The organism is Luteirhabdus pelagi (genome assembly GCF_016827595.1).
Classification (GTDB): Bacteria; Bacteroidota; Bacteroidia; order Flavobacteriales; family Flavobacteriaceae; genus Luteirhabdus; species Luteirhabdus pelagi.
Map to the genome: position 1 here is coordinate 57,672 of NZ_JAECMS010000002.1, position 57,671 is coordinate 115,342.

Sequence of the window (57,671 nt, forward strand, 5' to 3'; positions counted from 1 at the left end):
TTATTCGGTCTTCGACTTGGACACTTCGTCGGATGAAGGATACACATGGCGGCTGTTAACAGAAAGCGTTCCAATGCTAAACCGCTAATCGTATTAGCTTTTAAAATAGTGATAATAATCGATGAGCACAGCCTTAAATGTCCGTTCGCCAAAGGTCCCGATATCCTTATTGGACAATCCTAAATCCTCCCGCATCTCCATAATCACTTTTGAAAGTTTCTGGTACTGCATTCGGGTATCTATTTTCTCCTTTCCATAGACCTCCTTAAAAATATATTGACGATAGTCGCCAAAAGCATTCACCACATCTGGAGATGCATACAGCATATATTCCTTTAGGAAATCGAACATTTTGTTATGACTTAGGTTCTGGGGAGGTTCTGGAGGCTCTTTTCCAACCTCAACTAGATCGTCTATTACCAAATTGACAAATTTTTGATACACTTCTCGACGCCTTTCATTCACCTTATTCTGAAGCTCGCGGCGACGCTCGATTAAATGCCTTGCATAATATCCCAAGCCACCGGCCGCCAGCGGAATCATTAATTGATACCAATGAAATTCCATAACAGATTGATTTAGTGAACACTAAGATAAAGTAAAATATAAAGAAATTTGGAATGAGTTGAAAAAAGAAGGGCTTTCAAAACAAAAATCCCTGCCGGTTAGACAGGGATTCAAATTTAATTGTTGGCCCACCCCTCCTTCGCTCCGCTCCGGCGGGCAGGTAGGGCTCCCTTCGACTTCGCTCAGGGTAAACCCTGCCTACGGCAGGCAGGTCCTCGCCTGCAATTCCCAAAAATAAAAAAACCGAACTCGTTAAAGTTCGGTCGTTTTGTTGGCCCACCCCGCCCGAACGCTCACCTGACAAATTTCGGGCAGGTACCGTTCGGTACGGGCGGGTAGGGCTTGCCGCTATTCAGCGGCACAGGCTTCTCGCCGCAATTCCCAGAAATAAAAAAACCGAACTTGTTGAAGTTCGGTCTTCTTGTTGGCCCACTAGGGCTCGAACCTAGACTCTTCTGGACCAAAACCAGACGTGTTGCCAGTTACACCATGGGCCAATTCCATAATGCGGATGCAAATTTAATACAAACTTTTGCACCTACAAATAAATCTGCCAAAAAACTTGGCTTCATCTTCACAAAATATGCTGCCCGCTTTCACGTTAGTAGTTTTTGTTAGGCCTTCCTAGTGTAATTATTAGTATTTTCGCCTTTTAAAATAGATTTGCCCATGGCTACTTTTTCATTTCAGAAATGGAATCAAATTCTTGGATGGACAGCCTTTGCCATCGCCCTTATTACATATTGGCTAACTGTAGAACCCACCGCTAGTTTTTGGGATGCTGGAGAATATATAACCACAGCAAGTAACCTGGAAGTAGGCCACCCTCCCGGAGCCCCGCTGTATCAATTGCTTGGTGCTTTCTTTTCCATCTTCGCCATGGAACCAACCAATATCGCACTCACTATTAACTTGATGTCCGTTTTTGCTAGCGCCTTTACCATCTTGTTCATGTTTTGGTCGCTAACGATGTTACTTACCAATGTCATTTCAAAAAATACTACCCTCTCCAAGTCCAACCAAATTGGAATCCTGGGCAGCGCTTTTATCGGTTCGTTAGCCTTTGCCTTCACCGATAGCTTCTGGTTTAATGCCGTAGAAGCCGAAGTGTACGCTTCTGCTGCCTGTATTATGGCCATCCTCTTTTATTGTGCGCTTCGCTGGGAACGCGAAATGAATACCCCCAGGGGGAACCGTTGGGTCATTCTTATTTCCTTTATCATCGGATTGTCTTTTGGGGTTCACTTTATGGGGTTATTAACCATCCCCGCAATGGGCTTTTTGTATTTCTTCAAAAATTATAAGAAAGTAACTACCAAGAATTTCATCATTGCTACATTCGTGAGTGTCGCAATCTTGCTGTTTATTTTTAAGCTATTGCTTCCGATGACGATGAAGTTTTTCAGTGCCTCGGAATTGTTTTTCGTAAACAGCATCGGCATGCCTTTCCATAGCGGAACTGTCATTGCAGGGCTGCTATTTATTGGGCTTTTCATCTATCTCTTACGATACACACGAAAAAAAAGCTTTTACCAACTGAACACCCTTCTCCTGTGTATCCTTTTTATTTTCATAGGATTTTCGAGTTGGTTGATGCTTCCCATCCGGGCAAATGCCGGAACGGTTATTAATGAGAATAACCCTGAGAATGCAAGAGAGCTTTTGGCCTATTATAATCGCGAACAGTATCCTGAAACCCATTTATTTTACGGTCCGCTTTTTACTGAAGCATACGTTGGCCTAGACCCTGACAATCCGTATAAGGATGACAAGCCAAAATATGAGCAGGATGAGGAAAATGGCAAATACGTAATCGTAAATAATTATAAAAACGCCAATCAAAACACCGATGATTCCCAAAAGGCCTTCCTACCACGAATGTGGAGTATTGAAAACAGCGCAAATTACTTGGAGTTTACCGAAGGCTTGGAATTTTCCATAAAACCAGAATATAGTGGTGAGCCTAGACTGGTTCAGGAAATTCAAAAGTTTCAGCAAGCGTATAACCAAGGACTGGTAGATGCTGAGGACTACCATAAGTTCATGCAGGAATTTGGCTTAGCGCTTGATATCGAGAAGCCCTCTATCGGACAAAACCTGAAGTTTATGTTCCAGTACCAATTTGGCTATATGTATTGGCGCTACTTTATGTGGAATTTTGCCGGCCGACAAGACGACGTTCAAGGGAAAATGGACGATCTTCATGGAAATTGGCTAAGTGGCATCGAATTTATTGACGAATTGCGATTAGGGTCGCAGGATAACCTTTATAGTGACGCAAAGGACAATGAGGCACGAAATACCTATTATTTCCTACCATTAATTTTGGGAATACTTGGAATCCTTTTTCACCTGAAAGAAGATCAAAAGAATTTCTGGGTATTGTTGGTCTTTTTCCTTTTCACCGGAATCGCACTAAAAATATACCTTAACGAAAGGCCTTTCGAACCTCGAGAACGCGATTATGCATTAGTGGGATCCTTCTATGTTTTTGCTATGTGGATTGGCTTTGGCGTATACGCCTTATACGACCTGTTGAAGGACTACCTTAAACCGAAAATGGCACTCCCAATAGTATTTGGAGCTACCGCATTGGCAGGTCCGATACTTTTGGCTACTCAAAACTGGGACGATCATGATCGATCAAATCGTTATACTGCTAATAGTATGGCGAAGATGTATCTGGATTCGGTGGATGAAAACGCCATATTATTTACAATTGGCGATAATGATACTTTCGCACTTTGGTATGCGCAAAATATTGAAGGATACCGTCAGGATGTTCGTATCGTAAATACCAGCCTCTTCCAAACGGCTTGGTATATCGATGATATGAAGAAGAAAGCATTCGATAGCGATCCGATTCCTTCACAACTTACGCATGACCAATACAAATATGGAACACGCGACTTCCTATACTATCAGCAAACGCGTCGGGATACCGTCGATATTAACACGTGGATGAATTGGGTAGCCGATGATAGCCCGAATACCGAAGTAGAGTTGGAAAGCAATCAAATGGCCCATACGTTCCCTTCCAAAACCATTCGGATTCCTGTAGACAAACAAGCAGTGTTGGAAAACGGCATCGTACCGCAAGAGGATGCAGATAAAATTGTGGATAATATCTATATCACCCTGAAAGGAAATATCATTTATAAGAATCGTATGCTCATGTTAGACATCATCGCTAACAACAACTGGGAACGTCCGATATATTTCAGCGGTGGTGCTTTCGGCGACGATGATTATTTATGGATGAAGGACTATCTTCAATTAGATGGGGTTGTGTACAAATTAGTGCCTATCCGAACGCCTATTAATCCGCGAAATCCATTCGATATGGGACGGGTAGATCCTGATAAGATGTATGATATTGTGATGAAATGGGATTGGGGCAATAGCGGCAGCCCAGATATTTATCACGATACCGAAACGCGACGGAACTCTATTACATATCGTAGCAATTTAGCACGATTGGCGGAAGCGCTCATTAATGATGGGCAACTTGAAAAAGCTGAAAATGTATTGGATCTCGCGATGGAAAAGATGCCGGTGAAGTATTTCGAATACTATTCACTACTAGAACCCTATGTACTAGGATACTATGAAGTGGGCGCGGAAGACAAAGCGCGTAGTTTATTTGAAGAAGTCTCTGCTAAATACCAGGAAAAATTATTGTATTACAGCGGCTTGAAAGTAAGCCGACAATATCCAATAGCCGATGAAATCATCAGCGACATGGAACGCTATCGCGGGTTGGTAGATATCGTTATTGTGTATGATGAAGAAGCCTTCGCCCGTCAGGAAGCTGAAACCTTCAACGATTATTTACGATTGTTCCGTCACTTTTACAGTGAAGAGGAAGGTGTAGATGTTGATGAAAATCTTCAACAGGAAGACTCGGTGGAAATGTTGAATGATACTATTCCAGATGAAGTGATCGAGGCGATTATGGAAAACCAATAATGCGACTGTTTCCCACAAAAACACCCTCAATAATAAAACGGCTGTATCCGAAAAGGATATGGTCGTTTTCTCGTTCTACTGAAACCGTATTCCTCACTTTCGATGATGGTCCTATTCCTGAAGTCACTCCTTGGGTACTCGACACATTAGCGGAGTATCATGCGAAAGCGACCTTTTTCTGTATTGGTGAAAACATCCAAAAGCATCCAGAAGTCTTCAACAGAATTCTAACCGAAGGTCATGCTGTAGGCAATCATACGCAGCATCATGTAAATGGTTGGAAAACCCAAACGCAAACATATCTTCGAGAGGTTGAAAAAGCGGAAACGACAATTTCTAATTTTTCAAATCGAAAATCGAAAATCGAAAATTCCAAAATGCTATTTCGTCCTCCCTACGGTAAGCTTACGTCAGCCCAGGCAAAGCAGCTTCAACAGAAAGCATATACTATTGTAATGTGGGACGTACTCACTTACGATTTCGATACGACGCTTTCACCCGAAAAATGCTTCACCCAAACCAAAAAAGCAATTCGACCGGGTAGTATTGTTATCTTTCACGATAGCCTAAAGGCAGAAAAAAACCTTCGATATGTGCTACCGAAGGTTTTAGATCTTATTACTTCCAAAGGTTGGAAAACGGAAGGATTATTTAATACTTAGGTTTTCTGAGAATACTACCAACGTATCATTGCCCGACCCGGTAAGTCGCTGAACAAATACTTCTATATAGTCTCCTGTTTGTAAATTTGTAACGGCATTCAGCGCAACATTTTGGATATCAGAATCATTGGTTATCCGAACGGTAGCATTCGATTCCGTGATCAAGGTTCCATTTTTTGCCAGCACGAATGTATAAAAGTCACTAGTCGCGCCAATAACTCGAATCGACAGGGAAGCATTAACCTGAAAGCTCCTTGCCTTCTCTCCCTGATAGATTAGCCGATTTCCGCCAGCGGAATTGAAACGGAACAGATTATCTGTCGAAAATGTTCCACCTTCAATTTCCCTTGCAGTCCCGTTTCCGATAGTTTGTGAAAATCCAGTCGTTAGACTCCCCGTGAAATAAAAATTTCCAGCCGCTACATCATCTGTTTCAAGAGGCACACCAGAAGATCTTACATCCCATCCTACAGGAAAATTATAGCCCGTATACGGTTCTGGATTAAACCCATTAATGCGAGTACCATCACCAATAAAACTAATCTCGGAAATAGACGCATCATTTGTTATACTCGGGTTGGAACTAACATCAATTCCCGTTTCACCCGTTTCAGATACGATTCTACCGTTAGCGATTTGAAAATTACTGAAAGTTCCCGATAAATTTAAAAACGTTCCCGTATTCGTAGTAGTCCAAAACGCATTCTGCATAAAAAAAGAGGTAATATCTGAAACATCAAAACCATCGGTATTATTCACATATTGCACCACATTGAAAAAGACGACATTTAGCCCAGTAAGTGTTCCCACACTGCTAGCTCCTGCAATGATACTACTGTTTATCACCAAGTTTCCACCACCTGAAAGATTAAAAACTTGATTGCCATTTCCATTGATGGTCACATTTCGAATGCTTCCAGAGCCTCCTTGAAACAATGTTCCACCAGAACCATTAATAAGAATATCCTGTCCCACGTCTACTCCTTCAATATAAGCGCCATTCATATCGATGGGAAAATCGAGGGTAATGGCACCGTTTATTTCATATAGGTAATTCGTTTGTAGTTGGTAGGTCGATCCACCACCAGCAGTTAATTCTTCATTTAAATCGGCTACCGACTTCACCAATTTATAATTGTCTCTTTTAACATCATCGGCAAGTAACCTAATCCACGAACTCGAAGCTGTATCATAATAGAAAAAAGCATCTTCATCGGTATCGTAAACAAAAAGACTCTCGGCAGGACTGCTAATATTGTTTCGTTGTACGGTCGTCATACGTGGTGCCAAAAAACCGTGTTCGGTCGACTCGATTTCCAACATTGCACTCGGATCGGGATTGGTAGTACCTATTCCAACTTGGGAATATGCCATTGGGATAACTGCCAACAGCAGCAATAATCTAGTAATTGTCTTCATGGGGATAACATTTTTCAAAAAATTTTCGGCAAATCTATAACTGTTTGACGTATAAATTAGCTATTAAATCGATATTTTTTTATAAAGTTGTGCTAATTTTCTGTCAACTTTCTTAAATATTTACGAAGCCATTGAAGAATTGGTTTTCTCCTTTCTGAAGATCAATATCTTGACCCATGGAAGCACACTAATATAACCCCATGGTAATCTTTCAATAAACTTAATTGAAGTCCATTACGCTATCTTTGAAGTGTCGAAACTTTTGGATTCCAAATAACAGACTTAGCCATTAAGCCGCTTTTGAGGAGGAGCGGCTTTTTTTATTCCATTTACAACGGTTTCTGAAAGCTTCTTTTTATTTTTGAAGGGAACCTCAACCATTTTCAATGTCAGATCAAAAACGACTTTTCCTTCTCGATGCTTATGCCCTCATCTTTCGTGGCTATTACGCATTAATAAAAAATCCACGAATTAACAGCAAAGGGCAGGATACCAGCGCCATCATGGGATTTGTAAATTCCCTCTTCGATGTTATTCGGCGGGAAAAGCCTGGCCATTTAGCGGTCTGCTTCGATAAGGATGGAAGTGCCGAACGTACCGAGATGTTTGAGGATTATAAAGCCAATCGCGACGAAACCCCACAGGTTATTCGCGAATCCATCCCGATTATTCAAGATATTCTAAAAGCCATGCACATTCCCTGTATCGAAATCTCCGGTATGGAAGCCGACGATATAATTGGTACGTTGGCAAAGCAGGCTGAAAAGGAAAATTATCAGGTGTTTATGGTAACGCCCGATAAGGATTTTGGTCAGTTAGTCTCAGAAAACATCTTTATGTACCGTCCCGCCCGAATGGGAAATGCCATCGAAATCTGGGGTATTCCCGAAGTGCAAAAACGCTTTGGGGTTGAGCGTCCAGAACAGGTTATTGATTACCTCGGAATGATGGGCGATAGCAGCGATAATATTCCTGGCTTACCCGGCGTAGGCGACAAAACCGCTAAAAAATTCATCAAGCAATTTGGCTCGATGGAAGGTCTGTTGGAGAATACCGACAAGTTGAAAGGAAAAATGAAGGAAAAAGTGATCGATAATGCGGAGCTTGGTCGACTGTCGAAAAAACTAGCGACCATTTTCACCGATTGCGATGTTACCTTCGATGAAAAAGACTACGAGCTTTCGCAACCCGATGCCCAAAAAGTACAGGAGATTTTTGAAGAATTGGAATTTAGAAGGTTACGCGACCAATTTTTGAAGTTGTTTTCAGGTGAAGACGAATCCGATTCCGCTACCCAGGTTTCCAACACCGAATCGGCCGAAAAACTTTCAAAACCCGCTGGATCTGGTCAGTTTTCACTTTTCGGAGGGGATGGCGAACCCGCCGAGGATATCAAGAAATACAATTCGCGGAAAACGATTGATGATACCGAGCATTTCTACCAACTCGTCCAACCGGGAATGGGTACAAAATTATTTCTTCAACAGTTACAACAGCAAAAAAGTGTGTGTTTCGACACCGAAACCACAAGTTTGGATGCATTGGAAGCCGAACTCGTCGGAATTGCCTTCTCATGGGAAACCGGAAAAGGTTTTTATGTTCCGATTCCTGAGGATAAAGAAGAAGCGCAAAAAATGATTGAAACGCTTCGTCCCTTTTTTGAAGATGAAACAATTGAGAAAATCGGTCAGAATCTGAAATACGACATCAAGGTTTTAGCCAATTACAATATTGAAGTGAAGGGAAAGTTATTCGATACCATGTTGGCGCACTACCTCATCAATCCCGATATGCGTCATAACATGGATGTGCTGTCGGAAACTTATTTGAACTATACTCCAGTTTCCATCGAATCGCTCATAGGGAAGAAAGGAAAGAATCAGAAATCGATGCGGGATGTTTCAGTAGAAGACCAAACCGAATATGCCGTAGAGGATGCCGACGTTACGCTTCAACTAAAAAAACACTTTGAAAAAGAGTTGGGCGAAGCCAATACACAAACCTTATTCGACGATATCGAAGTACCCTTATTGCGCGTGTTAGCCGATATGGAATTGGAAGGCATTCGATTGGATGTCGATTTTCTAAAAGAGCTTTCCGATGCGCTGGACACCGATATTCTTCAACTGGAAAAAGACATCTATGCCGAAGCCGATGAAGAGTTCAATATTGCTTCACCAAAACAGTTAGGTGAAATCTTGTTCGGAAAAATGAAGTTGGTCGACAAACCGAAGAAGACCAAAACTGGTCAGTACTCCACTGCCGAGGATGTACTTTCCTATCTCGCAAAGGATCATAAAATTATCAGAGATGTCCTTGAGTATCGCGGACTAACCAAACTGAAGAGCACCTATGTAGATGCCTTACCGGAACAGGTTTCACCAAAAACCCATCGCGTGCATACCGATTATATGCAAACGGTAGCGGCTACCGGACGATTAAGCAGTAACAATCCAAACCTTCAGAATATCCCGATTCGTACGGAACGCGGTCGACAAGTACGAAAAGCATTCGTCCCGAAAGATGAAAACCATGTTTTGTTAGCGGCGGATTATTCACAAATTGAGCTTCGTATCATCGCAGCCTTAAGTGATGAAGATACGATGATTGAAGCGTTTAAAAACGGTGAGGATATTCACGCCTCCACTGCTTCAAAAGTATTCAATGTCCCGATTGCTGACGTAACCCGCGAACAGCGTAGCAATGCGAAAACGGTAAACTTTGGAATTATTTATGGTGTTTCGGCCTTCGGATTGAGCAATCAGACGGATTTGTCTAGAAGTGAAGCCAAGGAACTTATCGATACCTATTACAAAACCTATCCGAAACTTCGAAATTATATCAGCGAGCAGGTTGATTTTGCTCGCGAGCATGGCTATGTACAAACGGTTTTAGGACGAAGACGATATCTAAATGGTATTAATGGGCGAAACGCTGTAGTACGTGGTGCCGCAGAGCGGAATGCGGTAAATGCTCCGATTCAGGGAAGCGCCGCTGATATTATTAAGATCGCAATGATCAATATTCACAAGAAACTGAAAGCGGAACGCTATAAGAGTAAGATGCTACTTCAGGTACATGATGAATTGGTCTTCGATGCACATAAAGACGAACTCGACAAACTTCAACAGATGGTACAATCTGAAATGGAGAATGCCTATAAAATGAAGGTTCCCTTAGATGTTGAATTGGGTGTAGGTGAAAATTGGTTGGAGGCGCATTAATAGCGATATGCTTGATAAATAATTACTAAATTATCGACATGGGAATCCACATTCAATCGGAAACCGCTGCTTGTGAAATTAGCCAAGGATGCAGAAGTTATTCCCAAATTGTTTCCGTTATTATTGGCATATCGTATTCCTACACAGTGGCTATCGGAAGAATATCGTGAAATATCATTTATCGAGTTTCCCGATCCTCCATTAAAAATAACCTGCTGTTGTATTGTACCGCCGTCATCGTAGGCAAACCCTTGCATAGAACCGTACGTATTTGGAATACCGTTGTTGTTATTTCCAACACCATTATCGGCATTGATATTATAGGACTCTATGTTAGCATAGGCGGTAAAAACAACGCGTTTTGGTTGAAACGGTAAGCCATTAACAATTAAATTCCCAGTGCCGGTGATTGTTGCCTTACCAACCCACATAGAGGGGGTATTATCGATTAACTTATCCCAAGAGGCACCATTCCAAAAATAAAAGCCAGCTTCAGTTAATCCACCTGTTCCAGTATTGTAGACCATGGTACTTTCCGCTAAAGGTGTTCCCTCCGGATTCGTAACAGTTGTAATATCAGTATCTGAGGCAAGTGCCACACGAGGAATGAGTAACCCACTATTGGAAGATTGGATATCTAATTGTGCTTCGGGAGCAGTTGTTCCAATACCCACTTGCGCCAACATAACACTAGAATAAAGAAATAAGCAAAGTTGAAATTTGAGGAGAAACTTCATGGTTATTTAGTTTTTATGCGAAACTATAATACCTACGGAAAAAACCTACAATCCGGATTTTGAAATCTCAGACTTTTCGATGAACGGATAATTATTTCGACAAAACCATTTATAATACAAACCGGTAGGTCGCTTTAATCAAAAACGTATTCCTAGGCCGCTGTTGCAATAACTGTGTATCGATAATCGTATTGAAGTCGTTATCTGCATCGCCGAGTCCATTAATGCCCTGCGACCAAACCAAAAATACTTCTGAACCGGGAATGTATTCCCACCGAATCACGAGGTTTGAACGAAACTGAACAAACGCAAAGTCTGGGTTTCCAAAGGAATAATCGGTCGTCCCATCACGATTTTCGTCAATCAAAAAGCCACCGTCTTGTTCCGAGATTTGGTTTGTATCATACAAACTGACCCTTTCGTTTAAATCCTCCGCAGTAGCATTTGTCACATAGTTGAAGTTGCTATAACGTCCGCGACTAATAAACGGTTGCCCATAAAATTGAATTGTAAGATCTGGATTGATGTTATAATTCACTCGTAGCGTCGTACTAATTGTTTGCTGGTCTATTTCTCCCGTAATGTATCTTGTGGTTCCATTAAAATCCTGCTGACTTACATATTGGGTTTTATTAGGGCTATTTTCAAATTCGGTGTTCAATGACATACTCAAGGCATCCAATGGCTGATAGTTCAAGCGAAGCTCGTAGCGTCGCAAGCCAAAATTGTCCTGTTTAGCTTGGGAATGCACATACCCTATCGTACCGCTTAATTTTTTCCGACCATCGGTTCCCATAAAGGCGAAAAAGTAATTCTCTTCACTATACCGCCAGCGCGGACCGCCACGCAAAAACGAATTGATATAAATGCGAGGCTTATGTGCTCCGCCTATTTCACCCCACCAATTATTCTTGAAATTGAACCATGAGCCTATTTCATATTGCATGCGATTATAGTTTCCTTCAAAATCGTAACTCGAAAATTGATTGAAACGAATATTTCCCTGTCGATACCATGAAGTCGGTTTGTTGAAGAATCGAAACACATTGGCATATTGCCGAATTTCATCAGCTTGCCGGAGAAAACCGATATCGTTCAACTCCAATTCCGGACTACGCCAATTCCCTCCTACATTATAACGCCAATCGCCACCACCACCTTTTCCGATTTCAAATCGGCCGCCCGTTCCCATTAAAGAAGTCCGGGTGGTATCCACCGAAACATGGCTGGCATCGCTCCGCTGAAAAAGGTGCACAATACTTTGTTGGGTTTGGGTGATGGCTTCCTCGCTACCATTTACCTGACTCATCACTGCGCTTCCTTCCACATAGTACTTTCGTTCTTTCCAATTATGCTTAAAGTCCAATCCGCCAGAATACGCATTTTGGTGAAGAAAATTCAATTTGCCTTCCAAATCGCGATGCGTACCTGTAATGATTCCTCCTATAAAACTATTTCGGTTGTTGAAGTCCTTTTGAACCCTTCCCACTACATAATTTGTTAGCGGTTCAACCAACACCTCCTCTTCAGAACCATCCTCATTAATAACATCTGCATATTCTTTATCGGTCACGCTTTCCAACACGCCAATCGACCAGCCATCCTGGGTTTTCCCGCTAAATTTCGCGGCACCCAAAATAGTCGTATTGTCTGGTTGATCCACATAGGCAATCGCACTTCCCACCGCCGAGCCTTGCGGCGTTCTTCCGATACGGCGAGAGAAAAACAAGTTGTCCTGATTTCCGGCAAAATTGTAATCGAAAATATTCTTATTCTCTACAAAAAACGGTCGTCGCTCCTGAAAGAAAATCTCAAAACCGTCCAAAGCGATAGCGCCTGGGTCAGCATCTACTTGACCAAAATCGGGGTTTATGGTTACATCTAAGGTTAAATCGTTGGTTACGCCAATCTTCGCATCCAGTCCTGCGGTAAATCGCGTATCGCTTCCGTCGAGAAAAGGATTACCCTCTTCTCCTTCATAGGTATCGAGTTGTGCCAATCCGTACGGCTGAATCTCGATCTGTTTTTGTGGCTGTAAGCCTTTCAACCCACGAAGCTCTCCAAATTCACTTACCCAACCGGGTGCATTGGGTAATACTGGCTGCCATAGCGAACGCTCTTCATTTCTAAAATAACGTCGCGTGCTTTGCAGCCCCCAAACCTGGTTATCGGCTTTCCCGAAGCGTAACTGACTTAATGGAATTCGAATTTCAGCCGTCCATCCTTCAGCATCTACCTGCGTTTTCAAATACCAAATCGGGTTCCAGCTACTGTCCCAGTTATTGCCGTTATTTGAAATAAATTCATCGCCCTTCACTCCAGAAACAGAAGCCGTAAAGGAGAATCCAGTTCGATCGTCGTTATAGCTATCGATATTAATTTCCACCCAATCGCCCGCAAAACCGTCACGACGTGAAAGGCGTTTTTCAATTTTATCAGGTTCCGCATCATAACATCGAAACGCCACGTAGAGATTTTTGTCGTCGTAAAGAATTTTGAATTTTGTCTGCTCGGTTGGAGGCGTCCCGTTATCGGGTTGGTTTTCTACATAGTCGGTCGCCCAATCGACCAGCGACCATGCCGCGTCATTTAAATTCCCATCGATTTTGGGCGCTTCATTTTGGTCAATGGAGGTGGTTGTATAGACCCGTTTTTCTGGTTTTTTGAGACTGTCGGAAGGGGTTTCTGTTTGGCTAACTCCAACAAATGAAAACAGTATGCTAATGGCTAAAGCAATTGATAAACGCTGCATGGTTGGTTGATTGATTCACCTTAATAGACCGATGCTCAGTCGTTTCGTGACACTTTTAATAGTAAAACTTTCATTTTTAACATTTTTAGCTTGACAGAATTCCTTTCTCAAATGCCTATCTTTAAGGGCTTGAATCCAATTTTATGCGAAAGCTCATTTCGAAGAAAAAACCTGCTTACCCTATTTCCGAAGACCTATTGGCCTATCTTCAAAAACATGGTCGGACGATTAAAATCCCTATTTATTATGACGATTTGCTTCGGTTTCAGGGTTCCATCGCTATCCATGATGACAAGGGCGAGGATACGCTGTGGGTAAGTGTTTATTATGCTGAAAGCGAGCGCGACGAGATTGAATATAGTTTGAAGCAGATGTATTCTATCCTTCATTCCGACGGAAGTGATTCGCTACTGCCCTACCTGAATATCGATAGCATCGATTTTTGCACTTTCGGAAATTCGAAACCTTTTAGAGTGAAGGTTCGAAACATTCTAAACGACAACTACATCTTTCTCTATATCAAAAAAGCGGATGCTTCGCGCATCTACGGTTTAGAATTGGAACACCTGCTTTCACCAAACCATATCAATTTTTTGGTGCATGATACAACCTTAATTGAAGAACACATCTCCGGAATTCCGGGCGACGATTTTTTAGAGGATAACTTGGATGATTGTTCCGATCGCGACAAGCGCGAGATAGCGAAGGAATTTGTGAAGTTCAACGAGCGCTGTTTTGTTCGATTACTGGGCGATATGCGTTCCTATAATTATGTTATGGTGCTAACCCACGATTTCGATAGAATCCAATATCGAATTCGCGCCATCGACTTCGACCAACAGAGTTATGAAGGGAATGCAAAGGTGTATAAACCTCAGTTTCTAAAAGAAAACAATAAGCTGGTCAACATGACCATGGATGTTCTTCAGGAAGCCTCGATAGAACAATATAAACGTGAAGAGCGATCCCTTTTGGCCAAACGTGCCGTTAGCGAAAGTAGAAGATTGAAGGAAGTGATGGATTGTATGAAGAATGATGCTATTTCACCTCCAGGGAAAATCGAACAATTAAAGATGGGATTGTTTGAACTTACCGGCGATGTACGCTTTAAAAAGTCGAGAAACATGGGGGAAGTACTACAAAGCGCCTTGGATTTCGTGATTCGAAACTACAAAAACGAAAATCCGTTTATCATCAAATAGCAGAACGTTAATTCTTTACGAAAAAGATAGGATTGTTTTATTATGCATGCATAATGAATTGTATCTTTAAGGGGTAAAGTCTGTTTCATCATATTGAATTCCTAACCCGTCATGAAAATTAAGAAAGTCCTAGTCGCCAACCGTAGTGAAATCGCCATCCGCGTTTTTCGTGCCTGCACCGAGATCAATCTTCAAACCGTTGCCATATACACCTACGAAGATCGCTACTCGCAGCACCGTTATAAAGCCGATGAAGCCTATCAAATCGGTGCCGACGATGAACCCTTGAAGCCGTATCTCGATATGGATGCCATTATTGCCTTGGCAAAATCGAAAAATGTGGATGCTATTCACCCTGGGTATGGGTTTCTTTCTGAAAACTCAACCTTCGCCCGAAAATGTGCCGAGAACGATATCATTTTTATCGGTCCCAATCCTGAAGTGATGGATGCCTTAGGCGATAAAATTCAAGCCAAGAAAATCGCCAAGAAATGTAACGTTCCTATCATTGAAAGTAGTAAAGAAGATTTAACCGACCTTTCAGCTGCCCTTTCGGAAGCCAAGGAAATTGGCTATCCTGTTATGTTGAAGGCTGCTTCCGGCGGTGGTGGACGCGGGATGCGAATTGTCCGCAATGAAGAGGAATTAAAGAACAACTTCGAATCGGCTAAAAGTGAAGCGGGAAATGCCTTTGGCGACGATACCATGTTTTTGGAAAAGTATGTGGAAGATCCCAAACACCTGGAAATTCAGATTGTAGCCGATACACACGGAAACGTTCGCCATTTATATGAACGCGACTGCTCGGTACAACGACGGCATCAAAAAGTGGTCGAGGTAGCGCCTTCCTATAATGTTTCCGATAGTGTGAAGCAGCAATTGTACAAATACGCACTTGCCATTGCCAACGAGGTAAACTATAATAATGTAGGAACGGTCGAGTTTTTGGTCGACCCAAAGGATAACGTCTACTTCATTGAAGTAAATCCAAGAATCCAGGTGGAACACACGGTTACCGAAATGGTAACAGGTATCGATCTTATAAAATGCCAGATTTTTATTGCTGGCGGGTACAAATTATCCGATAAGCAAATCAAGATATACGATCAGGAATCCCTGCGAACCTACGGTTTTGCCCTCCAATGTCGTCTTACCACCGAAGACCCCAACAACAATTTTACTCCAGATTATGGTACAATCACCACCTACCGAAGTGCCTCGGGTATGGGCATTCGACTGGACGCGGGAAGTATTTACCAATCCTATAGTGTCAGTCCGTTCTTCGATTCGATGCTGGTGAAGGTTTCAGCCCATGGACGCACCTTGGACGGTGCGGTGCGAAAAATGGTTCGGGCCTTAAAGGAGTTCAGAATTCGCGGGGTGGAAACCAATATTCATTTTCTTCAGAATGTAATTCAACATAAAACCTTTAAAGAAGGAAAAGCAACGGTAAACTTCATTCAAAATACGCCTTCCCTATTCGATATAAAACCATCGCAAGACCGAACAACCAAAATCACAACCTATTTAGGGGAAGTCATCGTAAACGGCAATCCAGATGTGAAGGAGTTCGACGAAAATAGAAAATTTCGGAATCCAACCGTACCTCAATTCAATCCTAATGGTGAGTATCCCAAAGGAACCAAAGATTTACTTACCGAATTGGGCCCCGATGAATTTTCAAAATGGTTGAAAAAGCAAAAAAAGATTCATTATACCGACACCACTATGCGCGATGCGCACCAATCGCTGTTGGCAACCCGTATGCGGACCTACGATATGGTGAAAGTAGCAGAGAGTTTTGCAAAGAACCATCCCAATACTTTTAGTATGGAAGTGTGGGGCGGTGCTACTTTCGATGTGTGTATGCGATTTCTAAATGAAAGTCCGTGGTCACGTCTGCGGGAACTTCGAAAGCGCATTCCGAATATCCTATTCCAGATGCTACTACGCGGAAGCAATGGTGTTGGCTATAAGGCGTATCCTGATAATTTAATTGAAAAGTTCGTGGAAACCTCCTGGGAAAACGGGGTTGATATCTTCCGTATTTTCGATTCGCTCAATTGGGTGAAGGCCATGGCGCCAAGTATGGAATACGTTCGTACTAAAACAGGTGGATTGGCGGAAGCCGCCATCAGTTATACGGGTGATATCCTCGATACGAATGAAACAAAATATACCCTTCAATATTATACCCAATTGGCAAAAGACCTTGAAAATGCGGGTGCCCACATCATCGCAATTAAGGATATGGCTGGTTTGTTGAAGCCCTATGCCGCTTCTGAGTTGGTTTCGGCCTTAAAAGACACGGTTTCGGTACCGCTTCACCTGCATACGCATGACACTTCTTCTATCCAATCGGCTACCTATATGAAGGCTATTGAAGCTGGCGTGGATGTGGTGGATGTCGCCTTGGGCGGATTATCGGGCTTAACCTCGCAGCCGAATTTTAATTCGGTGGTGGAAATGACGAAGTCGCACGACCGTTACCATGATTTCGATATTGAGAAGTTAAATCGCTTCTCAAATTACTGGGAAGATGTTCGCGATTATTACTATCCGTTTGAAAGCGGATTGAAAGCAGGAACCGCCGAAGTGTATCGCCATGAAATTCCCGGTGGCCAATATTCGAATTTACGTCCGCAGGCAGAAGCCCTCGGTTTGGGCAATCGCTTTTTAGAGGTGACGCGGATGTATGAGAAGGTGAACAAGCTCTTCGGAAACCTGATAAAGGTTACTCCGAGCTCAAAAGTCGTAGGCGATATGGCCATTTTTATGGTGACGAATGATCTTACGGTTGAAGATGTAATGGAACGCGGACAGGAGCTGTCTTTTCCTGAATCGGTCATCAGCTTTTTTAAAGGCGATTTAGGACAACCGTTGGGCGGATTCCCAGAAAAGCTTCAAAAAATCATCTTGAAAAATGTGGAACCGTATACAGATAGACCAAACGCTCATTTAGAACCCATCGATTTCGATACCGAGTTTAAGGCCTTTAAACGAAAGTTTCAGAAAGGCTTCAGCAGACCGATCGAATTTGAAGATTTCCTGTCGTTTAGCTTATATCCTCGAGTATTCGAGCAAGCCCATGAGCGGTACAAGCGATTCGGAAATACTTCAATCCTACCCACCAAACTATTTTTCTACGGCATGAAGCTTCGCGAAGAGGCCATGATCGAACTGGAACCTGGAAAAACCATTAGTGTACAATTACTATCGGTAAGTATTCCGAACGATGAAGGCATGCGAACGGTTTTCTTTTCGGTGAATGGTGAGAACAGATTTGTCCAAATAAAGGATAGCTCCATCGAATCGAAGACCGAGACCCACATCAAAGCCGATCCGGAAAGCCCCGGTCAGTATGGCGCACCGCTTCAGGGAATGTTATATAAGGTATTGGTGAAGAAAGGTCAGACGGTGGAAGAAAACGATCCACTGTTCGTCATTGAAGCCATGAAAATGGAAACGACCGTTACCGCTTCCAAAGCAGGGAAAGTAGCCTCCATCGATTTACCGACAGGCACAATGGTGATGAAGGGTGATTTGGTGATGACGGTGGGGGAATAAGCTGATTTTTCAATTGAAAAAATAAAATTCCCACTGCTTGTTATTCAAATAAATAATAGTACATTTGCACCCCGATTTATCCAAAAAGAAGGAATGTTTAACCTGTTGGTAGGTGAATGCCAACGGAAAATAATAATACAAGTGGATACACTAAGTTATAAAACTGTATCGGCCAATAAGGCAACTGTAAACAAAGAGTGGTTGCACGTTGATGCCGATGGGCAAACGTTAGGACGCCTTGCAAGTGAAGTAGCAAAATTGCTTCGCGGAAAGCACAAGCCTAACTTTACCCCTCACGTAGATTGTGGCGATAATGTAATCGTTACAAACGCTGAAAAAATTCAACTTTCCGGTAAAAAATGGGATTCGAAGGAATACATTCGTTACACTGGTTATCCAGGTGGTCAGCGAAGCCTTACCGCGAGAGAACTTTTCGAAAAAGACTCCACCCGTTTGGTTGAAAAAGCCATCAAAGGAATGTTGCCAAAGAATAAATTGGGTGCGGAAATGTTCAGAAACCTAAAAGTATATGCAGGAGCTGAGCACGACCAAGAAGCGCAAAAACCAAAAACCATTAACCTTAACCAGTAGTAAGTAAATGGATACAATTCACAAAATAGGAAGAAGAAAAACCGCTGTTGCGCGTGTATACCTTTCCGAAGGAAAAGGAAACATTACCGTAAACAAGCGTGAAATGGAAAAATACTTTACCACTGGTATGCTTCAGTACAAGGTAAAGCAACCGATGCTAATGACCGAAAACGATAAGAATTTCGACATTTCTGTAAATGTTATAGGAGGCGGAATTACAGGTCAGGCAGAGGCAATTCGTCTAGCACTTTCCCGTGCGATGTGCGAATTGAACGAAGAAAATCGTGGCATCTTAAAGCCAGAAGGACTGTTAACACGTGACCCACGAATGGTGGAGCGTAAGAAATACGGACAGAAGAAAGCCCGTAAGAAATTCCAGTTCTCTAAACGTTAATATTTTCAGATGGTCGTGCCGCACTTGTTGTGGTCTTATAACCTACAAGGTGCTTGCCTTAAAGCGGTGCCGTAACAAGTACGGCACGACTCTCATTTAAGTTCTTATATTTTTTTTATTAATCAAGCTGTTAGCGGCCTTCCGCCAGAAGGTTGCAATTAGTTTAGCATCTAAACCACCTATGCATTTCAGCACTTAGCGGTGACGAAATCAAAAAAGGAGGTTGCTATCTAAACAGGAACGTAAACTAGTACAAAATGGCAGATAACAAAATGGTCAAGGGACTCCTTGACGCTGGTGTGCACTTTGGCCACCTAACCCGTAAATGGAATCCAAACATGGCGCCCTATATCTACATGGAGCGTAACGGAATCCACATCATAAACCTTTACAAAACCGAAGCAAAGCTTCAGGAAGCTAGCGAAGCAATGAAGAAAATTGCGGCTAGTGGACGTAAGATTCTTTTCGTTGCTACCAAAAAGCAAGCAAAAGATATCGTTGCGGATAAAGCAGGCAATGCAAACATGCCGTATATCACTGAGCGTTGGCCAGGTGGTATGTTAACCAACTTCGTTACCATCCGTAAAGCTGTTAAGAAAATGGCTTCTATCGACCGTATGAAGAAAGACGGAACCTTCAACACGCTTTCGAAAAAGGAGCGTTTGCAAGTAGACCGTCTTCGAGCAAAGCTTGAGAAGAACTTAGGTTCTATCAGCGACATGAGCCGTCTTCCAGGAGCGCTTTTCATCGTAGATACGACACGTGAGCACATTGCTGTAAAGGAAGCACAAAAATTGAATATCCCAATCTTCGCTATGGTCGATACCAACAGCGATCCTCGTGATATCGATTTCCCAATTCCATCTAATGACGATGCGTCTAAGTCGATCGAAAAAATCGTTGGACACGTTTCCGAAGCGGTTATCGAAGGCTTAAAAGAGCGTAAGTCGAACAAGGACAGCAAGAACGAAGGTGATGATGACAATGCTCCAAAAAAGGAAAAGAAATCCAAAAAGGAGAAAGAGTCTAAAGGAAAGACACGTGCTGCTGAAAAGCTAGAGACCGAAGTTCCTTCTACCGACAAAGAAGACAAAAAAGACATGAAAGAGGCTAAGAAGCCTGTGAAGTTGGAGTCGAAAGAAGAAACGTTGGAGAAAGCAACAAAGGAAGAAGAATAAATAACGATTTTTTTAAATGAAAAGGTCGTTTGGCACACTTCTCTAGAAGTACATTGAACGACCTTTTACATAATTCTATAAAAACCAAAAGAGATGGCTAAAATAACCGCCGCAGAAGTAAATAAACTACGTAAAACCACCGGTGCCGGAATGATGGACTGTAAAAAGGCCTTGGTTGAAGCCGATGGTGATTTTGACACAGCGATTGAAATCCTTCGTAAGAAAGGTCAAAAAATCGCAGCGAAACGTGCAGACCGCGAGTCTAGCGAAGGTGCAGTTATCGCGAAGGTGAATGACGATAACAAAAAAGGTGTTATCATTTCCCTTAACTGCGAAACCGACTTCGTTGCTAAAAATGACGACTTCGTAAAATTAGCGCACGATTTTGCTGGAATGGCGTTGAATTATGATTCTAAGGATGCATTCTTAAATGCAGACTTCAACGGAATGACCGTTCAGGAAAAATTGACCGAGCAAACAGGTGTTATCGGTGAAAAACTAGAGATTGGAGCCTTTAAGACATTGGAAGCTCCTTTCGTAGGATCGTATATCCACGCTGGAAACAAGATTGCCGTTCTTACAGGTTTGTCTAAAGATGTAGACGGCGCTGAAGAAGTAGCGAAAGACGTTTCTATGCAAGCTGCTGCCATGAACCCAGTTGCTTTGAATGAAGAGGGCGTAGATCAGGAAACAATCGATAAGGAAATCGAGATTGCGAAAGATCAGCTTCGTGAAGAAGGAAAGCCTGAAGAAATGTTGGACAAGATTGCAAAAGGTAAATTGAACCGTTTCTTTAAGGACAACACCTTGGTAAACCAAGCATTTATTAAAGATAACAAGCAGAGCGTTTCCGACTATGTGCAAACACTAGGAAAAGATGTATCTGTAGTAGCTTTCGAGCGCGTAGCGCTAGAAGGATAATACTTCTTGTCGAAACAGAATTGAAAAGGTCGCTCATGTAGCGGCCTTTTTATTTTTGTATTAACGTAATTGCTTTTGAAGTAATGTATTTCCCTTCTTCTGAATAAACGCTAATTTTATAGTCCCCAATTACTGGAAACTTATACGGGAAATGAGTGATGTAACTATTCTCTGGAACATCGTTAACATAAAAGCTTGTGTAATAAGAATATTGTCCAGATTTTGTCTTTCGGTGTACGTTTACCTTGAAACGTTTAGTTCCTAATCTTTTTAATCCGTTACTTACATATATCCATATTTTATTCGCTCCCACTGCCGGATTAATTCTAAATCGAGTATGTTTTCGTTCCTCAGCTGAAGGAAATTTGCCGCCATTATCCGCCGTTGAAAATACAGCAAAATACATGCTAGCAAAACTATAACTCGTAGTAGGCCTATATGTTTCCTTGGGCTTCTTTGGCTTGCGTAACGCGATGTCTAAATTGATGGCAAAGGCAGATTTAATTTTTTGTTTCGTACCAGGAATCGTATTAATGGAAGAAGCTCTTTCTGGAAATGTTAAGCCAGCATCTACCAATTGTTTATGTGCTTTGTTGTCTAAAGCAGAAATAAAATACATGCCATTAATGCCTCCAATTAATCCAATACCAGTTTTGTTTCCCTTGGCGGTAGCAATGCCCACTACCTTATTGTTTTCATTAAAAACAGGCCCACCGCTGTTACCAGGATGAATTTCAGCATCTGTTTTGATGTAGCCGTAGTCGGGATTCATCACATAGTCGTAGCCACTCATAATTCCAATACTTAGTGTGCTTAAATCGCGCATCATCCAATCGGCAGCTCCATCGTAATTCATAGGGAAACCATAAACGCACAATTGTTCCCCTTGTCGAATTTTATCGGCATTGTCTAATGGCACAGGCTTAAATCTCGTGCGTATAGGATTTCCTTTATCGTCACTCACAATTTTTAACATTGCTCCATCGTACCCACCATCGCCTAGCGCTATTACTTCCGCCTTGTAAAGTTTATAATCGTTCTCTCCTCGACCGTGAAATACTTGAATATATGGCTCTGTGTAACCTGTCCGACGCACCGAAACTAAACTTTTATCCTTCGTCAATTCTTCTGAATACGTCTCGATTGCAGTGTATGCCTTTCCGTCAGTATGTTTAAAGGAATAATTGAGATATCCTTTGACACATTTTTCTACGACATGTTTATTCGTAAACAAATACCCATCCTCCGTTACAATAAAACCAGAACCCCTTTCTACTAAACCTTTACCTTCACCCTCTTTTTCTAATTCTGGATCAATCAATAGAATCTTAACGACGCCCTGGTAGTATTGAGAGGCAATCAGTTTAGTGTCGAGTCCCGCCTCCCCGCAGGAAGATATCACCAAAACAAAAATGCTGAACACAAGGGTAAGTTTCTTCATATCAAAATTGGAAAAGAGGGAATTACAAGCGATTGATTCCTTAAAAATAGGAATAGTTTTCAAAACCTGTTCGAAAAACAGCTACTAATCGGTTAAGCATCAGTTTTATAAGAGCAACGAAAGGCATTAAAATAGAATTTTGGTAAAGTCTTCATTAATTCTGCATTAAAATTCACTTTTGCTTACTTTTGCATCAGCATTCTCAATTCAATACCATTACAAACTCCATGATTTACAAACGAATTCTCCTAAAACTATCAGGCGAGGCCTTAATGGGCAATCGTCAGTATGGAATCGATCCACAACGCCTTCAGGAATATGCGCAAGAAATTAAGGGCATTACTGAAAAAGGCGTAGAAGTTGCCATCGTAATCGGTGGCGGAAATATTTTTAGGGGAGTCGCAGGTGCCAGTCGCGGTATGGACCGTGTACAAGGCGACCATATGGGAATGTTGGCTACGGTGATCAACGGTTTAGCACTGCAGAGCGCCTTAGAAAACGAAGAGGTACCAACCCGTTTGCAAAGTGCCGTAAAAATCAACGAAGTAGCAGAACCCTTCATCAGAAGAAAAGCGATTCGCCATTTGGAAAAAGGACGTGTGGTTATTTTTGGTGGTGGAACGGGTAATCCATACTTCACCACCGATAGTGCAGCGGTTCTTCGCGCAATTGAAATAAATGCCGATGTAATTTTGAAGGGAACGCGTGTTGATGGAATCTACACGAGCGATCCGGAAAAAGACAAGGCAGCTACGAAATTCGACTATATTACCTTTGAAGATGTTTTGAAAAAAGGCCTGAAGGTTATGGACACTACCGCCTTCACTTTAAGTCAGGAAAATCAGTTGCCCATCATCGTATTCGACATGAATACCAAAGGCAATTTGTTCAAAGTGGTTTCCGGTGAAAAAATTGGAACAAAAGTAAATTTGTAAATGTTGGCACGATTCGTGAAATTTGAGTGCATAAATTGAAATAACTATGGAAGACGATATTCAATTGGTTCTGGATGAAGCCAAAGAGGCAATGGACAGGGCCATAAAACACTTAGAAAGACAATTGGCAAATATTCGTGCCGGTAAAGCTTCTCCCTCAATGTTAAATGGTGTAAAAGTGAATTACTATGGATCTGAGACGCCTTTGACACAAGTTGCAAACATCAATACGCCCGACGGAATGACGATTAGTGTTCAGCCATGGGAGAAATCGATGATCCCTGAAATTGAAAAGGGAATTCAAGTAGCAAACCTAGGCTTTAATCCACAGAACAATGGTGAAAGCGTCATCATTAATGTACCGCCATTGACAGAAGAACGTCGTAAAGATCTTGTAAAACAGGCGAAAGCGGAAGCTGAAGAAGCGAAGGTTGGGGTTCGAAACGATCGAAAAGTTGCCAATAACGATATCAAAAAGTTGGAAATTTCCGAAGACCTTCAGAAAAACCTTGAAATCGATATTCAGGCAATGACCGATGCACATATCGAAAAAATCGAACAAATGTTAGAGAAAAAAGAGAAGGAAATCATGACGGTATAGGTCATTCTTTTTCGTTAAACATTATACAAACGGGCGGCCCTTAGGCCGCTTTCTTTTTATCTTTACCTTCAAAATCTGCAGCCCTTCTATGCGTCACTTGTTCGTTTTGTTCGTTTTCCTCATGGCGATCAATAGCTTCGCACAGGTTCCCACAATAGAAACCGAGCAAGACACTACCGCCACCCGCGAAGAGAAAAAAGACAACCCCTTTCAAACAGGCTTCTATCCCATTGGTTTTTTCGATGTGGATATGCGTTACCTCATCAAGTATAACAACTACGAGGGAATTCGTTTAGGTATTGGCGGCGTAACCAACGACAAGCTCTTCGAGCGCTATAAATTCGGCGGCTATTTTGCACGCGGTTTCAAAGATCGTGATATCAAGTTTAGTTTGGGCGGAAGTGTTCGCGTGAACAAAGATTATAAGACGTGGATTAATCTTTACTATATCGACGATATTCGAGAGGTAGGATCCTTTGCCTATCTTACCGACTCTAGGGTATATTCTGTTTTTGAACCGCGCTTGGTAAACGTTACCCAGTTCTTCAAACACCGAACCTGGCAAACGAATATACAGCACGAATTTGCCGAAAAAATATTGGCAGAAGTCCGCTTCTCCAGAAGTAGAATCGAGCAAACCTTATCGTATAAATACTTAAACGATGGCACGCTTTACGATTCCTATGAAATTGCCGAAGCAACTGCTTCGTTCAGAATAAGTCCGAAAACAGATTTCATCACTACCAAAGATGGCCGAATCGAATACTTCGATGGCTTTCCTAAAATCAGTGCGCAAGTAACACAAGGATTTTCTGGTATCACCCGAAGCGATTTTAACTATACCAAGTTCGGGCTGAAATTGGATTACTACATTAAACGAACCGACCTCTCCTCTACCAATTTCTTATTGGAGGGAAAATATGCGCTTGGCGACGTTCCGTTAACCCATCTTTTTCACGCATACCCCAACAGTCCGACAAAGGATCAAATTTTACAACGCTTTTCGGTAGCCGGACGGCAAAGTTTCGAAACCATGTACTTCGGCGAATTCTTTTCCGATAAGTTAGTCACTTTCCAAGTGAAACACAGCCTTCGCCGCTTTAAGTTTTCAGAACGCTTTAAACCCGAATTGGTGTTGATTACACGTCACGCCTTGGGTAACATGGACGATACTAATAAGCACTTGGGCGTTACCTTCAACACCCTCGATCAGTTGTATTCGGAATCCGGTTTCGAATTGAATAAGCTGTTCTTTGGATTCGGCTTAAGTTTCGCCTATCGCTATGGATTTTACAACTTACCCGACTTCGAGGATAACATCTCTTTCAAATTCACCTTCTACCTGAAAGTTTAGGAATAAAAAGATAGGGAAACCATGAAAGCCTTTAGGGGATTCCGTACCTTTGCGCCGCAAAATTAGGGGTTTGGATAAACTTTTCAGTATCGGTTTTTGGAGTGCAGTGGCGCGGTTTATTTTACGGAATAGACTTTTTATTCTTATTGCCATTGCTGCAGTGACCGTTTTTTTTGGCCTACAGTGGAAAAACATGCGGTTTACCTATACCGAAGCCAATCTTCTGCCCGACGATCATGAAATAAACCTTCAATACAATCAGTTCCTTCAAAAGTTTGGGGAAGAAGGAAACCTCATCGTTATTGGGGTGAAGGATAGCGCGCTCTTCACCCCAAAAAACTTCAATAAGTGGAATGCCCTAGCATCTCAGCTTCAACAATATGATGAAGTAGCGATGACGCTTTCCCTTGGGAATCTTCAACAGCTCGCAAAGCGTGAAGATACCGTAGGTTTTGAAATGAAGCCCTTGTTGGAAGATTCTATTACTTCCCAAAAAGGCATTGAAAACTTTAAGGAACAACTGTTTAAAAAACAACCCTTTTATGAAGGTTTGGTCTATAATCCTGATGAAACTTCGGTCCGAACTGCAGTATATCTCAAAAAAGATATCGTCAACACCGCTGCTCGGAAAGATTTCATTTTAGAAGACTTAATTCCGCAGATCGATCGCTTCGAAGCGGAAACAGGTATTACCGTTCACACCTCAGGAATGCCGTATATTCGAACGCTGAATTCAAAAAATATCATCGACGAGATTGGCTTGTTTATCGGTGCTGCGCTACTCGTCACTTCCCTTATCTTTTTCTTCTTCTTTAGAAGTGTTCGCGCGACCATCATTTCGATGGTTACCGTAATTATTGGCGTGATGTGGGCTTTCGGAATTCTGGGATTGCTTCACTATGAAATTACTGTATTAACGGCCTTGATTCCTCCGCTAATCATCGTCATCGGTATTCCGAATTGTATTTTTCTTATCAACAAATATCAACAGGAGATAAAACGCCACGGAAATCAGGCAAAATCACTGCAGCGCGTTATCACAAAGGTTGGAAACGCAACCCTAATGACGAATGTAACGACCGCTTCAGGATTTGCAACCTTCATCCTTACCAACAGTCAGTTGCTAAAGGAATTCGGTATCGTTGCCTCTATCAACATCATCGCGATCTTTCTGTTAAGTCTTTTCATCATTCCGATCGTCTACAGCTATATGGCGATTCCGAAGTACAAGCACTTAAAACACTTGAACAAACGATGGATTGGAAGTTTTGTCGATTGGATGGAACGTATGGTGAAGGAACACCGTATCGCAATTTTCATCGCTTCCATTTGCTTGCTTTGTGGTGGTATCATCGGTATTTACAACATTCGTATTTCCGGGAGCATTATTGAAGACATGCCGAAGAAAGCTGAATTCTTCAAAGATATCCGCTTCTTTGAAAAAGAATATGAAGGCATCATGCCGTTGGAAATCCTAGTCGATACCAAACGGAAAAAAGGTGTGATGAAGTTGGCAACTTTAAAGCGAATGGATCGCCTTCAGGAGTATTTAGAGGAGATTCCAGAGCTTGCCAAACCGATTTCAGTAGCCGAATTGGTGAAGTATTCGAAACAGGCCTATTACAATGGCAATCCAGATTATTACCAACTCCCAAATAGCCAAGAACGGACCTTTATCCTATCCTACGCGAAAAATAGCGGTGCCGATACCGATTTATTGAATAGCTATGTGGACAGCACCGGTCAGTTTGCCCGTATCACCACCTACATGAAGGATACGGAAACGGAACGCTATGAACGGATAGAGGAAAATATCAAGGAAGAGATTGAAAAGATCTTCCCTTCGGAACGCTATGAGGTGACGCTAACGGGTAAGGCACTCGTATTTCAAAAAGGAACAAAATATTTAGTCACCAACCTGGTCATCTCACTATCGCTTGCCATTTTACTTATCGCTCTGTTTATGGCATGGATGTTCCGAAGTTTTAAAATGATTTTAATATCGTTACTCCCAAACTTATTGCCGCTGATTATTACCGCCGGACTGATGGGCTTTATCGGGGTGCCAATTAAGCCTTCCACTATTTTGGTGTTTAGCATTGCCTTTGGTATTTCGGTCGACGATACCATTCACTTTTTAGCGAAATACCGACAAGAATTAATGGCAAATAATTGGCGGGTGAAAAAATCGGTCTATGCTGCCCTTCGTGAAACAGGCGTAAGTATGTTCTATACGTCTATCGTATTATTTTTCGGCTTTTCAGTCTTTACCATTTCAAGTTTTGGCGGCACCGTAGCGTTGGGCGCCTTGGTATCGGCAACCTTGTTATTTGCAATGCTTGCAAACTTGTTGCTATTACCTGCTTTGCTATTATCGCTAGAGAAAGAAATCGCCAATAAAGCGACTTTCAAGAAACCTGCGTTACGGATTATCCCTGAGGAAATTGATGCCGATGATGAATCGGAGCAGGAAGAAAAAAATCGCACTTCAAAATAAGACGGATTTCTCGGTAGGCTTTCCGTTGTCAATTCCCCATTAAAAAATTATATTTGACCCTCATAAACATTGGGGTGCGACTCTTTTACAATGAAGGCAAACCTCAGTTTTAAATGAAAAAACCATGATGCAACCGCATACCGAAATAGCTACTGCCCTAACGAAGGAACCTTCCTTGCACGAAATAACCGTTCGCGGTTGGGTACGCGCCTTTAGAAGCAATCGTTTTATCGCCTTAAACGACGGATCTACTATCAAGAACCTTCAATGTGTCATCGATTTTGAAAATTTTGATGAGCATACGATGAAACGTATCACTGTTGGAGCGGCTATTGAAGTAACAGGCGTGTTGGTGGAGAGCCAAGGGCACGGTCAAGCAGTTGAAGTAGAAGTTAAGGAAGTCACCGTTTTGGGCGATGCCGATACCGAGGACGTAAAGAAAACAATCCTTTCGCCAAAGCGACACACCTTCGAAAAACTTCGGGAACAAGCGCATCTACGTGTACGAACCAACACCTTCGGAGCGGTAATGCGAACACGAAGCAAATTGGCCTTTGCCATTCACGATTACTTTCAGAAGAACAACTTTTACTATATGCATTCGCCCATTATTACCGGCAGCGACGCGGAAGGTGCGGGTGAAATGTTTAAGGTGACTACCTTCAATGAAAATTCACCTAAAAAGGAAGATGGCACCTTTAATTATGAAGAAGATTTTTTCGGAAAGGAAACCAACCTTACGGTAAGCGGTCAGTTAGAAGCGGAGACCTATGCAATGGGGCTTGGAAAGGTCTATACGTTCGGACCTACCTTTCGAGCGGAGAACAGCAATACGTCGCGTCACCTAGCCGAATTCTGGATGATTGAACCGGAGGTCGCCTTCTGCGACTTGGACGGAAATATGGATTTGGCTGAAGACTTTATCAAGCATGTGTTGAAATATGCCTTGGAGCATTGTGCCGATGATCTTGAGTTTTTGGAGAACCGACTGTTGGATGAAGAAAAACGAAAGCCTCAAAACGAGCGTAGCGATATGGCTTTGCGCGAAAAGTTAAAGTTTGTATTAGAGAATAATTTCAAGCGAGTGACGTACACGGAAGCCATCGAAATTCTTCGCAATAGTAAGCCAAATAAAAAGAAAAAATTCAACTATCTAATCGATGAATGGGGCGCCGACCTTCAAAGCGAGCACGAACGCTATCTGGTTGAAAAACACTTCAAATGTCCTGTAATCCTATTCGATTATCCAGCTAAGATAAAGGCCTTCTATATGCGGTTGAACGAAGACGAAAAAACCGTACGCGCCATGGATGTTTTATTTCCGGGCATCGGGGAAATCGTGGGTGGTTCGCAGCGTGAGGAACGCTACGATGTGTTGAAAAAGAAAATGGAAGACATGGATATCCCAGAAGAGGAACTTTGGTGGTATTTGGAGCTTCGTAAATTCGGCACCTGTGTGCATAGTGGTTTCGGACTTGGTTTCGAGCGATTGGTTCAGTTCGTAACAGGAATGGGAAATATACGGGATGTGATACCGTATCCACGTACCCCTGGAAACGCAGAGTTTTAGACCACATATTTGAATATTATTGAATCTGCCAAGTTTAAACTTTGGCAGATTTTTTTTAATACTACTCCAAAATTACTGTTTATCAATAATTTTTGTATATTTATTATTTGATAAACAATAATTATATGAAGAAGAATATTCTGCTTAAGAATTTAATCGACTTGTTTTTTATAATTCACGCTATTGGAATTATAGGCTTTATTTTTATTCTTCCCTTTGGCGTTTTTAGCACAAACACCGTTGAAGTACCGGTCGCTGGGATTGAGAACATTCAGAACTTGCCTACTGTATATTGGATCGGCATTGCTACATCCTTACTCTCCTACCTAGTTTTTCTTTGGGGTTTGTTCGCATTGAAAAAAACGGGCAACGCCTTATTACATGAAAACTTTTTTAGGGATGAAATTATCCATCCACTGCGTAAGTGTGGGAATCGCTTCGTATTTGCAGGCGGTCTTTTGGCCGCAAGTTATGGTCTCTTTTGGGTGGCCAATATGTTGGAGGGCAACATAAAACTCACCTATGGCACTAATATTATGATTCCATTATTGCTATTGATTGTAGGCTTATTTTTATGTTACAGAGCAATGCACTGGAACAAGGAAAAAATATAAAGGAAGAAAACGAATTAACAGTGTAAACATGCCTATTCAAATTCATTTGGATGAAATCATAAAGTCCAGAAATACTACAAGCAAAGAATTAGCTCAAACCATTGGAATAACGGAAGCAAACCTGTCCATTCTTCGTTCTGGGCGCGCAAAAGCTGTTAGGTTTTCTACATTGGATGCTATTTGTGAGGCATTGGATTGTCAACCTGGGGAAATTCTGAAGTACTCCAACTATTGATTAATACCCCTTTAACAGAATTTCCTATAGGCTTTTGCTACCTTAGCATAAATTCATAATTCCATGGAAGTCTATGAGTTCGCGATACGATTGGGAGCTGCTACTCTAGCAGGGCTTCTCATCGGTTTAGAACGGGAATGGAAGGACAAGGAAGCCGGGTTAAAAACAAATATGCTTGTCGCCATTGGTGCTGCGGTATTTGTCATGATTTCACTACAATTCTATGGCGAAAAACACGTAGACATTACGCGGGTATTAGGACAAGTGGTAGTCGGAATCGGATTTATCGGTGCGGGTACCATTCTCAAGAAAGAGGAAAGCAATACCGTGAAAGGGATTACCACTGCGGCCACCATTTGGTGCAGTGCTGCCGCTGGTTGTGTGGCTAGTATGGGAATGTATTGGGAACTAGGCATTCTAACTATAGTGGTCGTTATTATAAATTACATTTTCGGCCATATCGATAAACGAATAAACAAAAACGAAAGCTAACTGTAGTTTAAAAAACACCTAGATTGAAAATAAGCAAAAATCCTGTAGAGTCCTTTATAAACAAATCTACCGCCGGTAGTTTTATATTATTGCTTTTTACCATAATTGCCCTGGTCTGGGCGAATTCCCCCTGGCAAGAAAGCTATCACTCCTTCTTCAACGAAACATTCTCCATCGGTTTTTCAGAAACCGATTTTATTATTTCAAAACCGCTATACCTATGGATTAATGATGGACTAATGACCATCTTTTTCTTTTATGTCGGATTGGAGATAAAACGAGAAATCCTTGATGGCGAACTTACATCCATGCGAAAAGCAACCATGCCTGTTTTTGCGGCGCTAGGCGGCATAATCGTTCCCATCGCTATATTCTTCATCTTACATGACCAAGAGCGCGGTACGGCCGGTTGGGGGATTCCTATGGCCACCGATATCGCCTTCTCATTGGGGATTCTTAACTTATTGGGAAAGCGAGTGCCCTTAAGCCTAAAAATCTTCTTAACCGCCTTCGCCATCATCGATGATATTGGTGCTATTTTGGTTATCGCCTTCTTTTATAGCCACGGCATGCACTTTTTATATCTAGGTATCGCTTTGGCCATTCTGCTTTTCTTAGGCTTTTTGGCCTATAAAAAATTTCACTCAAAATACTTACTGCTGATCAGCTCCATCGCCATATGGATACTCTTTCTGAAATCAGGCATTCACCCGACCATCGCCGGCGTACTTATAGCAATGGTGATTCCAGCCACCCGTAGTGTCGATTTGGACAATTTTTTCCAGGAAATACGGAAATCGGTCAATATCTTTCAAAAAACAGAGCCTCGAAGGGTTATTCTTTCCGATAAGCAACAAGAAGCAGTAGATCAAATTAATGTAATTACAGATCGCGTACAATCGCCCATGCAGCAATTGGAGCACGGACTGAGTGGCTGGGTTACCATTGTTATTATGCCCATCTTTGCCTTGGCAAACGCAGGTATCACAATCAATTTGGATTCGTTGAGTCAAACACACTTAATTTCACAGATTGCAATTGCCCTTGTGGCAGGAAAAGTAATCGGAATCGCCTCATTTAGCTATTTCGCGTATAAGCTTAAAATTGCTGATCTGCCTACCGGTATCGGCTTCCGTGAAATTATAGGCGTCGGATTCCTTGGAGGCGTTGGGTTTACCATGTCGCTCTTTATTGCAGAATTGGCCTTCCGATCCAACGACCTACTCACCTCTTCTAAAATTGGTATTCTAGTCGGAACCATAGTAGCCGGTGTGCTAGGTTATTTCATTCTTAAATATCAACTGAAACGAAAGGAACAGCAAAAAGCAGCACGACCAGACTAACAACAAAAAACCCATCGAAATCGATGGGTTTTTACTAACTCTAGAATGGCAATCTCAGCTTAGTCGGCCAATACAATTGCTTTATTGTTGTTCATTTCCAAGGTTCCACTGCTAATTTGCAGCACCCATTTATCGCCTTCTTTCGTGAATTTCTTCTCAAATCCTTCAGCAATAGTCGGGTTTCCTGAAAACTTCACCTTCCCTTCACCCAATAGCGAAACTATAGGTGCGTGGTTATTCAACATTTGGAATTCGCCTTCCACACCGGGAACGGTTACCGAATCTACTTCGCCGCTCACTAAAGATGCTTCTGGGGTTACGATTTCTAAATACATATATACAAGTTATGAGTTATGAGTATATGAGTTACGAGTCACTCTGAACTCCAAACTCCAGACTCTTAACTAGTTTTTTACGCTTCTGCAAGCATTTTCTCACCAGCTTCGATCGCTTCTTCGATCGTTCCTTTCAAGTTAAAGGCAGCTTCTGGAAGATGATCCAATTCACCATCCATAATCATGTTGAAACCTTTGATTGTTTCCTTGATATCTACCAATACTCCAGGAATACCTGTAAACTGCTCCGCTACATGGAACGGTTGCGATAAGAAACGCTGTACACGACGTGCACGACGTACGGCTAGCTTATCTTCTTCAGAAAGTTCTTCCATACCAAGGATGGCAATAATATCCTGAAGTTCTTTATATCGCTGTAACAGCTCTTTTACGCGCTGTGCACAAGCATAGTGTTCTTTTCCTAGAATGTCTTCTGTAAGGATACGAGAAGTGGAATCCAATGGATCCACCGCAGGATAAATACCAAGCTCGGCAATTTTACGAGACAATACCGTAGTGGCATCCAAGTGGGCAAAGGTTGTTGCCGGTGCCGGGTCGGTAAGGTCATCCGCAGGTACATATACTGCCTGTACCGAAGTAATAGATCCTTTTTTCGTAGAAGTAATACGCTCCTGCATCGCACCCATCTCTGTTGCCAGGGTTGGTTGGTATCCTACCGCAGAAGGCATACGTCCTAGTAGTGCCGATACCTCAGAACCTGCCTGGGTAAATCGGAAAATATTGTCGACAAAGAACAGTACATCTTTTCCTTGTCCGTCGCCTGCTCCGTCACGGAAATACTCAGCGATTGTTAATCCAGACAAGGCAACACGTGCACGTGCTCCAGGTGGTTCGTTCATCTGACCGAACACAAAGGTTGCTTTACTTTCTTTCATGGCCGACTTGTCTACTTTCGTCAAGTCCCATCCACCTTCTTCCATCGAGTGCAAGAAGCCTTCACCATATTTAATAATGCCAGATTCCAACATCTCACGAAGCAAGTCGTTCCCCTCACGAGTACGCTCTCCTACTCCAGCGAATACCGAAAGACCACCATGACCTTTCGCAATGTTGTTAATCAACTCCTGAATCAATACGGTTTTACCTACACCGGCACCACCGAAAAGACCAATCTTACCACCCTTTGCATACGGCTCGATAAGGTCGATTACCTTAATACCCGTAAACAATACTTCGGTAGAAGTAGAAAGATCCTCGAATTTTGGTGCTTCACGGTGAATCGGCAATCCATTCTCGCCTTCCTTGGGAAGGTTTCCGATACCGTCGATTGCATCTCCAATTACATTGAACAAACGACCGTAAACATCTTCACCAATCGGCATTTGAATAGGAGCTCCGGTTGCAACAGCATCTACACCTCGGCTCAGTCCGTCGGTAGAATCCATAGAAATGGTTCGAACGGTATTTTCACCAATGTGCGATTGTACTTCCAGTACCAACGTGGTACCGTTGAATTCAACTTCCAAACTATCATAGATCTTAGGAAGCTCGGCATCGTTAGCAAACGCTACGTCTACCACAGGGCCAATAATCTGTGCAACTTTTCCTGTAACTTGTGACATTATATAAGTGTTTATTTTTTAGTACTGTTAGGAGGCTCAACACCTACCCTAAAAATCGCTGCAAAGATAGTTTTTTCTATTCTAATAACACAATGGAAAATTGTTATTTTTCTTAGTGTGGGGGCTGCACTTTCGCCAAGGCTACAGCGCACCGCGCTATTCGCTGCAACGCTTCGCCATTCGGCTGCAGGGTTTCCGCTGCTACAAGCCTGCCTGAGGCAGGTCGCTGCCCCGATAGCATTTTGTTTTCTATTGCTTCACCACTCGAACGGCGGCCTGTCCATTTACTCGTGCCATATACAGCCCTTGTGAAAGGCTTGAAAGATCGATGGTCACCGTCCTTTCTCCGATGGCATCAAAAGCTAAGAGTTGCTTCCCTGTAATATCGAATACTTCAATCGTATCGATAGGCATTGTTTCTAACTGAAACGTAACCAAACTAGAAACGGGATTTGGAAAGACGCTAACGGAGGCACTATTATTGGCAGGTAATTGTAGCGGCAATGTTTCATCCCGAACGATAAACAATCCTCCATTATCCGAAAAATTGGTAATGGCAATATTGTTGCTTTCAAAAAATGGATAAACATTCCAGGCTCCCGGATCGCCAATACTGGCACTCGTATTATCATCTGCCGGCCACGTATCGAATACGCCTATTTCCTCCATATTCATGTTCTCGACATCGCTCAGGTCTATCACCCGCATTCCCGCAGTATACGCAGCTAAATACGCCTTATCATCTTTCACATATACATTATGGTCTACGGCAGGTGTTTCACCCAAATATTGCATATGCACAACTGGATTATCGAGGTCTGTAAAATCCATTATGATTAACCTCAAATCATTTCCTACGAAAATTTCGTCTAATTCATCGGTAACGATGAAATAGTGTTGGTCTTCGGTAAACCACCCTTGATGAGCATACGTTGCGTTATTATAACTCAAAGTTGCTATGGTTTGGGGACTTCCCTTATCCGTAACATCTACAATAACGACTTCATTCTCGTTGCTCCCCACAAAAATCTCACGTCCCTGATAATCGGGATCCGGACCAATATAGGTAACAATCTGTGCATCGTGCGAATAATCATCGGCACTATGTCCTCCAGCAGCAACCGGATTTGTTGGGTCCTGGATATTTACAAAATGGGCACCGCCATTAAAGGTATCGCCGCCTAGGGCATACGCAAATCCTGAGTCTTCATTAATAGCAATATTATGGGCGCTTCCGAAACCCGTATATAACGCATCAGCGGAAAAGGTTTGGGGTGGATTGGTGACCTCTCTTAATTTGGTTAAATCGAATACCTGCATTCCATGATTTTCAATCTCGCTTACGATAAAAGTATGGTTCTGATACACCTTCATATCCCTCCAATTACCCCATAATGCATCTTGACCATTAGAGGGAAGCTTTCCTAAATAAACAGGATTAACAGGATCGGTAATATCGATAAAAGCGGTTCCGTTGTTCAAACCCATCAGTACATATTCCTTTCCATCTTGAGGGTCGGTCCAACCCCAGGAATCGTTTCCGGATTCGGCATCAAAGTTGGATAATGGTATTTGGCTCATTAGCGCATAGCCTTCACACGGAAAATCGGCAGACAACCCATTCTCACATGGCGTTTGGGCGTTTACAATGGACAACGAAAGAAGAAATAAAAAAGTAAAATGTTTCATTTGAAGGATTTTGAGTTGCTAAATGTAGCCAATTATTTCAGTGGTTCGCAATACGATCGAATGTTATCTGAAAATAAGGTTAGGACTCGTTGCTGCGTTGCATCGTTTCTATCTATTATTCTCCCATCTATTTCCACAACTGGCGTTAACTCGCCCATAGTACCGGTGGCAAACACCCCATCCGCGTTATAGAATTGTGTCAGCGAAATATCGGCTTCAACAATAGGGATAGTATTCTTTCGGCACATTTCAATGACGGTTCCACGGGTAATACCAGGCAAGCAAGCGTGAGCAAAAGGGGTATAAACAACACCATCTTTCACCATAAAAAGATTGCTTCCATTCAATTCGGCAACAAAACCACGCTCGTCCAGCATCAATCCCGCATCTTTTCCCGCCACATTTGCCTGTATTTTCGCGATGATATTGTTCAGCAAATTGTTATGATGGATTTTGCTGTCCAAAAACTGTGGGGCATTTCGACGTTGACTGCTGCTAATAACCTTAATCCCGGAAGCATTGTCATAGACCAAAGCTTTCCATTCGGCAAGCACGATCAAACACGGCCCCGATTGGTTTACTCTTGGGTCCATTCCGCTGGTAATCTTTTCACCTCGTGTGAGTGTTAGTCGAATATGAACATCGTCGGTCATTTCATTGGCCTCCAATGTTTTTTCAATTGCCGCTTTTATTTCATTTTTGCTCGGAATATCACTAAAATGAAGTGCTTTCGCACTTTCATGCAGTCGCGTTAAGTGTTTCTCTAAGCATACAATTCCTTCGGGATATACCCGTAAGCCTTCCCAAACCGCATCGCCACCCTGTACCGAACTATCAAAAACCGAAACCTTGGCTTTTTCTCTGGGATACAATTGATCCTTTATAAATACCTGAATATTGTTATTGCGTTCGTCAAATTTTTGAAGCATGGTTTAGTCGTTTTTTAGGGCGTGTTTGTAAAGTGAATTATAAAGCGGTTCAGCCTCCTCAACAAGTTTCTGAAGTCTTTTTTCCAATGTCACATCGATGCTCTGTTGTTTTTCAAATCCGGTCGATTTATGGACATTCCCATACCAATAAGTGGCCCACATGCCATCTTCAATAATGCCACCAATAGACCAATGCAACATATCTTCTTGAAACGGTAGCCCCATTTCGTTAAAGAGCAGTTGCAGATAGCGTTTCGGATTCTTCATCAGTTCGTCACTATCGATAACGATAGGTTTTTTATCGTGCTCACGCAGGTATCGAAATAATTGCAACGCCTTCTGATACCCGATATCTTCGAGGGTGGGTTCTTTGATCTTTTTAGAAAATGAAGCGATTAAATTTTGTGGCTTTCGAATTAAGATAACATTGGTCCAATTCAATAGGAAGTCAGGCCTTTCTGGTAAAATATGATGCGCCATTCCCTTAACAAAAACGTTCTTTACGGTCGCCTGATTTTCGATTCCTTCGATAATTTCATTCAACTTCTTTGGCATACTCCCCATTATTTCATCTGCGATGGGATGCTGTTCTTTTCGATCGGAATGATTCAGATAATATGCGTAAAAAGGTTCATCCAACACTTCAAAATTGCTGTGTTGGGCGAAGGAGTACATCAGCGCTGTCGAGAGGTTCCGCGGTCCTGAGAGTAGATTCACAATGGTGTTCATGCCACTAAAATAATCAATTCTTTATTTTCAACTACTCTTCACCCCAAAACAAAAAAAGCGCTTCTTCATAAAAGGAAACGCCTTCTGTAATACTATTTTTTCGTTGCTACTATTCCACCGTCACCGACTTTGCCAGGTTCCGTGGTTGGTCGACATTCTTCTCCAACATTACCGCAATATGATAGGATAGTAATTGCAGCGGGATCGTATTGATTAAAGGTGAAAGGGCTTCAGGTGTTAAGGGCACTTCAATAATATAATCGGCCAAGTCGCGAACAGTTGTATCCCCTTCTGTAACTACAGCAATGATCTTTCCTTTCCGCGCCTTGATTTCTTCAATATTGCTTACCACCTTATCGTAATGGTTGCTATTGGTAGCAATAACCACTACTGGCATTTGTTCGTCGATAAGTGCAATTGGACCGTGCTTCATCTCTGCAGCAGGATACCCTTCTGCATGGATATACGAAATCTCCTTAAGTTTCAGGGCCCCTTCCAAGGCAACTGGAAAATTATACCCTCTTCCCAAATAAAGAAAATTTGCCGCCGACTTGAATACCTTTGCTATTTCAACGATTTTTTCGTCTCCTTGCAGTGCTTCTTCAACACTATCCGGAATCATGTCTAATTCACGAAGGTGCTTGATATAATCGCTTTGCGAAATAGTTCCTTTCGACTTTGCAATTCGCAACGCCATCATGGTTAATACTGTAATTTGAGTCGTAAACGCTTTGGTAGATGCCACCCCGATTTCGGGTCCGGCGTGCGTGTAAGTACCACTATGTGTTTCACGGGAAATGGTTGACCCTACCACATTACAAACACCGTAAACGAAAGCCCCCTTTTCCTTTGCCAATTTAATTGCCGCCAGAGTATCGGCCGTTTCACCACTTTGTGAAATGGCGATGACCACATCATTTTCAGTGATAATAGGATTTCGATATCTAAATTCCGAAGCATATTCTACTTCCACTGGAATTCTCGCCATATCCTCGAAAATGTATTCTGCTACCAAACCGGCGTGCCATGAAGTTCCACAGGCTACGATAATAATTCGATCTGCATTTACGAATTTCTTGATGTAGTCTTCAAGACCTCCTAATCGGATAATGCCTTGATCGGCCAACAATCTTCCACGATAGGTATCGTGAATCACCTTTGGCTGTTCGTAGATTTCCTTCAGCATAAAGTGCTCGTAGCCGCCTTTTTCAATCTGCTCTAAATTAAGCTGAAGCTCTTGAACGTATGGGTTTTCGACTAATTTATCATTTTTAATCTTACGTACGCGTACTTCACGTCCGAGGCGCACGATAGCCATTTCTTCATCCTCTAGATAAATGGCATTATTGGTAAATTCAATAAACGGCGTCGCATCGCTGGCCACAAAAAATTCATCGTCACCAATTCCAATAGCCAGAGGACTTCCTAGTTTCGCTACAACGATCTCATCGGGTTTATTGCGGTCGAATACAGCAATAGCATACGCACCTACTACTTGGTTCAAAGCAATTTGGACTGCCTTCCCAAGCTTTACATCTTCCTGCTTTTTAACTTCCTCAATTAAATTTACCAATACTTCGGTATCGGTATCGCTTGTGAATGTATACCCTCGATTTTGGAGCTCCTTCTTTATAGACGAATAATTTTCGATTATCCCATTATGGATAATAACTAAATCGCCACTATTTGAGTAATGTGGGTGACTGTTAACATCGTTAGGGACGCCATGGGTCGCCCATCGAGTATGGCCAATGCCTAAATTACCCCTGAGCGGTATATTCTTTTCTGCCTTGGCCTCAAGTTCAGAAACCTTTCCCTGTGTCTTACACAATTGGATTTCCTTTCCATCATACAATGCTATTCCAGCACTATCATAGCCACGGTACTCCAAACGCTTCAATCCATTTAAGACAATAGGATAGGCGTCTTTTTTTCCGATATAGCCTACAATTCCACACATAATATTTTCTAGTTAGGTTCAGTATAATATAACTGCAATTTCAATCGTTTTTCCTCATCGGGAGAATTATTCCCGTGGAGCACCGTACCGTATGGGGACAATAGAGCAGGTCCGGGTATTTCTTGAAGTTGCAAATTTTCTTGCATAGGTCCTTGTATACCAGTATTCCTTACAGATCTAAAGTTACTGATATTGACATTATTGGTAACGACTAAGCCTAAAGGCACATTTGTAGAATCATTGTTAATAAGATTGCTAACATGAGTACTTATTCGAACCTTATAGTAGTCTCCATTTTCATCTGAGTCGCGCTGTAGAGGCTCTAGGTGAAGTGTTCTAGCTAAGCTAGGATCACTTGCCACGGTTGGATCTAACACATAATCGATCAATACGGTTCCATTTGTGGCATCAAAAATCATGATACGCTCAGGCTCCGTTGAAAGTGGCGATACTTTTTCTTGATCAACATAGAATATCAGATTAGCTTCGTTAACTAATAATTCTCGATCGCGTAAATCCTCCAATTCATCTGCTACTCCATTACCGTCCAGATCCTCGCCGAAAAGATTGATTATAGCTGCAATATTTGGTCCACCTTTTAAATAGAGTGTTTCTGTGCCATTTTCAGAGTCTTGATTTTCAATGGCGCTAACCACATCTTGGTTCAATTCCGTATTAAAAGTGTTAATTCCTATACCGCCGTACAAATTCAATCGGAAGGAGTCCTGCTCGAAAACTGGTGGATCACCCACTTCCTCCGGTTCCAATTGATAAGTATAATATAGCGTTATATACGCCCCTGGGAATCCTGCATTGGGGTTCGCAATGGGGTTGAACAAAAACATATTCCCTTCATTGTTCGGATTATTTACCTTGAAGTAAAGTCCACGAAGATAATCTCTAAAATTACTATTGCTAATTAAATTGTTGGAACCTTCTTGGTCGATGATTTTTTCCTGAAAGTATTCGGTGGGTAATAGCACCCGCAATCCTGGATCCAAGGTTTCCGTAATAGAATCCTGCCCCTCGACCTCCTCCACCAAGTCTATGGCCTCATCATTTGGTACGAAATCGCTGATTTCATAAATTAATTCTCCCAATTGCGCCGATGATTCGAACAAACTTCCTTGATTTGAGTAGTACTTTTGAGGTTTTTCAAAATTACTATTCGGGTCTAAATCGCGAAGAAAATAGTTCGACTCATAAATTGAAATATTTATTGACTCTTCACCATACACCGAATCCAATTCGAAGGTTGTATCCTCGCCGTCAGTGGTACTCTGACTATAATATGGAATATATAACGATACACTATCGAGTGTAGCATTATTACCAAAAGTAGGTTCCGTTGAACTTAACAATACCTGTGTTAGATAATTGGAAGTAGTCTTCCCATATACAGGATCGTAGTACGTTCCTAATTGATAGGATGAAAGTCCATTACTCTGGACCGACCTTAAGATTTTATTGTACGCAACCACTGTTTTGGTCTCATCGGGCTCTTGGATCAAGGTGTTATCGCCCACTATTTCCGATCCTAATACGTCAAAATCCTCTTCACAGGAGGCGAAAAAGGTTATCGCCACTATCAATGCCATCATTCCAGGCAGGAAATGGGTTCTTTTCATAAGCAATTTTAAAATTCTGAAAATGTGTTTTTACAATACTTTGTTCTCGTAAAAATCGAGATACGCCTGAGCAAACTCTTCTCTTTTCTGGTAAGGCAGCACCGGTTTATCGATCTCTTCGATGTAGTCTTCCAACTCTTTAGGCAGTTCTTCCGACCCTTTCACAACAGCATCACTATTGGCTACAGCTACCTTCATCAAGTTTTCATAAGTAGACTCTTTAAGGTTGGCAACTGCGTCGTCTTCCATACCGTCGAACAACAATTTCTCTGTTACATTATCTGCTAACGTTCCAGGAAAGCCTTGATTGTATACAGAAGTAATTATTTTACTGTTTTCAAACAATGGTTCGGTTCCGTAGTAATTTCTGAGATATAATGGTAAAAAAGAGGCCAGCCACCCATGGACATGGATAATATCGGGGCCCCAATTCAATTTTTTTACAGTTTCAATAACACCTTTAGCAAAGAAAATAGCTCGCTCGTCATTATCGTCAAAATAATTGCCATCTTCATCGGCGTAAGTAGCTTTTCTTTTAAAATAATCGTCATTGTCGATAAAATACACCTGCATCCGCTCCTTAGGTATAGAAGCTACTTTGATGATAAGCGGCATATCCAAATCGTTTACAACTAAGTTCATTCCGCTTAAGCGGATTACTTCGTGCAATTGATGGCGGCGCTCATTGATATTTCCATACCTAGGCATAAAAATTCGTATTTGGCCACCGTTATCATTGACCATTTTGGGAGCTTCAAACGACATCGAAGAAATCTCGGTCTCTGGGAGGTAAGGAATTACTTCTGAAGACACATACAAGATTCTTTTATCTTTCATACAGGTTTACTTTATTGGCTATCGGTTTCAAAAGTGCAAAATTACGAAAATTTATGTAGATTGCCCGCAATCTGCTAATTTTGGCACGGATAGACAGTATTACATGAAGCTTCACAAAACAAGAGAGTCGCTATTAGACACCCTCTCTTCCTACAGACAAAATAAGACTATCGGCTTTGTACCTACTATGGGAGCCCTTCATCGTGGTCATTTGGCGTTGATATCGCAGTCTGTTTCCGAAAACGATATCACGGTTGTGAGTATTTTTGTGAATCCGACCCAATTTAATAATCAGGCCGATTTGGAAAAATATCCAAGGACGCTTGAAAATGATCTTCAATTACTAAAAACGCTTAAGGGAAACCTTGTCATCTTTGCGCCAACAGCTGAAGTTGTATACGACCAAAAGGTATTGTCGAAATCGTACGATTTTGGCGGATTGGAAAATGAAATGGAAGGCAAGCATCGCCCAGGCCATTTCGACGGAGTTGGCACCGTACTCAACATCTTTTTTAGACTCATTCGGCCAAATCGTGCTTATTTCGGTGAAAAGGACTTTCAACAACTTCAAATCGTCAAGAAGCTGGTTGAGATTGAAATGCTTAATGTCGACGTTATCGGCTGTCCAATTGTCAGGGAAGCGAATGGCTTAGCCCTTAGCAGTCGCAATCAACGACTGTCACAAGAGGAAAGAGAGGAAGCCGCTCTATTGTATCAAACACTCGTTCAGATTCGTGAAAATTTTGCTAATTCTTCTTTGACAGAATTGAATGCAATGGCCTCTGAAGCATTTACCAATAACGATTTTCTTTCACTCGAATACTTTGAAATCGCCAATGCTACTACATTGAAAACTGCGGAAGAGAAAAATCATAATGTTCCTTATCGCGCTTTTCTAGCGGTTTTTGCAGGTGATGTTCGGTTAATTGATAATATGCAGGTCTCTCCATAATAATTTGGGCATGTCTTTTGCTCATTTTCTATGGGATATTCGAATCTGATAAAAAAGAATCCCTGAATTTTTGTTTTAACCCCTTTTATTATCTTTGCACCATGCAAATACACGTTGTAAAATCGAAGATTCACCGCGTAAAGGTTACTGGAGCCGACCTCAACTATATCGGCAGTATTACCATAGATGAAGATCTGATGGATGCCGCAAATATTGTGGAAGGTGAAAAAGTGCAAATCGTCAATAATAACAACGGCGAACGTTTGGAAACCTACGCAATACCCGGTCCGCGCAACAGCGGTGAAATCACCTTAAACGGCGCAGCTGCTCGCAAAGTAGCCCCTGGCGATGTTTTGATATTGATTACCTATGCGATCATGGAGGTTGAAGAAGCCAAAAAATTCTCTCCTGCCTTGGTCTTTCCTAATGAAGAAAACAATCTGTTAGAATAAGGGTGTCGAAGTCACTCTCCAAATTTCTGAAAATTGCCATACCCTTAGCCTTGGGGATTTTTTTGGTGATTTATTCCTACTTAAAATTTACCCCGGAACAATTAGCTGAAATACAACAGTATTTCCAAAAAGCCGACTATGGCTTTGTAGCATTATCGGTGGCCTTAAGCATCTTGAGCCATATGTCGCGTGCCTACCGATGGAACTATTTGTTGCAACCCTTAGGGTATCGCCCGCACTTTCTAAATAATTTCATGGCGATTTCCATAGCATACCTCATGAACCTCTTTATTCCGAAGAGTGGTGAGATATCGCGAGGTGTGGTGGTCAATAAATATGAAGGGATCCCTTTCGATAAAGGCTTTGGCACCATCATTTCGGAACGTGTGGTCGACTTGCTTTTTTTGTTTCTGTTAACCGTACTGGCGCTCTCCTTAGAATTTGACACCCTATATGGATTCCTGACGTCCGAAATGGAACCTCAAAAAATATTGTACTTATTGGGAGCGATGGTTGTCGTAGGCATCATATTCCTTGCTTTTTTAAAGCTATCGAACTCGACACTTCGAAATAAGATTGTAGGATTTCTAAAGGGACTTAAGGAAGGTGTGCTTAGCATCTTTAAGATGAAGCACAAAATAGCGTTCCTTTTTCATACCGTACTCATTTGGAGTCTTTACCTATTATCCTTTTATGTAGCACTTTTCGCATTACCTGAAACAACCTATATACCCTTGGGAACGATTATTATCGCCTTCGTAGTAGGAAGTTTCAGTTTCGCTTTTACCAACAGTGGCTTTGGAACCTATCCTGTTTTTGTAGCTGGTATTTTAGCACTTTTCGGTATTTCGCTAACCGCTGGAACGGCCTTTGGATGGATTGTATGGTCGTCAAATATCGCATCGATTATCGTTTTTGGCGGACTATCCTTTCTATTTCTTCCGCTGTTCAACAAGAATCGAATCGTAAGAGAAGGATAGTTTCACTTTTTCAAATTTTAGTATCTTTCGAATCGTTTAAACCGAACGCACCCATGAAAAAACTATTCCTACTTATTGCATTTCTATTTTCCTTTCAACTACTAACAGCCCAAATTATTTATGAAACGTTTCAGAGTGAACGTTTGGGTGAATCGCGAAAGTTGAAGATTCAATTGCCTCGAAATTACGATACCAACGAAGAAAAGGTGTATCCTATCGTATTGGTATTGGATGCCGATTACCTTTTTGAACCCGTGGCCGGAAATGTAGATTACTTTAGTTATTGGGAAGACATGCCCGAAAGTATTGTCGTTGGAGTGATGCAGGGCGATAAACGATATGATGATGGCTATTATGACGATACCAACTTTATGCCCGCTGATTCAGGAGCCGCTTTTTTTGAATTCCTAGGCTTAGAGTTAATGCCGTATATCGACGAACAATATCGTACTGCTAAGTTTATCATTGCGGTCGGACACGATTATACCGCAAACTTTATCAATTACTACCTCTTTAAAGATCCTATCCTATTTAACGGTCTTATCGTTTTAAGTCCAGATTTGGCTCCTATGATGGAAAGTAGGATTCCGGAGCGCATCCCGGCCATAGAAAATAAATTGTTTTATTATCTTGCTACTGGAACTGATGATATACAAGGATTGCGGGAAAGCACAAATGTTTTGAACAATTCGCTAAAAGGTGTTGAAGCGAAAAACTTCAATTATTATTTCGACGATTTTCAGGATGCTACACACTATTCATTGGTGGGAAGAGGCATCCCAAATGCCCTGGAGAAAATCTTCGCTGTCTACCGTCCGATTAGTAAAAAGGAGTTCAGCGATAAGTTGATGAATAAAACTACGAATCCGCATACTTATTTAGTCGAAAAGTACCAGATTATTGAAGACCTCTTCGGATTAACAAATCCTATTCGTATTAACGATTATATTGCCACTGCTACAGCTGCAGAAAAGAAAGAGCAGTGGGAGGCGCTTTTAGAAATTTCAAAAATGGCGAAAAAGCAGTATCCCGATAAAAATATCGGCGATTACTATATGGGTCGCTACTATGAAGAAACCGGTGAGCCTAAAAAAGCGATGCGCGTTTTTCAAGGGGCTTTCGACAAAGAGGAAACCGATTTTATTACGGTTGATATGATGTTGGACAAAGCCGATAAAATAAAGGCCGACTTCGGATACTAAAGCTCGAGAATCAGTTTTTTATTCACCAAAGCCCAATTGGTAAGCATATTAGTGCCCTTTTCCAGGACTAGCTTGTCTATAATATTGCTGCGATGTTTTTCGACCGTACGTGAAGAGACACATAAGGTATCGGCAATATCGTTGGTAGATTTCTGTTGGGCCACTAGCTTTAAAATGGTCACTTCTGAAGGGGTTAATAAATTGAGTTTTTGTAATTCGTAGGAAGCATCTTCCAATGCTGCTTTGGCGAACGATTTGCTGAAGTATTGTCCATCGTTTAAAACCACTTCAAAACAACGCTCTATTTCCTCGAAAGCATCTTCCTTCAACAAATAACCATCTATTTGAAGCTTCTTTGCCTGAATGACATATTCGGTTTCCTTGTGAAAGGAAAGGATTATAAATTTCGTTTTCGTTCCTTTTTCCTTTGCTTGCTTAATGACCTCAAACCCTGAAAGCTTTGGCATATCGATATCCAATAAGGCAATGGTGGGCTTTTCGGTAAGAATGGCTTGCAAGGCCAATTCGCCATTATTAGCCTTAGCTACAACATTATAGCCATTACGAGTCATTTCATCGTACAAACCACTTAGGAGCATTGGATGGTCATCGGCAATAACTAAAGTAAGAGACGATTTATCTATCATGGCAGGGGGATGGTTAGTTTTACGGTTGTTCCTTTATTTGGCGCCGAATCGATCGCTAGTTTTGAATGGAGTATCTTAGCTCGCTCCATCAATGTTTTCATGCCTAAACTAGTGTTTAGGTTCATCTTTTCGGAATACAGAAAGCCCTTTCCATTATCTTTGATAGTAGCATGAATAGCCTTTCCCTCCCTTTCGATTACCACGGAGGCTGCTTTCGCTTCGGCATGCTTCACCATATTGCTCAATACTTCCTGCACTATTCTATACAAATGTAAGGCTTCTGTGGTCGGAATCGCATCATCAATATTATCAATCTCATTGGTAAAGAAAATTGGAGTATTCGCATCTACCTCATTCACCAAACTTTCAATCGCCTTCGTTACGCCCAAACGTTCCAATGCTGCTGGGTGTAATCCTCTAGAAATACTTCTAAGTTCTTCCAATGTTGTTCCAGCCAAGGTTTCCATATCGGGATCGCCGCTAGACTTCGTCCGCTTTGTTAACAACATCAATTTTTGACCAACGCTATCATGAAGTTCTCGGGCAACACGGGTTCGTTCCTCTTCTTGCGCCTTAATCAAATCTTGTGAGAAACGCTCCTGCATCATGCGCTTCTTTTCCGCACTTCGTCTGGAACGATATAACAGCACGCCTCCGAACGACAACAACAACCCGATTCCTCCAAAAACAATCCATTGGTTTTTTAAGCGATTTTCAGCATCCAACAATGCAATATCATCTTGTTGCGCCTCAATCGTAGCATCTCGCTTTTCCGTTTCATAAAGGGTTTGATAATACGATAGTCCTTTTATTTTTTGCGCATTTCCCAAGGAATCTTTGATTACTTCAAATTTCTTAAAATGATCGTATGCAGCCGATTTATTTCCCATCCTTTCGTACACATCGGCTAAAAACTTTTCGGCCTCTTGAACCTCTTCATAATGAGATCCTGAACGCTCTATTTCTAAGTGTTCTTTTCCGTAGCGTAAGGCCCGGCCATAATTTCCATTAGCAAATTCAAAGTTCTTGAGTGCTTCCACATAGGTTTCTCGATTTCTGCCTTCCAAATCTGAAACCTCGTTCTCCATTTTTTCCAAATAGCTTTCCGCCAAGGCTAGACTGTCTGCTTGTGCATAGGCTATTGCCATTGCAGAATAGAGCGGTGCTCTAAAAAACTGGTTACGACTTATTTTTCCGTTGGAAGCGATTGCCAATTTCAAATATTGAATTCGCTCTTTATCGTAACCTTGCTTTCTAGCATCGGTAGCAGCGTTATAATAAAGTGATATTAACTGCCCATTATTCCCCATCTTTTTGGCAAGCTCGATTGCCTCCGTTCGCTCCTTTTCAGCTTCTTCAAAAAAGGCATTTTGACTATAGAGAATTGCAAGGGAATTCTTCGCTCCAAGGATATTCGATGAATCCTTAGTCTCGGAAAATAATGCGGCTGCTTCCTGCAGAATTTTGGAAGCTTCCGCAAATTCGCCTGCAAAGCTTAACGAACCTCCTTTATACAATTTCGCTAATCCTTCAAAGCGCTTATCTTTTGCTTTAATCGCTTTCACTATGGCAGAGTCGTAGAAACGAATAGCCTCTTCATGTTCATCCAAAAAATAGTGACTGTCGGCTCCTTCAATATAGAATTTGGATGCTGCTTGATCAAAAGAATGGGTTTGCACCTTTGGTAAAAAATTTAGGAACAGCTCTTTCCCTTTCTCTGGAGCACCTTTTTCATTATTTTGTATAAAAATGAGGTTTGCGGTATGCCACGTAGCGATTCGTAAAGAGTCCACTTCTAGTGCGTAGGTTACCGTTTCCTTGAAAATACTGTCATTCTGAACACTGGTATAGGTAATCATGTACTCCGCGAGACTGTCCATCCAAACCAATTTTTTGTCCTTCTCGGAAGCTGCAATTTTCGCTTTCAATTGCTGGATATCTTCTTCTGTATTGCGCTCCTGCGCAAAAAGCGAAATAGGAAGTAGGCATAGCAAGAGGGCAAATCGTTTCATAAGTCGTCATTTCCTACGGTAAATATATTTATTTTAGCAGGTCTATGGCGAAAACGAAAACAACTTTTTTCTGTCAAAATTGTGGCAGTCAGTACGCTAAGTGGCAAGGAAAATGTACCTCTTGTGGCGAATGGAACACGATAGTGGAAGAAGTCGTTCAAAAGGCGGATAAAAAGGATTGGAAATCACCCTCCGCTTCAAAAAAACGAGCCGCGAAGCCACAAAAAGTCTCCGATATTTCTACCAGTCCACAAGCCAGAATGGACACTAAAAACAACGAGCTCAACCGCGTATTGGGAGGCGGATTAGTTCCTGGATCGCTTACACTCTTGGGAGGCGAACCCGGTATCGGAAAGAGTACCTTAATGCTTCAGGTGGCACTTCAATTGCCGTATAAAACCTTGTATGTTTCAGGTGAAGAAAGCGCGCAGCAAATCAAGATGCGGGCGGAACGCATTCAGCCGGTATCCGAAAACTGTTTCATCCTTACCGAAACCAAAACCCAAAATATCTTTCGCAATATTGAAGAAATCGAACCGGATATTGTGGTCATCGATTCTATTCAAACCCTTCACACCGATTATGTTGAAAGCAGTCCGGGAAGCATTTCACAGATTCGGGAATCGACTTCAGAATTAATCAAGTTTGCCAAAGAAACCGATACGCCCGTTATTCTCATTGGTCATATTACAAAAGAAGGAAGCATCGCCGGACCAAAAATCTTGGAACATATGGTCGATACCGTATTGCAATTTGAAGGCGATCGCAACCATATTTATCGCATACTTCGCTCTCATAAAAATCGCTTCGGAAGTACCAACGAACTCGGCATTTATGAAATGCAGGGTAGCGGACTTCGGGAGGTGGCAAATCCTTCCGAAATTTTGATTTCCAAGAATGAAGAAGACTTGAGCGGAACGGCTATTTCGGCAACTTTGGAAGGTATGCGCCCGCTGATGATCGAAATTCAAGCCTTGGTCAGCACCGCCGTTTATGGAACGCCCCAACGAAGTGCTACCGGTTATAACGTGAAACGCCTAAACATGCTCTTGGCGGTGTTGGAGAAGCGTGCCGGCTTTAAGCTTGGCGCTAAGGACGTATTTTTGAATGTGACGGGTGGTATTACAGTCGACGATCCCGCTATCGATTTGGCGGTGGTGGCAGCCGTACTCTCTTCGAACGTAGATATTGCTATCGATAAGCGGCTTTGCTTTGCTGCGGAAATCGGTTTGGCTGGTGAAGTTCGACCTGTAACTCGTGTAGACCAACGTATCTTGGAGGCAGAGAAATTAGGATTTGGCAGTATTGTTATTTCGAAGTACTGCAAACTTCCGAAACAGGAGTATACCATCAACATTATTCGCGTGGCGAAGGTGCACGATGTAGTACAGCATCTCTTCGGATAATTCGGCACAATTTCTGCACCTTTAACGTGCTATGAAAAAGATTCTTATAGGGACGTTGGCGTTTGTAATACTTACCGCCTGTTCCCAAATTCAAAAGGCGACGGATGTCATTACCAATCCCACCGCTCGTGAAGTGTATGCCCGGAACTTTTCCGAAGAAAACGTTCAATATCAACAATGGAAAACCGCCTTCGAAGCAGGGAAACGGGATAGTTTAGCAATTTCACTTCCGTATTTGGAAAGTGGTCAATACCAATATCCAAATCGAAACGCCCATAGTTACAATATCGACCTTCAAGAAGGAGAACAGCTTCAGGTGAAGGTAATGAAGGATGTGGATAGCGTGCATGTGTTTATCGATCTCTTCAAACTTTCGGAAGGTCAGCTTCAACAAAAACCACTAGCACAAGCAGAGGAAAATGAAACTCAATTAACCTTTGAAGCAAAAGAAACCGCAGCATATAAACTCATTATTCAACCCGAAATGGAGGCAAACACTCCTTTTCAAGTATCCGTTTTCACACAACCCACCTTCGGGTTTCCGGTAGCTGGGAAGGGAAATAAAGATATTCAAAGCTATTGGGGCGCTACACGTGATGGCGGAAGAAGAAGCCACGAAGGGGTCGATATTTTTGCACCACGCGGAACGCCAGTAGTTGCCGCAACCGACGGACGTGTAAGTAGTACAGGAAATCGAGGTCTTGGCGGAAATCAGGTATGGCTTCGCGAAGGCCTATTTGGAGGTTCCTTGTATTACGCTCACCTCGACAGCATCATTGCTATAAGAGGGCAAAGGGTTAAAAAAGGAGACACGCTCGGACTTGTTGGGAACAGTGGAAATGCTCGTACCACCGCACCACATTTACATTTTGGGATCTACAAAGGATATTCAGGTGCTATCAATCCGCTACCTTTTATTGAACAAAAAGACATCCCCAATCTAGGAGAACCATTTTCGTCAAAAGTAGCGGCGGTAACACGAAATAAAGCGGAGTTGCGCCTAGGGCCCTCCACATCTTTCACACAAATCGCTTCCCTTCAACAAAAAGATACCGTTGAAATATTGGGTAAAACAGGAAACTGGTTTCACATTCAACCTTCTGATTCACTCAAAGGCTTTATGCACCGTTCCCTACTGAAAGTGAGTCCTTAGAATTAACGTTTCGTTAAGCGAAGGACGCAAACAGAGCGTGTATCTTTAGGTATCAACTAAAATTGCCGCTATGTCTATTTTTTCAAAAATCAAGCAAACCATAAAATTGATGAAGGACGTCGATCTGGACGCCCTCGGTAAACTTTCACAGAAAGTCGATTTACCGGAAGTAATGACCGCAGTAGGCGAATTGGATGATCGACAGCTGAAAGGCTTGATGAAAATGTTGAAAAGCCAAGGCAAAAAAGGACAACATAAACTCCCTCCTATCGATGGCGATTTTTATGATCTAAGCTTAAAACTCACCGAACGACAGCGAAAGATACAGTTGGAGGTTCGACAGTTTATGGAAAAAGAGGTGAAGCCAATTGCCAATGAATATTGGAATCGTGCCGAATTCCCGTTTGAAATTATTCCGAAAATGGCTGAACTGGATATTTGCGGCATTGCGTATGACGGTATCGGACCAGAAGAACAAACCTTTTTGATGGAAGGAATCATTGCGATGGAGTTGGCGAGAATCGATGTGTCTATTTCCACCTTTTTCGGCGTGCATAGCGGATTGGCCATGGGCTCGATTTATGTTTGTGGTAGTGAAGAACAGAAGCAGGAATGGTTACCGGCCATGCAGAAGATGGAAAAAATTGGCGCCTTTGGACTAACAGAACCCGATGTAGGTTCTGGAGTGGCAGGTGGTTTAGGAACGACTTGTCGAAGAGAAGGTGATGAATGGGTATTAAACGGTCAGAAGAAATGGATCGGGAATGCCACCTTTGCTGATGTGGTAGTGATTTGGGCTACGGATGAAGATAGTGGTCGTGCCAAAGGATTTTTGGTTCGTAAAGGCACTGAAGGCTTCAAAGCCGAGAAGATGGAAAACAAAATGGCACTTCGAACGGTCCAAAATGCATTAATTACGATGAAGGACTGTCGGGTTCCTGAAAGCGACCGCCTTCAAAAATGTGAAAGCTTTAAAGACATAGCGAAAGTATTGAAAATGACACGCGCTGCTGTTGCTTGGCAGGCGGTTGGTTGTGCTAGAGGCGCCTATGAAAGTGCGTTGAAGTATACCAAAAAACGGGAACAGTTCGGTAGGCCGATTGCTTCCTTTCAATTAATCCAAAATCATTTGGTAGAGATGGTCAGTAACCTTACGGCCATGCAAACGCTGTGTTTCCGTCTTTCAGAATTACAGGATGAAGACTTATTGACCGATGAGCATGCTTCGTTAGCGAAGGTATTTTGTAGCCTACGAACGCGCGATGTAGTAAGCCGCGCCCGTGAGGTGATGGGTGGAAACGGTATTTTACTTGAACACGATGTTGCACGTTTTGTTGCAGACGCGGAAGCGATTTACAGTTATGAAGGTACCAAGGAAATCAACTCGTTGATTGTGGGTCGTGCTATAACAGGTTATAGTGCTTTTGTAAGCTAATCAAGGTGCCGGATTCGGTTGTTCTCGATGAATCGCCTCAATTTTTCGTAGGATTTCTGGTGAAAGCGTCACCATTGCACTGTTGATATTTTCCTCCAATTGTTGAAGATTGGTAGCACCGATGATGGTGGAAGAAACGAAGGGCTGCTGATTTACAAATGCCAATGCTAATTGAGTGAGTGAAAGATCATATTCTGAAGCAAGCTGATGATACGCTTTCGTAGCCTTCCGACTCGCGTCGCTGCTGTATCGTTGATAGCTTGGGAACAATGTTACTCTCGATTTTTCCGGCTTCGCGTTGTTTAGATATTTACCCGTCAATACTCCAAAAGCTAACGGTGAATACGCCAAATACCCGTAGTTTTCTTTTTCCAACACTTCGGTTAAGGCAATTTCATCACGACGATTTAGTAGGTTATACGCGTTTTGGATGGTCGCCATTTTTAGTCCGTCTTTTTTCGCTATTTCCGCATACTTCATCGCTCCCCATGGGGTTTCATTACTCAATCCCACATATCGAATTTTACCAGCCTTCACGAATTCCTGTAACGCATCCAACACTACTTCGAAATTCTCCTCCCACTCCGCATTTCTTCCGTAGGAATACTCTCGAATGCCAAACACATTCACATGGCGTTCGGGCCAATGCAATTGGTACAGATCCAAATAATCGGTTTGCAATCGTTTAAGGCTGTCATGTAGTGCTTTTTCGATGGAAGCTTTGCTAAAGTCGAGCGGATTTCGAATATGGCTCATCTTCCGATTGGGACCTGCAATTTTTGAAGCCAAAACGATATCCTTTCGTTTTCCCGTCTGTTTCAGCCAAGAGCCGATATAGGATTCGGTTCGGCCTTGCGTTTCAGGATTTGCAGGAATGGGATACATTTCGGCCGTATCGATAAAGTTTGCATCATTTTCAATCGCATAATTCAATTGCTCATGCGCTTCCACTTCGGAGTTCTGTTCACCCCAAGTCATTGTGCCAAGGCAAATTTCACTTACAGATAAATCGGTATTTGGCAAAAGGGAATGCTTCATCTACATCTCGTTCAAGAGTTTGGAAATCTCATCCAGTTTGGGTGTTAAAATCACTTCTATTCGACGGTTCTTTGCCCGACCTTCCGAAGTACTATTCGTCGCTACCGGAGCGTATTCTCCTCGTCCCGCCGCGGTAAGATTATCCTTCGGAATACCCGAATTTTGTGTTAGCAGCGTTACAATGGCGGTTGCACGTTTTGTTGAAAGATCCCAATTATCCTGTAGCGGACCATTGCCACCATACGGAACATTATCGGTATGGCCTTCAATTAGGACGGCAATTTCAGGGTTTTGCGCCAAAACACCCCCCAATTGCTGTACTGCTTCGCGACCGCGACTGTTTACCGACCAACTCCCGCTATCGAACAATAATTTGTTCTCCATAGAAACATATACTTTTCCATCGCGTTGTTCGACGGTAAGGCCATTGCCTTCAAAATTCGTAAGCGCTGCGGAAATGGCATCCTTCAAATTTCGCATCTTGGCATCTTTGGCAGCGATAATTCCTTCCAACTCGTCCACACGTTGGGAACGGGATGCTAATTCCTTTTGTAATTGTTCCAATCGAGCTGCTTCAGCATTTAACGCCTTTTCCTTTTCTTCCAACTGCTTCAGCAAATTGCGGTTACGTTCCAAGTTTTCGGTCAAGGCTGAAGAGCTATTCTCCTCTAATGCATCGTAAGAAGTTTTCAGTCGATCGTAATTACTTTCGCAGGCCGACAATTCCATCTCCAATCGACTTTTTTCACCTTTTAAGGTTTCAATTTCGTCTCGAAGATAATCGGCAGAATATGTTTTACCGCTACTATCGGCATTATCGAGTTGCGCCATCAAACTTTCGTTTTCAGCTTTTAGGGCATCGTACCGGTCTTGTAAATCTTCGTGAATCTTTGAGGATACACAAGAGGTAAAAAAAGCTACGCTTATAAGTAAGATGAAGGGTTTTTTCATGGCATAAGTTTTATAGGTCAAGTTCTACCAACAGCGGACAGTGGTCGCTGTGTTTGGCTTCTGGCAATATAACGGCTCGTTTCAGTTTTTCTTGTAGAGGTTCCGAAACCATATTGTAATCGATGCGCCACCCTTTGTTGTTATTTCGGGCATTGGCGCGGTAGCTCCACCATGTATACTGATGTGGATCTTTATTGAAATGGCGAAAACTATCGATAAAGCCACTATCGATAAATTGTCCCAACCATTCACGTTCGACTGGTAGAAAACCTGAAACGTTTTTATTGCGAACCGGATCATGGATATCGATGGGTTTGTGACATATATTATAATCGCCGCTGATGACTAGATTAGGAATGAACTTTTTCAACTCATTCACATATAGTTGAAAGTCGTCCATAAAGGTCAACTTATGGTCCAATCGCTGAATGTTGGTGCCACTTGGTAAATACAGGCTCATAATTGAAACACCCTCAAAATCGGCCCGCAGGTTTCGTCCCTCCGCATCCATATAATCGATACCGGTCCCGTATTCCACATGTTTGGGTTTCTTTTTTGAAAGAATTGCCACACCGCTGTAGCCCTTTTTCTGGGCACTAAACCAATAATGATAGGGATAGCCGGCTGCTTCAATGGCTTCGGTATCTACCTGTTCTTTCATCGCCTTTGTTTCCTGAAGGCAGATTACATCTGGGTTTGCCTGTTGTAACCATTCCAAAAATCCCTTTCGCATGGCGGCACGAATTCCGTTTACGTTATAGGAAAGTATTTTCAAACCAATTGAATTTTTTAGTTCTCGGCTAAAGTACGGAAGATTGTTTTTTCTGTCCACCCCCACTTTGAAAGGTTTTCAAGAATTAGTCCACAAAATAAATCGCATTGTTGTAAGTTGTATAGTTGATGAAAGTATGGCCCTTACTTTTTGCTTTGTGTATTGGAAGCATAGCCTTGGCACAGGAGATACCTTCGAACGAACGATCGATTCGTGTTCCTGTTTCCGATAGCATTGTATTGGATTCAGTTTCCCTGAATCCTGACCGCTTCCGAATTCTGGATCGACAGGGAAAGGTGATCGACACCTCCTTGTACCGTGTCGATTTTCAACGGGCGTTGCTATACTTTACAGAGGAAACAACAACGTCGGAAGATTCCATTACGGTAGAATACCTCCGATATCCCGACTTCTTGACACGCGATTATTTTGAGTTCGATCCTTCCCAAATTGTTGAGAACACGGGTGCAATCGAGCGATTATACGCTTTGGATGAACCTTCGGGCCAAGAGCCTATTATACCGTTCGATGGGTTAAATACCTCGGGGAGTATTTCTAGGGGGATCACGATCGGAAATAATCAGAATGTGGTAGTGAACTCGCAGTTGGATTTACAAATAACGGGGAAGTTAAGCGATAAGGTAGGAATTCGAGCCTCGATTCAGGATGCCAATATCCCGAATCAGGAGGGTGGTTATTCCCAAAATTTAGATGAATTTGACCAAATCTTTCTCGAACTGTTCGGTGACAATTGGAAGATACGTGCCGGGGATGTCGATTTACAGAATAATGACAGCTATTTTGCGCGGTTTACCAAAAAGGTGCAGGGAATTTCCCTAGGTGGCACTATGACGCATGAAAATGGCTCGCAGACCTCAGCATTTGCTTCGGGTGCCTTGGTTAGAGGTGTATTTCAGCGAAGTCAGTTTCAGGGCGAAGAAGGAAATCAAGGGCCGTATAAATTGGTCGGACCCAACGGTGAATTGTTTATTCTGATCGTTTCAGGAAGTGAACGGGTGTATGTAAACGGACTGTTATTAGAACGCGGGGAGAATAATGATTATGTCATCGATTACAATGCGGGTGAAATTCGCTTCAATCCTACCTATCCTATAACTTCCAATATGCGAATCGTGGTGGAATATCAATACACCGATAGGAATTATACGCGCTTTATCGGCTATGGCGGTGCCGAACATAGGTCGGAAAAGCTTCAAATTGGTACCTATGTCTATTCTGAAAGCGATGCAAAGAACCAACCACTTCAACAGAACCTCTCGGAAGAGCAGGTTGAAATTTTGAGTAATGCAGGTGATGACCAAGATGAAATGACGGCTCCATCGGCGGTACCTACGACCTTTTCAGAAAATAAAATTTTATACAGGAAGGAAATCTTGAATGGGGAAGAGATCTTTGTGTATTCGAACAATCCTGAAGATGAACTATTTACGGTTCGCTTCACTTTGGTTGGCGACAATCAAGGGGATTATATTATAAGTGAAACGGGTGCCATAAACCGAATTTTTGAATATGTGGCTCCGGTCGGTGGTGTTCCACAGGGAAATTACGCTCCGATTATTCCGTTGAATGCTCCTACGAAGCTACAGATTGCTGGTGTAAATGGTCGTTATACTCCCACCGAAAAAACGGACGTGGCTTTTGAAGTCGCCGGAAGCCGGAATGACCTGAATTTATTTTCGAATTTAGATGATGCCAATAATGATGGCTTTGCAGGCCGCTTGGCCGCAAAGCAACAACTCTTGAAAACGGCAGATACTTTAGTGGTGAATGCCTTCGCGACGGGGGATTTTATTCAACGTGATTTTAGGACAATCGAGCGCTTATACAATATTGAATTCAATCGGGACTGGAACCTTACGAACCCAATGGGCAATCAACAGTATATTACGGCAGGATTTGAAATAGCCGATCCCGATGTTGGCGGTGGGCGCTACGAGTTTCAACATTTGGGATATTCTGATAATTTTAGTGGCGTACGACATGTTATTTCTTCGGCTATTAAGATGAAAAAACTCACCAACACATTGCAGGCCAGTGTATTGAATAGCAAAAGCGATTCGCTGGACACTGAGTTTAGTCGATTATACAATGTGACGGCCTATTCTTTTGATAAGGCTTGGATTGGTGGAAAGCTTGGGTTAGAGGAGAATAAGGTATTAATCAAGGAAACAGAGCAATTAGATCCAATTAGCCAACGGCTTCAATCGTATGAAGTATTTGCAGGTATCGGCGACAGCACCGATGTGTATGTAACGGCAGGGTATCGACAGCAGATTAATGACAGTGTTCGAGAGGGTGCTTTGGAACGCGCCAACAGGGCGCGGACTATTTATGCACGTTCGAAGATCATTCAATCCAAGACCTCACAACTGTCGGTGTTTGCGAATTATCGGGAAGTGGAATATGCAAATCGGGTGGACAGTTTGGGAAATAACTTGCGGCAGACGGAAAAATCCTTGAATTCAAGAATTTTGTACAACCAATCGCTATTTCAAAATGCGATCCGATTTAATACTGCATTGGAATCTAGCAATGGAGTAGTACCCCAACAGGAATTCACCTATGTAGAAACCGAGCCTGGACAGGGTATTTATACATGGAACGATTACAACAATAACGGAATTCAGGAATTAGAGGAATTTGAAATCGCCCAATTTCAAGATCAGGCGGAGTATGTTCGGGTATTATTGCCGAA

The 57,671-nt window shown here is 42.2% G+C and carries 45 protein-coding genes and 1 tRNA gene (2 of these 46 cut by a window edge); 27 read left to right on the forward strand and 19 right to left on the reverse strand.

Annotated features, from left to right (window positions below):
• On the forward strand, nucleotides 1-88 hold the end of the coding sequence (locus I4Q58_RS05055) for a hypothetical protein (RefSeq protein WP_203294474.1). The gene continues 509 nt to the left of window position 1, outside the view; the window shows 88 of its 597 coding nt (coding positions 510-597); the start codon falls outside the window, past its left edge; its stop codon occupies nucleotides 86-88.
• Between the two features lie 5 nt (nucleotides 89-93).
• Here I4Q58_RS05055 and I4Q58_RS05060 read toward each other — a convergent pair whose 3' ends face one another.
• Nucleotides 94-567 (reverse strand): hypothetical protein, encoded by a 474-nt coding sequence (locus I4Q58_RS05060; RefSeq protein ID WP_203294476.1) that lies wholly within the window; start codon nucleotides 565-567, stop codon nucleotides 94-96.
• A 424-nt stretch (nucleotides 568-991) separates the two neighbouring features.
• Nucleotides 992-1,064 (reverse strand) — tRNA-Gln (locus tag I4Q58_RS05065).
• 172 nt (nucleotides 1,065-1,236) lie between these two features.
• Between I4Q58_RS05065 and I4Q58_RS05070 the strand changes: the two genes are divergently transcribed.
• Entirely contained in the window at nucleotides 1,237-4,536 is a 3,300-nt protein-coding gene (locus I4Q58_RS05070) for a glycosyltransferase family 117 protein (RefSeq protein WP_203294478.1), read from the forward strand.
• The gene (locus tag I4Q58_RS05075) at nucleotides 4,536-5,198 is read left to right on the forward strand and encodes a polysaccharide deacetylase family protein (RefSeq protein ID WP_203294480.1); all 663 of its coding nucleotides are present in this window, start codon (nucleotides 4,536-4,538) and stop codon (nucleotides 5,196-5,198) included. Before I4Q58_RS05070 ends, I4Q58_RS05075 begins: the two co-directional genes overlap by 1 nt.
• Here I4Q58_RS05075 and I4Q58_RS05080 read toward each other — a convergent pair.
• The gene (locus I4Q58_RS05080) at nucleotides 5,184-6,617 is read right to left on the reverse strand and encodes a cell wall anchor protein (protein WP_203294482.1); all 1,434 of its coding nucleotides are present in this window, start codon (nucleotides 6,615-6,617) and stop codon (nucleotides 5,184-5,186) included. The genes I4Q58_RS05075 and I4Q58_RS05080 overlap by 15 nt on opposite strands.
• Nucleotides 6,618-7,003: 386 nt before the next feature.
• On the opposite strand from I4Q58_RS05080, the gene polA reads away from it, so the two are divergent.
• Nucleotides 7,004-9,841 (forward strand): DNA polymerase I, encoded by a 2,838-nt coding sequence (gene polA / locus I4Q58_RS05085; protein ID WP_203294484.1) that lies wholly within the window; start codon nucleotides 7,004-7,006, stop codon nucleotides 9,839-9,841.
• Here polA and I4Q58_RS05090 read toward each other — a convergent pair.
• On the reverse strand, nucleotides 9,838-10,578 hold the full coding sequence (locus I4Q58_RS05090) for a hypothetical protein (RefSeq protein WP_203294486.1): 741 nt from the start codon (nucleotides 10,576-10,578) through the stop codon (nucleotides 9,838-9,840). The two genes, polA and I4Q58_RS05090, sit on opposite strands and share 4 nt — an antisense overlap.
• 109 nt (nucleotides 10,579-10,687) lie before the next feature.
• Complete coding sequence (locus I4Q58_RS05095) at nucleotides 10,688-13,330, reverse strand: DUF5916 domain-containing protein (RefSeq protein ID WP_203294488.1); 2,643 nt, start codon at nucleotides 13,328-13,330, stop codon at nucleotides 10,688-10,690.
• 143 nt (nucleotides 13,331-13,473) lie between these two features.
• On the opposite strand from I4Q58_RS05095, the gene I4Q58_RS05100 reads away from it, so the two are divergent.
• The 6 genes from I4Q58_RS05100 (at nucleotide 13,474) to tsf (ending at nucleotide 21,183) form a co-directional block, all read left to right on the forward strand.
• Nucleotides 13,474-14,532, forward strand: coding sequence for a hypothetical protein (locus I4Q58_RS05100; protein WP_203294490.1), 1,059 nt, complete (start codon nucleotides 13,474-13,476; stop codon nucleotides 14,530-14,532).
• A 111-nt stretch (nucleotides 14,533-14,643) separates the two neighbouring features.
• The gene (locus I4Q58_RS05105; RefSeq protein ID WP_203294492.1) at nucleotides 14,644-18,099 is read left to right on the forward strand and encodes a pyruvate carboxylase; all 3,456 of its coding nucleotides are present in this window, start codon (nucleotides 14,644-14,646) and stop codon (nucleotides 18,097-18,099) included.
• Nucleotides 18,100-18,240: 141 nt separating this feature from the next.
• Entirely contained in the window at nucleotides 18,241-18,690 is a 450-nt protein-coding gene (rplM, locus tag I4Q58_RS05110; protein ID WP_317194046.1) for a 50S ribosomal protein L13, read from the forward strand.
• A 7-nt stretch (nucleotides 18,691-18,697) separates the two neighbouring features.
• Nucleotides 18,698-19,084, forward strand: coding sequence for a 30S ribosomal protein S9 (gene rpsI, locus I4Q58_RS05115; protein ID WP_203294495.1), 387 nt, complete (start codon nucleotides 18,698-18,700; stop codon nucleotides 19,082-19,084).
• A gap of 257 nt (nucleotides 19,085-19,341) precedes the next feature.
• Nucleotides 19,342-20,262: a 30S ribosomal protein S2 gene (rpsB, locus tag I4Q58_RS05120; RefSeq protein ID WP_203294497.1), complete on the forward strand. Its 921-nt coding sequence runs from the start codon at nucleotides 19,342-19,344 to the stop codon at nucleotides 20,260-20,262.
• A 93-nt stretch (nucleotides 20,263-20,355) separates the two neighbouring features.
• On the forward strand, nucleotides 20,356-21,183 hold the full coding sequence (gene tsf / locus I4Q58_RS05125; protein ID WP_203294499.1) for a translation elongation factor Ts: 828 nt from the start codon (nucleotides 20,356-20,358) through the stop codon (nucleotides 21,181-21,183).
• Between the two features lie 49 nt (nucleotides 21,184-21,232).
• Here tsf and I4Q58_RS05130 read toward each other — a convergent pair whose 3' ends face one another.
• On the reverse strand, nucleotides 21,233-22,624 hold the full coding sequence (locus tag I4Q58_RS05130) for a S1C family serine protease (protein ID WP_203294501.1): 1,392 nt from the start codon (nucleotides 22,622-22,624) through the stop codon (nucleotides 21,233-21,235).
• Between the two features lie 227 nt (nucleotides 22,625-22,851).
• Between I4Q58_RS05130 and pyrH the strand changes: the two genes are divergently transcribed.
• From pyrH to nhaA, 9 genes are all read left to right on the forward strand, one after another.
• Nucleotides 22,852-23,559, forward strand: a complete 708-nt coding sequence (gene pyrH / locus I4Q58_RS05135) for a UMP kinase (protein WP_203294503.1) — start codon at nucleotides 22,852-22,854, stop codon at nucleotides 23,557-23,559.
• Between the two features lie 46 nt (nucleotides 23,560-23,605).
• Nucleotides 23,606-24,160 carry a ribosome recycling factor gene (gene frr, locus I4Q58_RS05140; RefSeq protein ID WP_203294505.1) on the forward strand — a complete coding sequence of 185 codons (555 nt, stop codon included), beginning with the start codon at nucleotides 23,606-23,608 and terminating at the stop codon, nucleotides 24,158-24,160.
• A gap of 88 nt (nucleotides 24,161-24,248) precedes the next feature.
• Entirely contained in the window at nucleotides 24,249-25,514 is a 1,266-nt protein-coding gene (locus I4Q58_RS05145) for a hypothetical protein (RefSeq protein WP_203294507.1), read from the forward strand.
• Nucleotides 25,515-25,584: 70 nt separating this feature from the next.
• The gene (locus tag I4Q58_RS05150; RefSeq protein ID WP_203294509.1) at nucleotides 25,585-28,011 is read left to right on the forward strand and encodes an efflux RND transporter permease subunit; all 2,427 of its coding nucleotides are present in this window, start codon (nucleotides 25,585-25,587) and stop codon (nucleotides 28,009-28,011) included.
• 127 nt (nucleotides 28,012-28,138) lie between these two features.
• Nucleotides 28,139-29,581, forward strand: a complete 1,443-nt coding sequence (gene asnS / locus I4Q58_RS05155) for an asparagine--tRNA ligase (RefSeq protein WP_394369328.1) — start codon at nucleotides 28,139-28,141, stop codon at nucleotides 29,579-29,581.
• Nucleotides 29,582-29,706: 125 nt separating this feature from the next.
• Nucleotides 29,707-30,195 (forward strand): hypothetical protein, encoded by a 489-nt coding sequence (locus tag I4Q58_RS05160; RefSeq protein ID WP_203294514.1) that lies wholly within the window; start codon nucleotides 29,707-29,709, stop codon nucleotides 30,193-30,195.
• Between the two features lie 28 nt (nucleotides 30,196-30,223).
• Nucleotides 30,224-30,430 carry a helix-turn-helix domain-containing protein gene (locus I4Q58_RS05165; protein ID WP_203294515.1) on the forward strand — a complete coding sequence of 69 codons (207 nt, stop codon included), beginning with the start codon at nucleotides 30,224-30,226 and terminating at the stop codon, nucleotides 30,428-30,430.
• A 63-nt stretch (nucleotides 30,431-30,493) separates the two neighbouring features.
• Complete coding sequence (locus tag I4Q58_RS05170; RefSeq protein WP_203294517.1) at nucleotides 30,494-30,922, forward strand: MgtC/SapB family protein; 429 nt, start codon at nucleotides 30,494-30,496, stop codon at nucleotides 30,920-30,922.
• Nucleotides 30,923-30,945: 23 nt separating this feature from the next.
• The gene (gene nhaA, locus I4Q58_RS05175) at nucleotides 30,946-32,265 is read left to right on the forward strand and encodes a Na+/H+ antiporter NhaA (protein WP_203294520.1); all 1,320 of its coding nucleotides are present in this window, start codon (nucleotides 30,946-30,948) and stop codon (nucleotides 32,263-32,265) included.
• A gap of 59 nt (nucleotides 32,266-32,324) precedes the next feature.
• Here the strand turns inward: nhaA and I4Q58_RS05180 are convergent, their stop codons facing one another.
• The 8 genes from I4Q58_RS05180 to I4Q58_RS05215 form a co-directional block, all read right to left on the reverse strand.
• Nucleotides 32,325-32,600: a F0F1 ATP synthase subunit epsilon gene (locus I4Q58_RS05180; RefSeq protein ID WP_203294521.1), complete on the reverse strand. Its 276-nt coding sequence runs from the start codon at nucleotides 32,598-32,600 to the stop codon at nucleotides 32,325-32,327.
• 77 nt (nucleotides 32,601-32,677) lie between these two features.
• Nucleotides 32,678-34,183 (reverse strand): F0F1 ATP synthase subunit beta, encoded by a 1,506-nt coding sequence (gene atpD / locus I4Q58_RS05185; protein WP_203294523.1) that lies wholly within the window; start codon nucleotides 34,181-34,183, stop codon nucleotides 32,678-32,680.
• A gap of 249 nt (nucleotides 34,184-34,432) precedes the next feature.
• Complete coding sequence (locus I4Q58_RS05190; RefSeq protein ID WP_203294526.1) at nucleotides 34,433-35,872, reverse strand: choice-of-anchor B family protein; 1,440 nt, start codon at nucleotides 35,870-35,872, stop codon at nucleotides 34,433-34,435.
• A gap of 32 nt (nucleotides 35,873-35,904) precedes the next feature.
• Nucleotides 35,905-36,801, reverse strand: coding sequence for an aminotransferase class IV (locus tag I4Q58_RS05195; protein ID WP_203294528.1), 897 nt, complete (start codon nucleotides 36,799-36,801; stop codon nucleotides 35,905-35,907).
• Between the two features lie 3 nt (nucleotides 36,802-36,804).
• Complete coding sequence (locus I4Q58_RS05200; RefSeq protein ID WP_203294530.1) at nucleotides 36,805-37,530, reverse strand: sulfotransferase-like domain-containing protein; 726 nt, start codon at nucleotides 37,528-37,530, stop codon at nucleotides 36,805-36,807.
• 109 nt (nucleotides 37,531-37,639) lie between these two features.
• Complete coding sequence (gene glmS / locus I4Q58_RS05205) at nucleotides 37,640-39,490, reverse strand: glutamine--fructose-6-phosphate transaminase (isomerizing) (RefSeq protein ID WP_203294532.1); 1,851 nt, start codon at nucleotides 39,488-39,490, stop codon at nucleotides 37,640-37,642.
• An 8-nt stretch (nucleotides 39,491-39,498) separates the two neighbouring features.
• Nucleotides 39,499-41,118 carry a DUF4270 domain-containing protein gene (locus tag I4Q58_RS05210; RefSeq protein ID WP_203294534.1) on the reverse strand — a complete coding sequence of 540 codons (1,620 nt, stop codon included), beginning with the start codon at nucleotides 41,116-41,118 and terminating at the stop codon, nucleotides 39,499-39,501.
• 30 nt (nucleotides 41,119-41,148) lie between these two features.
• Nucleotides 41,149-41,955, reverse strand: coding sequence for a glycogen/starch synthase (locus I4Q58_RS05215; RefSeq protein WP_203294536.1), 807 nt, complete (start codon nucleotides 41,953-41,955; stop codon nucleotides 41,149-41,151).
• A 103-nt stretch (nucleotides 41,956-42,058) separates the two neighbouring features.
• Between I4Q58_RS05215 and panC the strand changes: the two genes are divergently transcribed.
• The 4 genes from panC (at nucleotide 42,059) to I4Q58_RS05235 (ending at nucleotide 45,541) form a co-directional block, all read left to right on the forward strand.
• Entirely contained in the window at nucleotides 42,059-42,907 is an 849-nt protein-coding gene (gene panC, locus I4Q58_RS05220) for a pantoate--beta-alanine ligase (protein WP_203294538.1), read from the forward strand.
• Between the two features lie 101 nt (nucleotides 42,908-43,008).
• Entirely contained in the window at nucleotides 43,009-43,359 is a 351-nt protein-coding gene (gene panD / locus I4Q58_RS05225; RefSeq protein WP_203294540.1) for an aspartate 1-decarboxylase, read from the forward strand.
• A gap of 2 nt (nucleotides 43,360-43,361) precedes the next feature.
• Nucleotides 43,362-44,339, forward strand: a complete 978-nt coding sequence (locus I4Q58_RS05230; RefSeq protein WP_317194047.1) for a lysylphosphatidylglycerol synthase transmembrane domain-containing protein — start codon at nucleotides 43,362-43,364, stop codon at nucleotides 44,337-44,339.
• Between the two features lie 53 nt (nucleotides 44,340-44,392).
• A complete protein-coding gene (locus I4Q58_RS05235; RefSeq protein ID WP_203294542.1) occupies nucleotides 44,393-45,541 on the forward strand; it encodes an alpha/beta hydrolase in 1,149 nt (382 codons plus the stop codon).
• Here the strand turns inward: I4Q58_RS05235 and I4Q58_RS05240 are convergent.
• Together I4Q58_RS05240 and I4Q58_RS05245 are read right to left on the reverse strand one after the other, a co-directional pair.
• Nucleotides 45,538-46,188: a response regulator transcription factor gene (locus I4Q58_RS05240; RefSeq protein ID WP_203294544.1), complete on the reverse strand. Its 651-nt coding sequence runs from the start codon at nucleotides 46,186-46,188 to the stop codon at nucleotides 45,538-45,540. The genes I4Q58_RS05235 and I4Q58_RS05240 overlap by 4 nt on opposite strands.
• On the reverse strand, nucleotides 46,185-48,200 hold the full coding sequence (locus tag I4Q58_RS05245) for a tetratricopeptide repeat-containing sensor histidine kinase (RefSeq protein WP_203294546.1): 2,016 nt from the start codon (nucleotides 48,198-48,200) through the stop codon (nucleotides 46,185-46,187). The genes I4Q58_RS05240 and I4Q58_RS05245 overlap by 4 nt, the downstream gene beginning before the upstream one ends.
• Before the next feature lie 44 nt (nucleotides 48,201-48,244).
• Here I4Q58_RS05245 and radA point away from each other — a divergent pair, with 44 nt between their 5' ends.
• The 3 genes from radA (at nucleotide 48,245) to I4Q58_RS05260 (ending at nucleotide 52,194) form a co-directional block, all read left to right on the forward strand.
• Complete coding sequence (gene radA, locus I4Q58_RS05250) at nucleotides 48,245-49,606, forward strand: DNA repair protein RadA (protein ID WP_203294548.1); 1,362 nt, start codon at nucleotides 48,245-48,247, stop codon at nucleotides 49,604-49,606.
• A 31-nt stretch (nucleotides 49,607-49,637) separates the two neighbouring features.
• Nucleotides 49,638-50,759, forward strand: coding sequence for a M23 family metallopeptidase (locus I4Q58_RS05255; RefSeq protein WP_203294550.1), 1,122 nt, complete (start codon nucleotides 49,638-49,640; stop codon nucleotides 50,757-50,759).
• 70 nt (nucleotides 50,760-50,829) lie between these two features.
• Nucleotides 50,830-52,194: an acyl-CoA dehydrogenase family protein gene (locus I4Q58_RS05260; protein ID WP_203294552.1), complete on the forward strand. Its 1,365-nt coding sequence runs from the start codon at nucleotides 50,830-50,832 to the stop codon at nucleotides 52,192-52,194.
• Here I4Q58_RS05260 and I4Q58_RS05265 read toward each other — a convergent pair whose 3' ends face one another.
• From I4Q58_RS05265 to I4Q58_RS05275, 3 genes are read right to left on the reverse strand one after another with little or no spacing between them, the layout of a single operon-like run.
• A complete protein-coding gene (locus I4Q58_RS05265; RefSeq protein WP_203294554.1) occupies nucleotides 52,195-53,232 on the reverse strand; it encodes an NADP(H)-dependent aldo-keto reductase in 1,038 nt (345 codons plus the stop codon).
• Nucleotides 53,233-54,183, reverse strand: coding sequence for an OmpA family protein (locus I4Q58_RS05270; RefSeq protein ID WP_203294556.1), 951 nt, complete (start codon nucleotides 54,181-54,183; stop codon nucleotides 53,233-53,235).
• A gap of 10 nt (nucleotides 54,184-54,193) precedes the next feature.
• The gene (locus I4Q58_RS05275; RefSeq protein WP_203294558.1) at nucleotides 54,194-54,958 is read right to left on the reverse strand and encodes an exodeoxyribonuclease III; all 765 of its coding nucleotides are present in this window, start codon (nucleotides 54,956-54,958) and stop codon (nucleotides 54,194-54,196) included.
• Between the two features lie 125 nt (nucleotides 54,959-55,083).
• Here I4Q58_RS05275 and I4Q58_RS05280 point away from each other — a divergent pair, with 125 nt between their 5' ends.
• Nucleotides 55,084-57,671: the 5' portion of a hypothetical protein gene (locus I4Q58_RS05280; RefSeq protein WP_203294560.1), read on the forward strand. It continues 850 nt past the right edge of the window; the window shows 2,588 of its 3,438 coding nt (coding positions 1-2,588); it begins with the start codon at nucleotides 55,084-55,086; its stop codon lies beyond the right edge, outside the window.

Bases quoted from the DNA above. Each gene is read 5' to 3' on its own strand.
- I4Q58_RS05215 (WP_203294536.1), bottom strand. From the start codon at position 41,955: ATGAAAGATAAAAGAATCTTGTATGTGTCTTCAGAAGTAATTCCTTAC.
- radA (WP_203294548.1), top strand. From the start codon at position 48,245: ATGGCGAAAACGAAAACAACTTTTTTCTGTCAAAATTGTGGCAGTCAG.
- I4Q58_RS05095 (WP_203294488.1), bottom strand. From the start codon at position 13,330: ATGCAGCGTTTATCAATTGCTTTAGCCATTAGCATACTGTTTTCATTT.
- I4Q58_RS05160 (WP_203294514.1), top strand. From the start codon at position 29,707: ATGAAGAAGAATATTCTGCTTAAGAATTTAATCGACTTGTTTTTTATA.
- I4Q58_RS05090 (WP_203294486.1), bottom strand. From the start codon at position 10,578: ATGAAGTTTCTCCTCAAATTTCAACTTTGCTTATTTCTTTATTCTAGT.
- I4Q58_RS05210 (WP_203294534.1), bottom strand. From the start codon at position 41,118: ATGAAAAGAACCCATTTCCTGCCTGGAATGATGGCATTGATAGTGGCG.
- I4Q58_RS05240 (WP_203294544.1), bottom strand. From the start codon at position 46,188: ATGATAGATAAATCGTCTCTTACTTTAGTTATTGCCGATGACCATCCA.
- pyrH (WP_203294503.1), top strand. From the start codon at position 22,852: ATGATTTACAAACGAATTCTCCTAAAACTATCAGGCGAGGCCTTAATG.
- I4Q58_RS05195 (WP_203294528.1), bottom strand. From the start codon at position 36,801: ATGCTTCAAAAATTTGACGAACGCAATAACAATATTCAGGTATTTATA.
- panC (WP_203294538.1), top strand. From the start codon at position 42,059: ATGAAGCTTCACAAAACAAGAGAGTCGCTATTAGACACCCTCTCTTCC.
- I4Q58_RS05170 (WP_203294517.1), top strand. From the start codon at position 30,494: ATGGAAGTCTATGAGTTCGCGATACGATTGGGAGCTGCTACTCTAGCA.
- panD (WP_203294540.1), top strand. From the start codon at position 43,009: ATGCAAATACACGTTGTAAAATCGAAGATTCACCGCGTAAAGGTTACT.
- I4Q58_RS05255 (WP_203294550.1), top strand. From the start codon at position 49,638: ATGAAAAAGATTCTTATAGGGACGTTGGCGTTTGTAATACTTACCGCC.
- I4Q58_RS05245 (WP_203294546.1), bottom strand. From the start codon at position 48,200: ATGAAACGATTTGCCCTCTTGCTATGCCTACTTCCTATTTCGCTTTTT.
- glmS (WP_203294532.1), bottom strand. From the start codon at position 39,490: ATGTGTGGAATTGTAGGCTATATCGGAAAAAAAGACGCCTATCCTATT.
- I4Q58_RS05145 (WP_203294507.1), top strand. From the start codon at position 24,249: ATGCGTCACTTGTTCGTTTTGTTCGTTTTCCTCATGGCGATCAATAGC.
- I4Q58_RS05190 (WP_203294526.1), bottom strand. From the start codon at position 35,872: ATGAAACATTTTACTTTTTTATTTCTTCTTTCGTTGTCCATTGTAAAC.
- I4Q58_RS05260 (WP_203294552.1), top strand. From the start codon at position 50,830: ATGTCTATTTTTTCAAAAATCAAGCAAACCATAAAATTGATGAAGGAC.
- I4Q58_RS05200 (WP_203294530.1), bottom strand. From the start codon at position 37,530: ATGAACACCATTGTGAATCTACTCTCAGGACCGCGGAACCTCTCGACA.
- I4Q58_RS05165 (WP_203294515.1), top strand. From the start codon at position 30,224: ATGCCTATTCAAATTCATTTGGATGAAATCATAAAGTCCAGAAATACT.
- I4Q58_RS05270 (WP_203294556.1), bottom strand. From the start codon at position 54,183: ATGAAAAAACCCTTCATCTTACTTATAAGCGTAGCTTTTTTTACCTCT.
- I4Q58_RS05235 (WP_203294542.1), top strand. From the start codon at position 44,393: ATGAAAAAACTATTCCTACTTATTGCATTTCTATTTTCCTTTCAACTA.
- tsf (WP_203294499.1), top strand. From the start codon at position 20,356: ATGGCTAAAATAACCGCCGCAGAAGTAAATAAACTACGTAAAACCACC.
- I4Q58_RS05100 (WP_203294490.1), top strand. From the start codon at position 13,474: ATGCGAAAGCTCATTTCGAAGAAAAAACCTGCTTACCCTATTTCCGAA.
- asnS (WP_394369328.1), top strand. From the start codon at position 28,139: ATGCAACCGCATACCGAAATAGCTACTGCCCTAACGAAGGAACCTTCC.
- I4Q58_RS05080 (WP_203294482.1), bottom strand. From the start codon at position 6,617: ATGAAGACAATTACTAGATTATTGCTGCTGTTGGCAGTTATCCCAATG.
- I4Q58_RS05105 (WP_203294492.1), top strand. From the start codon at position 14,644: ATGAAAATTAAGAAAGTCCTAGTCGCCAACCGTAGTGAAATCGCCATC.
- I4Q58_RS05265 (WP_203294554.1), bottom strand. From the start codon at position 53,232: ATGAAGCATTCCCTTTTGCCAAATACCGATTTATCTGTAAGTGAAATT.
- polA (WP_203294484.1), top strand. From the start codon at position 7,004: ATGTCAGATCAAAAACGACTTTTCCTTCTCGATGCTTATGCCCTCATC.
- I4Q58_RS05070 (WP_203294478.1), top strand. From the start codon at position 1,237: ATGGCTACTTTTTCATTTCAGAAATGGAATCAAATTCTTGGATGGACA.
- rpsB (WP_203294497.1), top strand. From the start codon at position 19,342: ATGGCAGATAACAAAATGGTCAAGGGACTCCTTGACGCTGGTGTGCAC.
- I4Q58_RS05130 (WP_203294501.1), bottom strand. From the start codon at position 22,624: ATGAAGAAACTTACCCTTGTGTTCAGCATTTTTGTTTTGGTGATATCT.
- I4Q58_RS05180 (WP_203294521.1), bottom strand. From the start codon at position 32,600: ATGTATTTAGAAATCGTAACCCCAGAAGCATCTTTAGTGAGCGGCGAA.
- I4Q58_RS05060 (WP_203294476.1), bottom strand. From the start codon at position 567: ATGGAATTTCATTGGTATCAATTAATGATTCCGCTGGCGGCCGGTGGC.
- frr (WP_203294505.1), top strand. From the start codon at position 23,606: ATGGAAGACGATATTCAATTGGTTCTGGATGAAGCCAAAGAGGCAATG.
- I4Q58_RS05075 (WP_203294480.1), top strand. From the start codon at position 4,536: ATGCGACTGTTTCCCACAAAAACACCCTCAATAATAAAACGGCTGTAT.
- rpsI (WP_203294495.1), top strand. From the start codon at position 18,698: ATGGATACAATTCACAAAATAGGAAGAAGAAAAACCGCTGTTGCGCGT.
- atpD (WP_203294523.1), bottom strand. From the start codon at position 34,183: ATGTCACAAGTTACAGGAAAAGTTGCACAGATTATTGGCCCTGTGGTA.